Raw genomic sequence first — 56,231 nt, forward strand, 5'->3', positions numbered from 1 at the left:
AATCGTCGGGGCTGCTGCGCAGCCCATCGCGACACAAGGCCGCTCCCACAGAAGATCGCGTTAGCCTGGCAGCAGTATGCTGACCCGCAACCCACCGCTCTCACGGTTCGACAGCATCAGCTCACCCCCATGGCTGGTGGCGATCCGCTGGGCAATGCTCAACCCCAACCCATATCCGCCGGACGCCTGGTTACGCGACCCGTCACCGCGCACGAAGGGGTCGGCAATAGTCGCCAGCAGGCCCGGGGCAATCCCTGGCCCGCAGTCGTCGATATGGATCAATACACCTGTGGTGGCACGTTCCAACGTGACCGAAATGTTCTTGGCGTAGCGCAACGCGTTGACCAACAAGTTTTGCAGGCAGCGCTGCAACAGCAAGGCATCTACCCGCAAGCTGCCCGCCTTGCCGTGCACCGGAAGTGGTTCTGCGGCAGTGGCCAGGTCCGCACACTGGCGCGCGACCAATCGGTCCAGGTCCACCTGCTGCAGATTCCGCTGCTCCCCCGCACGCAGGTAGTCCAGAACCTGACCGATCATATCGTCCATCTGCGTGATGTTCTGCCGCAAGCGCTGGCGGTGTTCGTCATCGGGTAAGCGCTCCAGACGCAGGCGCATGCGGGTGAGTGGGGTGCGCAGGTCATGAGACACGGCGGCCAGGAAGTAGGCCTTGTCGTTGACCATGGCAATCAGCCGCTGCTGCATCGCGTTGAATGCCTGCGCCGCCTGGCGCACTTCCTCCGGGCCATCCAGTGCCAGGGGAGGCTGCTCGAGGTTGCTACCCAGGCCGCGTGCGGCATCGGCCAGGCGCCGCAACGGGCGCAGGCACAGGCGCACGGCAACCAGGCATACCAGCAACACCGCGACGATGCGCAGCGCATACACCCGCAGCAGGTAATCGCTGATCAGCACCCAGGCCGACTCGCCGCTCCAGCCCTGCAGTTCCTGGCCCGCAACGGTCAGCCAGTGGCCATCGGGTAATGGCACCGCGAACTGGATATGCGCCTGGGCCGTGCGCAGGCCGAACAGGCTGCGCCAGACGATCGGCTGGCCCAGCTCGTCGGTGAGTTGCACGTTCATCAGGCGCACGTCCTGGGCATGCCCCAGCTCGTACTTCAGGGCCTGCTGCAACAACAGCTCGACCCGCCTGTGCCCGCGGCGCTCGTCATGCTCTTGCGCAGGCGGGCTTTCGACGCAGTGAAGCTGGTAGTGGGCTGGCGCCTGCTGCGTACCGCGGTGGCAGTCGGCCTGGGCAATCAGGGGGGCGCTGCGTGCAGCAACCAGTCTTACGGGCACCTCTAGCGCCTGAGCGAAACGCACGTCGAACCAGATGCTGCTCGACATCAACTGGATCACCAGCGTGCCACTGACCATGATCAGCAGCAGTTGACCAAACAAGGTGCGGGGCCATAGCCGGTGAAACCAGCGCATGTCAGGCACCGGCCGCGAGGGGGGCGAGACTCAGCAGGTAGCCTTCGTTACGGATGGTCAGGATTTGCGCGGTCCCCGCCGGCGCCCGGCGCAGCTGCTGGCGCAGACGGCTGACACACATGTCCACCGAACGGTCGTCGGGCAGGTGGTCGCGGCCGAACGCGCTGCGGGTCAGTTGGTCACGGGAGACCACACGGTTGTTGGCTTCCAGCAGTTCGCGCAGCACGCGGTAGTCGGAGCGCGGCAGGGTCAGGGTCTCGCCATCCGGGCGGGTGAGCAGGCGCTTGACGTGTTCCAGGCGAAAGCCTGCGAACAGCTGGGCGTCCACCATAGGTTCTTCGGCAGAGGTGCCCAGGCGTTGCGGACGACGCAGTACGGCTTTGATCCGGGCGATCAGTTCGCGTGGTTCGAAGGGCTTGGCCAGATAGTCGTCGGCGCCTACTTCCAGACCGATGATGCGGTCCAGCGTGCTGCCCTTGGCTGACAGCATGATCACTGCCAACCCAGGTGTGGCCTGCAACTGCCTGCACAGGCTAAGGCCGTCCTCACCCGGCAGCATCAGGTCGAGCACCACCAGCTCCACTTTGTGCCGGGCCAGCTGGTCACGCATCTGTTGACCGTCTGCTGCCGCCAGCACGTTGTAGCCGGCATCGGTCAGGTAATCACAAAGAAGTTCGCGGATCTCGTCGTCATCATCGACAACCAGCAGGGTCGTGCTCATGCAGAAAATCACCTGTTAGGTGAGGGCCGGCGGCGCTCGTTACGTTCAATTACATCCCCGTACATGTCGGGTCTGGAGCCCGGAGGGCTGATCCCTAGAATCCTAACAAAAAATCATCTGCAAATACGAAGCCTTCCCAAATGAATCCCCAAAGCATCACGACAGTGTTCACCTCCTTCAGTCAAAGCGGCAATTGCCTCAAGCCGCTGGCCTTCTGCGTCGCCGTCGCCATCAGCGGTGGTGCAGTGGCTGCCGACGGCAAACCCCTTGAACTCGACGCTACACAGATCGAAGACAGTGCATTACTGCCTGCCGACGATGCCGGCCAGTTGGGCTACACGGTCGAGAGCACCCGCAGCTCCACTGGCCTGGCACTGACGCCACGGCAGACACCGCAATCGGTAACCACCATCACTCGCCAGCAGATGGATGACCGCGACATCCACACCATCGAGCAGGCATTGGAAACCGCCCCAGGCGTAACGGCCAACAAGTCCGAGGTGGGTGGGCGCACCGACTACCGCGCGCGTGGTTACTCAATCAGTAACTGGAAGGTCGATGGCCTGCAGACCCAGGGCGGCTCCGATTTCAGTGGCAGCGGCAATGCGCTGAACATGGACCTGTACGAACGCATCGACATCGTGCGCGGCGCCAACGGCCTGCTGGGCGGCACCGGCGACCCCTCGGCCACCGTCAACCTGATCCGCAAGGCACCGACCAAAACCTTCGGCGGCAGCGCTTATGCCACTTATGGCAGCTGGGACAAGCGTCGTCTGGGGGCGGACTTGAACCTGCCGCTGTCCGAAGATGGCCGCCTGCGCTCGCGTTTCGTGATGACCCAGCAGGATGCCAACTCCTTCCGCGACAACCAGTCCGAACGTTCCCGCGCCGCGTTGGCCAATTTCGAGTTCGACCTGGACGACGCCACTACCTTGGGCGCCGGTTACCAGTATGAATACAACAAGGTCGTGGGGGGCGGCTGGGGCGCGAACGTCCCGATCTGGTACCGCGACGGCAGCAAGACCGACTTGCCGCGCAGCACCAACGTGGTGCCCAGCTGGAGCTTTGGCGAGTACACCACCCGCACTGCGTTCGGTTCGCTCGAGCACCGCTTCGACAACGACTGGACGTTGGACCTGAAAGCCGCCCAGGCCACCACCGAAGCCCTGAACCATCGCGGCCTTGCCAAGGTGAACTCGGCTGGGCGCGGCAGCTACGGCGGCTATTGGGACCAGGACGGCAGCGGCGCCGTACTGAATGGTTTGCACAGCTCCAGCGACACCACCCAGCAGTCCGCGCAAATCGACCTGTCCGGCCCGTTCCAGCTGTTCGGCCGCACCCACCAGGCCATGGTCGGCTACAACGACAGCCGCACCGTCGGCTGGTCGCCTCAGTACACCTGCACCATGGTCGGCGACGGCATGACCAGCGCGCCTGCACTGGGTTGCCAGTTCCGCGCCAACAACGGCTTCCCGGTCACCGACTGGCACAATGGCGTGGATGACGACTACGACCTCATCGCCTCGCGCACCGGCCTTCACAGCAAGACCACCACCCGTCTGCAGGGCATGTACGCCGCCACCCGCCTGAGCATCACCGACCCGTTGTCGGTGATCGTTGGCGTGCGCACCAGCAACTATTCCTCGGTCACCCGCAGCGTGGCCGGCGAGCGCAGCAGCCAGGAAGAAAACGGCATCGTCACCCCCTACCTGGGCGCGGTGTATGACCTCAATGACAACTACTCGGTATACGCCAGCTACACCGACATCTTCACCCCGCAAACCTCTGAAACCAGCAGTGGCAGCAAGGTCGAGCCGATTCGTGGGCAAAGCTACGAGACAGGTATCAAGGGTGAGTGGTTCGATGGCCGCCTGAACGCCTCGGCGGCCTACTTCCGCACCAAGCAGGAAAACAAGGCCGTGTTGGACGGCGACCTGACCACCCCGACCGGCGGCAGCGCCTACAAGGCCGGCTCCGGGCAGGAAACCGACGGTATCGACCTGGAAGTCGCAGGCGCCCTGACCCCCAACTGGAACGTCTACGCCGGTTACACCTACCTGCACTTCCGCCGCGTCGACAGCGACGGCCGCAGCGACCCGTCGCACCTGTTCAAGGCCTCCACCACCTACCGCCTGAGCGGCCCGCTCGACCGCCTGACCCTGGGCGCCGGCGTGACTGCGCAGACCAACATCCGCGCCATCTCCAGCCCGGCTGGCCAGCCCACGAACGGTGTGAGCAATGGTGCCACTGACGTGAACTGGTCCGGTTATGCCATCTGGAATGCCATGGCCAAGTACCAGCTGACCGACAACACCAGTGTCAGCCTCAACGCCAACAACCTGTTCGACAAGCACTACTACAGCCAGTACGGGTTCTATGCCGGGGCGATTTATGGCGACCCGCGTAACCTGTCGTTGACGGTAAGCACCGCGTTCTGATCAAGCCCTTCCACAAGGCCTGGCGCTGTACCTGTAGGAGCGGGTTCACCCGCGAACACCGGCGAAGCCGGTGCCTGCACGCGCATCGCCCGCTCCCACAGAAGCAGCGCTGGGTTCAAGGCCTGCGCTGGGCCGCCAAGCGGCCCTTTCTTACCTGGGCTCTACCGCTTGCCCCTGGATCAACCGGCTTCTCCAACTGGCCCTCGAAGCTATCCCAATCCTTGCCAAACAGCTCCACCGGATGCATGGTCCGGTCTGCGCCATTGCCACAGGCTAGCGCCTTGGCAGGGCAGTAAAGGTCGCAACCCCAGCAGATACGCTCGGGGTGGCGAGGGTTTGTGGGGAATCTCTTGGCCATGCTCAACCTCCCTCAGGGCTACCTGATCTGAACGTAAACCCCTCGCCCAGCCCGTCGTTTGACGGGCATCAATCCATTGGCGATCGCCAGGTCACCGTACATCGCGCATCCAGATATCTGGTTGACAGATATCTGGATCAGAGATATTTTCCACCCTATGTTGGTGCGCCGGGACAACACAATGCGGGTCATAACGAAAGCGGCGGTAACCAAGGCGATTGAAGCCCACGGCCAGTGGAAAGCGCCCCTAAGCCTGTGGCTGACGACCTTCGACAGGGCGACGCTGCGGTTTGAATCTTTTGAACAGTTGAGGCAGACGTGGGTCACTGTGTCTGGCTGGAATGTTGATCGCATCCCCCACTCAAAACTTAGGCCCGCCAGCCGCAAAGGGCCGCTTGATATCTACGTGTTCGATATCAAGAAAAACGAATGCCGCCTGATCGCGTGGCTCAATGCGCGAACGGGCACTCTCTACATCAAGGCCATTCTGTCGCACGCCGAGTACGACAAATGGTGCAGAAGCGATATCAGGTAGCAACCTGGGCCGCGCGATATTTCAATTCGACAGGTGACAACATGAAGCGGGATAAAATCGAAGCCAATGGACTAGATGCATTCATCGCTAATATTTCACCCATGCTCGATGGCCTGAACACTCAGATGGCAACCATGGCCCAGCTTCTAGCCGCCTGCCATGACCCCATCAAGGACGATGCCGAGCTTGAGGCACGCATGGCATTGATCGACGAGCTCTACTCCCATGCGGACAGCGAAGGCCACGCTGCGGCACGCTTTGCCGAGATGGTTGCGGACCGCGTCTACGAGTATGAGAGTGAGTCTGTATTGGTGCCGTTCGCGAGCCAGGCCGAAGCGTTGGCCTTTCTGCTGTCGGACAGGGGCGTGAAGCAGAAGGACCTGTCGGCGATAGCGACCCAGAGCGCGGTATCCGAGATTCTGAACAACAAGCGGAAGATGACGGTTGCCCAGATAAAGGGCTTTGCTGAGTTTTTCAGCGTACCGGTTGAGTTCTTCATGCATGGGGTGGTTTGAAATCAAAGCCTTTGCTTGACCGAATGCTCCATATGAAGCGACCAGGCATGAAAAACCTCTCAATTTGTGCAGGGTTGCCGGACCAGCCATAGCCATGGTGGCTGTATTGGTGTAGACGTTCTGTCAATACACTGAGGTGAGTGTTTTACAATCTTGCGAGCCCCGCGGTGGTGGGGTATCGCAGGGTCGATGATGCACTTTGCTTTATCGCAAAAGGAGTTGCTTTGGAGCACCATTCAACCGGCAAGCGCGGCGTGAGTTACGATCCGCCGCAACGGCGGCAACGCAGGGACATCCCTTCCATCGTGCGCCGGGTGACGATGGGCGTTGTGGTCGTCTGGTTGGCACTTGTGGCAAGCCTTGGCGGCTGGATAACACAGCGCCTTACGGCAGAAGAACTCGACAACCTGGCGGCAGGCGCCGAATACGAAGCCCAGATTACGGGGCGAATCGTAGACCGCCTGTTCACCGAAATGGCCAGCGTGGCCAACATGGTGGCCCGTCAAAGCGAAGTGATCCAACTCGCTGCCCGATATCGCCACGATCCGCCCGGCTTCGCCGCACTCACGCGTGAGGAGCGCGCTTCGAAGTTCACCCGTGACCCGCTGGTGCGAAGCGTGGGTGATTTCATGGATAGATTGGCCAGCGATCTCCACTATGGCCGTATCTACATGAACAATCTCTCAGACGATACGGTGACGGCCAGCAACTGGGCGGAGTCATTCAGCATCGTTGGCCAGATCTATACGGGCAGGGCCTACCTCATCGACGCATTGCGCACCGGCAGTGGTGAGATGTTCGGCATCGCCCGCTTGAACAAAACCCCCTCCTATTTCGTCGCCAGCCGCATCGACGATGCTGACGGCAAGCCACTTGGCTCTGTCACGGTCAAGTTCGATGCCCCGGACATAGCCCTCTACCTGACAGGGCGTCACATTGCCTTGATAGTGAACCGTCAGGGCCGTGTGACCACCGCGTCCAGCGAACTTTTCATGCTGCGTAACGTGGTGACACTGCTCCCGCCCGATATTCGCAGGCCTCTGGATGGCGACGAAGAGCCGGGCGAGCCCATGGATATCCGCGCTGTGGCAGACGCGGGTCAGGCCAATCAATGGCTCATTGACGGGCACCCTTATCTGGTGCATCGCCAGCCTCTGAACGACGCGCAATATCAGCTGCTGACGCTGGCAAAGCTTGATCACCTGCAGCCGATGCGTCAGCAGTACTACTGGACCGGAGCCTCTGTGGCAGCGCTCGGGTTGATCTTGATCTTGCTCTCCAGCCGTGTGGCCGGGCAGATGCTATTGCGCCGCCAGGAAGAACGCTATGCAGCCAACTATGACGCGCTGACCGGGTTGAAGAACCGGCGCGCGATCCTGGCTGCCTTGCATCGGCATTTCGCGTTGGCGAAGCGAACGGGGCAGGGGGTGCTGGTGGCGTTTATCGACCTCGACGAATTCAAGGCGATCAACGACACCTACGGGCACGAGGTGGGGGACAAGTTCCTGATCGAAGGCAGCCGGCGCTTGCAGGGCGGGTTGCGGGCAACGGATGAACTTGGGCGCTGGGGTGGTGACGAGTTCGTTGTGATCGGCTTGACCGCTTCGATCCACCCGGACGAAATGGCCAAAACTGCCGCAGCGATGCGCAGACGGCTGGTGCCGCTGCTGATTGGTAGCTACGAGTTTGACGACTGCCGGTTCGATTACGCGGGTGCGAGTTTTGGTATTACGAGTGTTGATCCCGCTGCGACTTCGCTGCAGGCCGCGCTTACAGCGGCGGATCAGTTGATGTATGCCGATAAAGAGGTGCGGCGGGGGGTGCGGAGGGTTTGAGAGGGGGCTGCTGGATCGAAAGCAAGCACCAAGCTTTCGGGAGTGGCCTTCGCAGCCCGCCCCTAAGCCAGCAGTCTCTCGCAGCTTGTTGCATCCACCGCCGCATCCAGCTCAGCCCCAGCCAAATGCATTGAGGATAAGGTACTACCAATCGCACACTAAGAGAATTTTGCAGGGAGTTAAGAGTTCATTAAGTAGTACCTTATAGGCGTTAAGGTGTCATGAAGTGATACTTTATAAAGGGGTTAAACTAGCACAGGTAAGCCACGGTTGTGGTTCTGGACGATAGATCTGCGTCGCTTCGGCACCAGTCCAGGCTAGATCAGGCTTCTGCTGCGACTGGCGGTTTCTGGCCAATTGCGCTCAGCGTGATCATCAGGATCACTGTGCCATTGGCTTTTAATAAGGTTAGGTGCATGGGAGCGGGGCAGCTGTAGCCCGTTCCAATGAAGCCGCGGGGCCTAGTGCGATCGGTGGATAACTTCATAGCGAGCTTGAGAAAGAATGCGGCGGGCTACTCGGTTCGCATGGCACTGCTGAGGCGCGTGAGGTTCTCAGGCGCCTGGTTCGCGAACTGATTCTGCGTCACACATGCTCATCGCGGTTTGCCTCCAGAAACCGGCTCCATCAGGTTGTGATTATCGGGGTGTTGGGGCTGCTGCGCAGCCCATCGCAGGCAAGCCAGCTCCTACACCGATCGCGGTGGCTTCAGGGCATCCGTAAGGCAGGGGATTGGGGGCTGCGGGGGGAAAACAAAAAAGGCCCACCTTTCGGTGAGCCTTTTTTGGTACTGCGTATGGTGCCGGCACCAGGAATCGAACCCGGGACCTACTGATTACAAGTCAGTTGCTCTACCATCTGAGCTATACCGGCAATGGGGCGTCATTATAGCGATCGTTTGGCGCCTGTAAACCACTTCCTTGCGAATGTTCGCAAAAGACCTAAGTCACCGGCCCAAAAGAAGAATTTTCCTACCAGCCGCGGTGCATGGTGGTGACGCTAGGCTCGTTTTTACCCGGGTTGAAAAACAGCTTGTCATTGTCGCAGCCGCGCTTGCGGCATGGGGCTTCTGCGCGCAGGGGCAGGCCGTTGTCGCCGCCCAGTTGCATGCCGGGGTGGTTCCAGCCCAGGTTGCTGTTGGGGTGGGGCGAGGTGCCGCCGGCGCAGCCGGTCAGGGCCAGGGCGAAGGTCAGCAGGGCGAGGGGGTTGGCTCGGGTCACGATGCTCAGGTCCGGTGGTCCATTGTCGGTTCTGGCGCAACGCCAGAAGGTCGCGGGGCTGGCGGGCAGCGCGCGACGTCACTTTTTAATGATTTGGGGGGCGGATGATACACCGTTGCGGCGGTGGAGCATTAGCCTTGTGTTGTCTGTTATGGCCTCTTCGCGGGTGAACCCGCTCCTACAAGGGGGCGGGTAAGCCGGGTTATCTGTGTAAGGGAATTCTGAACCATGGGGTCAAAAGCTTCAGGGTTTGGATGCTTCGGAAGTATCCTACGCGCGCCGCCGAAGTAACGCTGTTGTCGGGGAAGTGGCTCACGGATACCGTTTTCGGGTCGCTCTGGCGACTGGGTGTGAGAACCCGACTTTGAACGTATCGGCTGCGTAATGGCGACTGTGCGCGGGCAGACCTTGGTCTGGCCGAGCTTCCTACGTTCACTCGGTTTCTCACCTCGTGCACGGTTGCCGCCTTTGTTCCGTGAGAAAGAATGAACACGGCAACTCCTTTTGAACTAGGGAGTTTGAAAAGTGAAAACGATCGATTCTGATCCCAACAGCCCCAAGCCAATCACAACCGCAGGCGTGGAAACCTTCCTCGCAGCCGGTAACCCATCCCTCAATCTGCTACGCGTAGAGCCCGGCGTCCCCGTCGACGCGGCCTACGAGCATGTCTCGATCCTGATGGGCTACATCAAGCACCTGGTGCGCGAGGGGGATATGGAGGACGACCATAAATTCCTGGGGGCTGCCGATTACCTGTGCGACATGGCCAAGGCGCTGATGAACGATATCGAGATCGCCAAGGGTAAGGCGCATTAGGCATTGACGCGGTCATTTGTGGGAGCGGCCTTGCGTCGCGAATGGGCTGCAAAGCAGCCCCGGCGATTTCAGAGATTGCACTGAAAACGGGGGCCGCTTTGCGGCCCTTTCGCGACGCAAGGCCGCTCCCACAAAAGCCGCTTGCGTCAACCACAAGAAATGTTTATGCACAAGTGGCATCGGAGACCTGAGCGAAAGGCATGCCGGATCGCTACGCCGCTGGTCTTTGCGCAAACGCCTGTTTTTACTGGGCTGCAGCCGCAAGCAGGAATAAGCCAAGCGCTTGAAATAGCGCTTGGATCCAACAGGTAATCACAAGCTTGTTCACAGACTTATCCACAGGTTGTGCTGCGGCTAACCGTCGCGTTCCGCAAGAATGAGCAGGTTGCGCGGGGTCAGTGGGTAATCGCAAAACAGGCCCAGGCGCACGTCATAGCCTTGTTCTTCGAGGAACAGGGCGCGATCGAGTACCAGCCACAGCTCCAGTGGCCGACGGAACAGGTTGCGTACGCGCTCCAGGTTCCGAACCTCGGCCAGGCGTTGCCAGCCCGCAGCTTCCAGCATTGCCCAGTCCGGGTCGCCGCTCACTGGCAATTGCTTCAGTTCAGCCAAGTCGCGGCAGTATTGCTCGAAGGGCTTCTCCAGCCAGGCCACCGGCAGGGAAGGCATCGGCAGGTATTCATCGCTCTGGCGCTGCTGGCGTTGCAGCAGGTCGAAGCCCAGGCGCCGGGCCATCGAGGTGTCGCGCTGGCGCCGCACACGGGCGCCGGCAGTGACGGTTTCGCTCAATGGCAGGCCCAGGTCGTCCAGCGACAGCTGCAGGCTCGACGTCTGCGCGGCTGTGGATAACGCCTGGTATTGCTGCGCGGCGATGCGGTTGTAGCAGCAGGGGGCTATGGCCAGTTGCCGGCAACCTTGCTGGCTGGCCAGTTGCAGCAGGCGTACATGCAGATCGCCACAGGCGTGCAGGGCGACCACGCTTTTGTCGCTAGCCAGGTGGCGGGCGCTGTTGCTGGCCATCACATCCTGGTGTACGTGCTGTGCTGGCAAGTGATGGTGGGCGCTCAGGGCCTGGCCGGCGGCGACCAGTTCGGCGTCGTACTCCAGGCAGGTCAGCTGTTGGCCGGGTTGCAGCAGGCGACGGCCGAGGTGGCCTTTGCCAGAGCACCAGTCCAGCCAGTGGCGGGGCGGCTCGCGGAAGGCCAGGTGGCTGGCGAAGGCTTCGATCTGCTGCCATTTGCGGCCGGGGACGGCGACGTCCAGGCGGTGGGCGGCGGGTGGCAGGTCAGTCTGAGGGAGGCTGCCGAGGGCGGCGAGCTTTTGGGCTTGTTCGGCCAGTTGCGGGAAGGGCGCGGGCAAGCGGTCAGCGGCGCTGTCGGCTTCGGCGTCTGCCAGGGAACATTGGCGCAGGTGGGCGGCAAGCTCTGGGTGGGTGGTTTCCCAGGGCAGTTGCAGGGTGGTGAAGGGGCGGGGTTTCCACAGCTGTTGGTGCTCGATCAGGAACTGGTCGAGGGCCTGGAAGCGGGTGCTTAGGTGGTGGCTGTGGAGGTGGTTGGGCATGGGTAGATGTGTGTTGGTTTTTAGGGCCTCTTCGCGGGCATGCCCGCTCCCNCCACAGGTATAGTGCACAGGCTAAGCACTGTGCAGTAATTGTAGGAGCGGGCGTGCCCGCGAAGAAGGCCAGGAGATGTCAGCGCCCTTGGCAGGCATCTACACGCAGCCAGCGCTCCAGCAGCTTGAAGCCTTGCACCAGCATGAACGAGATCACCAGGTAGAACACGCCTGCGGCGAAGAAGATCTCCACCGGCAGGTAGGTGCGGGCGATGATGGTACGGGCCATGCCGGTCAGTTCCAGCAGGGTCACGGTACTGGCCAGGGCACTGGCCTTGAGCATCAGGATCACTTCGTTGCTGTACGCCGGCAGGCCGATGCGCGCAGCGCGTGGCAGCATGATGTAGAACAGCGTTTTGCCACGCGACATGCCCAGCGCCCGTGCCGCTTCAATCTCACCTTTAGGGATCGCCTGCAGCGCGCCACGCAGGATCTCGGCGATGTACGCAGCGGTGTGCAGGGTCATGGTCAGCACCGTGCACCAGAACGGATCGCGCAGGTACGGCCACAGCGAACTGGAGCGCACCGCATCGAACTGCGCCAGGCCGTAATAGACCAGGAACAACTGCACCAGCAGCGGCGTGCCACGGAAGAAGAAAATATAGCTGAACGGCACCGCGCGCACGTACCAGTGGCGCGAGGAGCGGGCGATGCCCAGCGGGATGGCCAGGATCAAACCGGCAACCACGGCAATGGCTACCAGCTCCAGGGTCAGGACCGCACCCTCGGCCAGGCGCGGCAGCCATTTGAAGATGACTTCCCAATTCATTATTCAGCCCTCGCAAAGCCGCGAGCGGCGCGTTTTTCCATGAAATGCATACCGGTCATGGCAAGCACGGTCAGGCCCAGGTAGATGCAGGCCGCGACCATGTAGAAGGTGAACGGCTCTTTGGTCACGGTCACGCCGATCTGCGAATGACGCATGATTTCTTCAAGGCCGATTACCGATACCAGGGCGGTGTCCTTCATCAGGATCATGAACAGGTTGCCAAGGCCGGGCAGGGCGATGCGCCACATCTGCGGCAGGATGATCCGCGAGAGGATGCGGCCCTTGGACAGGCCCAGCGCCAGGCCGGCTTCGCGGTGGCCCTTGGGGATCGCCAGGATGGCGCCACGGAACACTTCGGTGGCGTAGGCGCCAAAGCACAGGCCCAGGGCGATCACGCCCGCGGCAAAGGCGCTGAGCTCAAGGCCGGGCATGTTCAGGGCTTCGCCGAGGCTGTTCATGAGCCCGACGGTGCCGAAATAGATAAGCAGCACCCACAGCAGTTCGGGCACGCCGCGAACCAGGGTCGAGTAGAAGCCGCCAAGCCATTGCAGCGGCTTGAGCGGGGAGGTCTTGGCCAGGGCGCCGAGCAGGCCCAGGACCAGCCCCAGCAGCAAGGCGCAAAGCGCCAGTTTTACGGTCATCAGGGTGCCGGCCATCATGGCCGGACCGAATCCGTGCAGGTCGATATTCATGGGCAGGTCATTTTAGGGACTGGCGCGCCGCAAGGGCGCGCCGGTCAGGGCGGATCATTCGATGCTGAACGGGAAGTACTTGTCGTTGATTTTCTTGTACGTACCGTCGGCTTTGATTTCTGCCAGGGCTTTGTTCAGGTCGTCGCGCAGCTTGGTGTCACCTTTGCGCACGGCAATGCCGATCTTGTCGCTGTCCATCACCGGCTCGCCCTTGAACTCGAAGTTCGAGCCGTCTTTGCTTTTCAGCCACTCGTACTGCACGTACTTGTCGGCCAGGATGCCGTCGATACGACCGGAGACCAGGTCGAGGTAGGCGTTTTCCTGGGTGTCGTACAGCTTGATGTCGACGCCCTTGAAGTTGTCTTCAAGGTAGGTGCCGGCCAAGGTTGCGCGCTGGGTGCCGATGACCTTGCCTTTCAGCGACTCTTTGTCAGTCTTGAAGTCGACGTTTTTCGGCGCGATGAACTGCAGCTTGTTGGAGTAGTACGGCTCGGTGAAGTCCACAGCCTGCTTGCGTTCGTCGGTGATCGACAGCGACGACACCAGGAAGTCGAACTTCTTGGCGTTCAGGGCCGGGATGATGCCGTCCCAGTCGGAGGTAACGACCGAGCATTCGACTTTCATCTTGGCGCACAGGGCGTCGCCAATGTCTTTGTCGAAGCCAACCACGTTACCGCTGGCATCCTTGTTGTTGAACGGTGGGTAGGCGGCTTCGATGCCCATGCGCAGTTTTTCTGCGGCCATGGCGTTTGCCGACATCACCAGCGTGGCAGCAGCTGCCAGGAGAAACTTCTTGTAGGTGTGCATGTATTGCTCCGTTAGCGGTGGCTGGACATGAATTGCTTGCAACGCGCCGAGGTCGGGCTTTCGAAGACCTGCTGCGGCGATCCCTGCTCTTCGACCAGGCCCTGGTGCAGGAAGACGACTTCACTGGACACATGGCGGGCAAAGCTCATCTCGTGCGTCACCAGCAGCATGGTACGGCCTTCTTCGGCCAATGCGCGGATAACGTTAAGCACTTCCTGGACCATTTCCGGATCGAGTGCCGATGTAGGCTCGTCGAACAGGATGACCTTGGGCTTCATGGCCAGGGTACGGGCAATGGCGGCGCGCTGTTGCTGGCCACCGGAAAGCTGGGCGGGGTAGCTGTGGCGTTTGTCGTAGATGCCGACTTTGTTCAGCAGCGCTTCTGCGGCTTCGATGGCCTCGGCCTTGCTTTGGCCGAGCACGCGGCGTGGCGCCTCGATGATGTTGTCGAGGATCGACATGTGCGGCCACAGGTTGAAATTCTGGAAGACAAAGCCGATTTCGCTGCGCAGGCGATTGATCTGGCGGTTGTCGGCTGCGATCAGGTCGCCATTCTTGGCGGCCTTGAGCTTGAGGGCTTCGCCGGCGACCAGGATTTCGCCCTGGTGCGGGTTCTCGAGCAGGTTGATGCAGCGCAGCAGGGTGGACTTGCCGGAGCCGGACGACCCCAGGATGGAGATCACGTCACCGTCGCGAGCGGTCAGCGAAATGCCCTTGAGAATTTCCTGCTCGCCGTAGCGTTTGTGCAAATTGCGGATTTCCAGCGCGGGCGTGGCCTGAGCCATGTGCGGTCCTCATGTGTTCGGGTGCGTTCCCAGCTGTTGGCGGCCTTCCTGGCGTGCGCCAAGCTAGCATAGCGGCATTATGACGGCCAACAGGGTCGCCGGGGACTGGGGGCGCTGGTGGGGCAGTTTGTCGCATCGCTACAGCGTAACGTCGCGCAGATGTCCGCGAAGGTGTCGCCCAGCACCAGAGCCTTGATGAAAAAAGGCGCGATGGTGCCAGCTTTGGCCGGCGCATGGAAGCTGTTTTGACCCATTGGAGGGGTAAACCCGACCTTTTGCCAGTGCAAACGGGTTCACCCACGAATGCCATGTTGATGTCACAAGGTTGTACCCATGGGTTGCACTTTTTGGCATTGCGTTGGTGCATGGGTGTTACCGAGGAGCACCTTTGGTGCATTTGTAAGTGAGTATTTCAGTAATCCGATGATTTGATGCCCTTTCGGTCATGCAATGGCCGAAAGCCCTCCAAGCCGCATCCTAAAAGGCCTGCAGCATTTTCTGACGGGTGTATTCGGCATGTGGCGCGCTTATTGCCAGTTGGAAACCGCCGATTGCAGCGACGCCTGGGTCAACCCCTGGCGCGCTCTATACCCGCAGTCGGCGTGGTCCACTCCTTACAAAGGTAGTTTCAATGAGCGGTAACAATTCCAATGACCTCGCTCAGGGGCTCAAACAACGGCATGTGACCATGCTGTCCATCGCTGGCGTCATCGGTGCCGGCCTGTTCGTAGGCTCCGGCCACGCCATCGCAGCTGCCGGCCCTGCTGTGCTGCTGGCTTACGCTGCCGCCGGTACGCTGGTCGTGCTGGTCATGCGTATGCTGGGTGAAATGGCAGTCGCCTCGCCTGACACCGGTTCGTTCTCTACGTATGCCGACCGTGCCATCGGGCGCTGGGCCGGTTTCACCATCGGCTGGCTGTACTGGTGGTTCTGGGTGTTGGTAATTCCGCTGGAGGCCAATGCCGCCGCGGCCATTCTGCATGCCTGGTTCCCGGCGGTTGACCTGTGGGCGTTCTCCCTCATCATTACCCTGGCACTGACACTCACCAACCTGTGCAGCGTGAAGAACTACGGTGAGTTCGAGTTCTGGTTTGCCCTGCTCAAAGTGCTGGCGATCATCGGCTTCATCGCCGTGGGCTGTGCTGCCTTGTTCGGCTTTGTACCGAGCAGCCAGGTGAGCGGTGCCAGCCACCTGTTCGATACCCAAGGCTTCATGCCCAACGGCCTGGGCGCAGTGCTGGCAGCCATGCTGACCACCATGTTCTCGTTCATGGGTACCGAAATCGTCACCATCGCCGCTGCCGAGTCGAAGGACCCAGGCAAGCAGATCAGCCGTGCCACCAACTCGGTAATCTGGCGTATCTGCCTGTTCTACCTGGTGTCGATCTTCCTGGTCGTGGCCCTGGTGCCGTGGAACGACCCGGCCCTGGCCGAGACGGGCTCCTACCAGACCGTGCTGAGCCGTATTGGTGTGCCGAATGCCAAGCTGATCGTCGACATTGTTGTGCTGATTGCCGTGACCAGCTGCCTGAACTCGGCGCTGTACACTTCTTCGCGTATGTTGTTCTCGCTGAGCAAGCGTGGCGACGCCCCGGCCATCGCCCAACGCACCACCAAGGCGGCGACCCCGCACGTGGCGGTACTGCTGTCCACCGCAGCGGCATTCCTTTGCGTGTTCGCCAACTTCGTGGCACCGGCCCAGGTGTTCGAGTTCCTGCTGGCCAGCTCTGGCGCCATCGCGCTGCTGGTGTACCTGGTGATTGCCGTGTCGCAGCTGCGCATGCGCGCCCAGCGTGAAGCCCGCGGCGAGAAGATCACCTTCAAGATGTGGCTGTTCCCGGGCCTGACCTGGGCGACCATTGCCTTCATCGTTGCCATTCTGGTGGTGATGGCGCTGCGTGAGGATCACCGTGCGGAGATCATTGCGACTGCGTTGCTGAGTATTGGTGTGGTGGCGGCTGGCTTGCTGGTGCACCGCAAGCGCGAGGCTGCCGGGCGGGCGGCGCTGGACAGCTGATCCGCGCTGGCTGAAATGAGAAGGCCGCGCCCTGTGAAGGGTGCGGCCTTTTTTGTTGTCTGGCCACAAGCTCGTAGGAGCGGGTTTACCCGCGAAAGGGCCGGGCCTGCTGGCCAATATCCTGGCTAATCACCGTCGCAGCCGCCATCGTATTCGCGGGTAAACCCGCTCCTACAGGGGCCACAACAGGTTACATGGCCCTGTCAGCCGAACTGCTTCTGCTGTTGCTGCTGCTTGGCCACGAGTTCGGAAGCGGCGATATAGGCGTCCTGGAACTCATCACTCTCCAGCCAGGCCATGGTGGTCTCTTCGTCAGCGCCGTCCAGCCATTTGCGGTAGGCGTTGAACACCAGCACGATGTAGTCGGTGGCGTGTTCTTCCTTGTGCCCCTTGAGCACCAGGGCGAGCAGCGGATCCACCAGGAACACCGAGATCATTGGCACCAGGCCGCCTTCCTGCGCTTCCTTCATCTTGTTGAACATCGCGTCGTAGCTGCCCGACTCCATGGCCTTTTTGTACACCTGCTCGACGCTGGCGCTGTCGCCGGCGCTGGCCTTGACCGCTTGGCCGCTGCGTACCATGCGGTTCTGCTTGGCCTTGCTGGCGGCGCGCTTGGCGCGTTTCTGTTGCTTGGTAGGGGTGGCCATGGGGAAATCCTTGGGTGTGTCTGAAAGTGCGCGTATTGAAGCGCAATTGCACGATAAACCCAAGCAGCGCCCCTGAGCGCTGCAGCTTAGTGAGACGTCTGTGGGAGACATCTCCAGATTATGCTGGCCGAGGGCCCTGCATAGCTTCCCTCCCACTGCCAGCCATGCTGGCCGGCATGCCGGGCTTTCAGGTGGCCGGCTGCGGAGTCTCGTCTTCTTCGAAGCCGTGTGAAGCTCGGCCTACCAGCAGAGGGTCGGGTGCATGTGCCACCCGAGGGTCTTTGCCTGGGTAGTCCAGCGAATGCAGGAAGTGCCGGATGCAGTTGATCCGCGCCCGCTTCTTGTCATCGGACTTGATCACCGTCCACGGTGCATCGGCTGTATCGGTATGGAAGAACATCGCCTCTTTGGCCGAAGTGTAGTCCTCCCACTTGTCCAGCGACTTGATGTCGATGGGCGACAGCTTCCAGTGCTTGAGCGGGTCGTCCCGGCGCGAAATGAAGCGTCGCAACTGCTCTTCGCGGTTCACCGAAAACCAGTACTTGAACAGCAGGATGCCACTGTTGCACAGCATGCGCTCCAGGTCTGGCGCCTGACGCATGAATTCCAGGTATTGCAGTGGTGTGCAGAAGTCCATCACCTTCTCGACCCCGGCACGGTTGTACCAGGAGCGGTCGAAGAACACCATTTCACCCTCTGTGGGCAGGTGCTGGATGTAGCGCTGGAAGTACCACTGGCCTTTCTCCTGCTCGGAAGGCTTCTCCAGGGCGACAATGCGCGCACCGCGTGGGTTGAGGTGCTCCATGAAGCGCTTGATGGTGCCGCCCTTGCCTGCGGCATCGCGCCCTTCGAACAGGATCACCACACGCTGGCCGGTTTCCTTCACCCAGCTCTGTACCTTCAGCAGCTCGATCTGCAACGCATGCTTGGCCTTGTCGTAGTCCTGGCGGCGCAGGCGGGTGCGGTAAGGGTAGCTGGCCGGCAGGCGTGCCGAGGTGCTGTCCTCGTTGCTGCCTTTGGGGGCCGTGGCAACTTCCAGTGCTGCGGGTTGCTGGCTGATGCGGGTTATTGTCGGCTCCGGCTTGCGCTGGCGTGTGCGGCGTGTGCGGATCGGTGTGGTGGTGGGTTCGCTGGGGGCGGGGAGCAGGAGGGGTGATTCTTCGCTCATGGAGGTCCTTGATAGTCGATACGGATGTCCGTTTTCGATTATGAAGGTGAACGAATGATGGCTATTTGATGCTGGTCAATGCGAAAAAATTACAGGCAACAAAAAACCCGCACTAGGCGGGTTTCTTGTTGTCGCTTCGGGTAACTTTGCAACCACCAGAAGCTTGAAGGTGGTGCCCAGAGACGGAGTCGAACCGCCGACACGAGGATTTTCAATCCTCTGCTCTACCGACTGAGCTATCTGGGCGACGAGGTGAATTAAATAGATTTCCGGACCGCTCGTCAACGACTTTTTGAAAAAATTTTAAATTAATTCCGTCGCTTACGATTTTTGGGGTCATTCGGCCGGTGGAACGTAGCCTTCGGCCTGGGCGTATTCTTCGCCGGCGAAAAACTTGTCCATCTCAGCCTGGAGGAATTTGCGGTCCTCGGCGTTCATCATGTTCAGGCGCTTCTCGTTGATCAGCATGGTCTGGTGCTTCTGCCAGTCGGCCCAGGCTTTCTGCGAGATGTGTTCGAAGATGTCCTGGCCCTTGGCACCGGGATAGGGCGGGCGTTCCAGGCCTGGCAGTTCTTCTTGGTATTTGCGGCACATCACGGTGCGGGTCATCGGGCGTCTCCTGCAATCAGTTCGTCGGTCGCGCGTTCAAGCAGCTTTTTCACCGGGGCGGCGAGGCCCAGGCGCGGCGGGGTGGCGAGGTTATACCAGAGCCAGTCGGCCTCGACCACGTGCTCGCCGACCGGGTCGACGCGCACGAGCCAAGGCTCGATCGCCAGCTGGAAGTGGCTGAAGGTGTGGGTCAGGCCGTCCATGGCGTGGCGGCCAGCCAGGCGCAGGCCGTGCTGGTAGGCCAGGTCGTCAAGCTGGGCGATGTCGTCCAGCTCCGGGAGGCTCCACAAACCACCCCACAGGCCGCTGGAAGGGCGGCGGTAAAGCAGGATGGCGCCTTCGTGGTTGGCCAGCAGTGGCATCAGTGTGCGCCGTTGCGGCAGCGCCTTGCGCGGTTTGGGCTCGGGGTAGCGGGTTTCTTCACCGTGCAGGTGCGCTTCGCAGCCGCGCTGCAACGGGCAGATCAGGCAACTGGGCTTGCTGCGCGTGCACAGCGTGGCGCCCATGTCCATCATCGCCTGGGTGTAGTGGTTGGCGCGTTGTTGCGGGGTAAGGCGCTCGGCAGTGGCCCATAGCTGGTTGGCAACCTTGGGTTCGCCGGGGTAGCCGGCCTGGGCGGTGTAGCGTGCCAGCACGCGCTTGACGTTGCCGTCGAGGATCGGTGCACGGATGCCCATGCTGATGCTGGCGATGGCGCCGGCAGTTGAGCGGCCAATGCCGGGCAGCTCGGTAAGCTGCTCGACGCTGCGCGGGAATTCGCCGCCATGTTGCTCGACGACGACCTTGGCGGCCTTTTGCAGGTTGCGTGCGCGGGTGTAGTAACCCAGGCCCGTCCACAGGTGCAGCACTTCGTCCTCCGGTGCCTCGGCCAGGGCTTGCACGGTTGGCAGGGCCTGCATGAAGCGGTCGAAGTAATTGAGCACGGTGCTGACCTGGGTCTGCTGCAACATGATTTCCGACACCCACACGCGGTACGGCGTGATGCCCTGTTGCCAGGGCAGGTCGTGCCGGCCGTGCTCGTCATACCAGTCCAGCACTGCGCTGGAGAACTGCTCGGGGCTCATCGCTTGAACAGCCCCTTGAGCGCGTCTTTCAGTTCCGGGCTCACTTTGTCTCCAAGTTTTTCATCAAGCTTTTCATCGATCTTGTCCTTCAGGCGGTTGCCGGCCAGCTTGGCGGCAACCTTGCCCAGGCCGTTCTGGTCCAGGCGGCAGGCCTTTGCGCCGAGTTCCAGCGGACCACGGCAGCGCAGGGGTACTTCAACACCTACATAACGTTCGTTGACCTGGCAGGCCGGGTCCGGCATGGCACGCTGGTCGCCTTCGACGACTACGCCGACGTTGTAGTCCATGCCCAGCACGCGCAGGTCGAGGTCACCATGGCCATTGACGGTGAGGCCCGGGATGCGCGCCTTGAGGTCCGGGTTGCTGGCGACGCCATTGCGCACTACCAGGCTGCCGCGCAGTTCCTGGAACGGGGTGTCCTTGCCGCGTGGTTCGCTGCTCAGCGTCTTGCGATTGAGCGTGGCGATGGCCTGGCACAGCTGCTGTTCCAGGTTGGCATTGACCAGTACGCCATCGTTGATGGCGAAGTTTGCGCTGCCGTTCAGGGTGTCGACCAGTGCTTTCTGGCTGTTACCGGTGGCTGTCAGATCACTGGTCAGGGTCAGCAGGCCCTTGACCGGCGGCGTCTGTTCCTTGCCTTCGGCCTTGATGAAGTGTTCCACCGGCACCCGCTGGATATTGGTGTTCACACCCAGCTGTGGCACGGCAGGGCGCACGTCGACCGTGCCCTTGGCTTCGAAGGTGCCGTTGTACAGCGCTCCGCGCAGGGTTTGCAGGGTCAGCAGGCCGCCTTGGCCAACGGCCTTGAGCTGGGCGCTCTCGATCGGCAGCTTGTCCAGGGTCAACGAGCCGAAGGCCAGGTCGGCCTGCAGGTCGAGGGCGCGCAGACGGTCGACCGGCAGCAGCTTGTCGTCGCTCCATGCCACTTGCGTTGGGGGGGTGGGCAGTGGTGTGGTGCCAGCACCGGCTACGGCGCTGGCCTCTTGTTGCTTGACCTCGGCCTGGCGCGCAGCGGTGGCGCCCTTGGCTTCTTCGCTTTTGGCCGGCAGGTAGCGGTCGGCGTCGAAGGTGTCGCCCTTAAGCTGCAGGCGCAGGGCTTGTTTGGCGAAATCTTCGACGGCCACGCGGCCGCTGAAGGTGCTGTCGTCCAGCTTCACCGCCAGGTCTTCCAGGGCCAGGCTGCTGGGCGTGCCCTGCAGGCGAGTCACCAGCTCCAGCTTGGCGAAGGCGGCCGGGTCGTTGGTGGCCGGCAGCGGGTGGCCAATGCTTTCAAGGAAGGCGCGCAGGTTGAACTGGGCGATGGACAGGCCGCCGCTCAGCTGGGGGGCTTTGTCCAGATCACGCAGGTTCAGCTCACCGAGGGCGCGCAGTTGGTTGGCCGAGACTTTCAGGCCGTTCCACGAGGCGACATTGGCGGCCAGGTCGACCAGCAGTTGGCCCTGGGCGGCGAAGGTCACGGTCTTGCCGCCGGTAGGCTCACCCGAGGTCTCGCCCGACAGGCGCATGTCTTCGAAGTTGTAGCGCTTGAGCTTGCGGTCGAAGCGCAATTCGCCGGCCAGCTCGGTACGGGCTTTGATGCTCGGCTGGCTGGCGCTGATGAAGGCGCTGGCCTTGAGCGGGATGTTTGCGCCTTCATGGACCGGCCCGGTGCTCAGCTGGATGCTCTCGGCGCTGTAATTTTGGCCGGTCTTGGCATCGGTGTACTGCACGCGGGCGTTGTTCACGGTCAGGCTGTCGATGTCCAGCTTGATGGCGCGGTCGTTGCTGTCGGTGGTCGCAGGCGTCTGCTCGGCAGGTGCCTGTGCCTGTGCATCGGTGCCTGCGCCATTCTGCGCGGGTAGCGGCTTGCCGATGTCCTCCCAGTTGCCATGGCCCTGTTCGTCACGCGCCAGGGTCAGGTTCAGGCCCTCGACACGTACGTCGCTCATTTGCACTTCGCGGCGCAGCAGCGGCAGTACACGGACTGAAAGGCCAAGCATCTGCAGGTCGGCGAATGGTTCCTTGGGTTTGTTCAAGGTAGCGATGCTGGCTTCATGCAGCTCCAGACCCAGCCACGGGAACAGGCTCCAGCCGATGTCACCGTTGAGGGTCAGTTCGACGTGCGCCTTGTCGCGTGCCAGCTGGCGAATCTCGTCTTTGTAGTCGTTGGGATCAAAGAGGTGGGTCAGGGCGAAGCCCAGCGCCACGATGATCAGCAGTAACCCGAGAAGCCCCAGTCCCAGGATTTTGCCGAACGCTTTCATGGGCGAGTCCTTTTAGTCCGTTAGTGAGTTCAGGCGGCAGAGTATAACGCTGTCGCGGTTACCCCTGCTTGTACGACTAGAGATGTAGGAAATTCCTACGCCTGTATCAGAGGGTACGGCTTTCGACAGCTTAATATTGCGCTTTTGCCGGGACATGACCGATTCAGTCGGGCAAAAATGGACGATGGCAGATTGCTTTCATGCTGCTTGATGCTGCTACCCTTGCGCCGCTTTGCGAGCACCCTCCCTATAACAAGGATCAGATTCATGACCAGTACCGTCGCGACGGGAACCTTGGCCAGTGAGCCAGGCTTCCTGTCGAAGGAACGCATAATCGCCCGCCCGGGCTTCAACCGCTGGCTCGTCCCGCCAGCTGCCCTGGCCATTCACCTGTGCATCGGTATGGCCTACGGCTTCTCGGTATTCTGGCTGCCTTTGTCGCAAGCCCTGGGGATCACCGCCCCCGTCGCCTGTGCGGCAGACATGGGCTTCATGGCCCGGATGTTCAGCGCCGAATGCGACTGGCCAATCTCGATGCTGAGCTGGATCTACACCCTGTTCTTCGTCTTCCTCGGTTGCTCGGCGGCGGTGCTGGGCGGCTGGCTGGAGCACGCCGGCCCGCGCAAGGCTGGCCTGGTGTCGGCCTTGTGCTGGTGCGGTGGCATGCTGCTTTCGGCGATAGGTGTGAAAACCCATCAATTGTGGCTGATGTGGCTTGGCTCCGGCGTGATTGGCGGTATCGGCCTGGGCCTGGGCTACATCTCACCCGTGTCGACCTTGATCAAGTGGTTCCCGGACAAACGCGGTATGGCCACCGGTATGGCGATCATGGGCTTCGGCGGCGGGGCCATGGTCGGGGCGCCGCTGGCCACCGCGCTTATGGGGCATTTTGGCAATGAGCACGAAGTTGGCGTATGGCAGAGCTTTGTCGCCATGGCGGCGATCTACTTTGTGTTCATGACCGCTGGCGCCCTGGCGTATCGCGTACCACCGACTGGCTGGAAGCCTGAAGGCTGGGCTGCGCCGTTGAAGAATGCCGGTAACGCCATGGTCACCGACCGCCACGTGCACGTCAGTGTGGCCTGGAAGACCCCGCAGTTCGCGCTGATCTGGCTGGTGCTGTGCCTGAACGTGTCGGCGGGCATCGGCATTTTGGGCATGGCGTCACCGCTGCTGCAGGAAGTGTTCGCCGGTAAATTACTGGGCAACGAACTGACCTTCAGCCAGCTGAGCACTGCGCAGTTGGCGCAGATTGCCGCGATCGCCGCCGGCTTTACCGGCCTGCTGAGCCTGTTCAACATTGGCGGCCGGTTCTTCTGGGCATCGTTCTCCGACTACATCGGCCGCAAGAACACCTACTTTGCCTTCTTCGCCTTGGGTGTGGGCTTGTACAGCCTGGTGCCGAACATGGGGCACCTGGGCAACGTGGCGCTTTTCGTGGCAGCGTTCTGCATCATCCTGTCGATGTATGGCGGTGGTTTTGCAACGGTGCCGGCCTACCTGGCCGACCTGTTCGGCACGCAGATGGTGGGTGCCATCCATGGCCGCCTGCTGACCGCCTGGGCGGCAGCGGGGGTGCTGGGGCCGGTGCTGATCACCTACCTGCGCGAGTATCAACTGGCAGCGGGCGTGGAGCGGGCGGCGGCTTATGACATGACCTTGTACATTCTCGCGGGTCTGCTGGTGCTGGGCTTTATCTGCAACATGCTGGTCCGCCCGGTGGCCGACAAACATTTCATGAGTGATGCCGAACTGGCGGCCGAGCGTGCGTTGAGCCATGACAAGGGCGTCGATGGGGCGCGGTCGCTGGAGTGGAAGGCGGCGCCAGGCAGCCTGCCACTGGTGCTGCTGGCCTGGGCGGTGGTGGTTGTGCCGTTGGCCTGGGGTGTTTGGGTGACACTGCAGAAGACTGCTGTCCTGTTCCATTGATGTAACTGCATGGGTGCGCTTTGCGCCCCTTTCGCGACGCAAGGCCGCTCCCACAGGGACCGCGTACGCTTCAGGGTTGCGCGGTCCCTGTGGGAGCGGCCTTGTGTCGCGATGGGCTGCAAAGCAGCCCCCATTACGCAGTTGTATAGACCTGTAGCAGCATCCAGCCAGCGTAAAACCTGGCTTTGCCATATGTCATCCGCGTTTCAAGCTGGCGCGTTCTGGGCCTATAATGAAACCCTTTTCGCCCAATGATTTTGCGGAGCTGGTGATGGTCGAACGTAAGGCTTCCGTCGAGCGCAATACCCTGGAAACCCAGGTCAAGTGCTCGATCAACCTCGATGGCAGTGGCAAGGCCCGATTCGATATCGGTGTGCCTTTCCTTGAACACATGCTGGACCAGATCGCCCGCCATGGGCTGATCGATCTGGATATCGAGTGCAAGGGTGACACGCATATCGACGATCACCATACCGTCGAAGACGTCGGCATCACCCTGGGCATGGCATTCGCCCAAGCTATCGGTGACAAGAAAGGTATCTTCCGCTACGGCCACGCCTACGTGCCGCTGGACGAAGCGCTGTCTCGCGTGGTCATCGACTTCTCTGGCCGCCCAGGCCTGCAGATGCACGTGCCGTATACCCGTGCAAGCGTTGGCGGCTTCGATGTCGACCTGTTCCAGGAGTTTTTCCAGGGCTTCGTCAACCACGCCCTGGTAACCCTGCACATCGACAACCTGCGTGGCCACAACACCCACCACCAGATCGAAACCGTATTCAAGGCTTTCGGCCGTGCCCTGCGCATGGCCATCACCCTCGACGAGCGTATGGCCGGGCAGATGCCTTCCACCAAAGGGTGCCTGTAAATGCAAACGGTAGCCGTAATCGACTATGGCATGGGTAACCTGCACTCGGTGGCCAAGGCGCTTGAGCACGTAGGTGCCGGTAAAGTGCTGGTGACCAGCGATGCCTCAGTGATCCGCGAGGCCGACCGTGTGGTGTTCCCGGGCGTGGGCGCGATTCGCGACTGCATGGCCGAAATCCGCCGCCTGGGCTTCGACAGCCTGGTCCGCGAAGTCAGCCAGGACCGCCCGTTCCTCGGCATCTGCGTCGGTATGCAGGCGCTGCTCGAGCACAGTGAGGAAAACAACGGCGTCGACTGCATTGGCCTGTTCCCTGGCCAGGTGCGCTTTTTCGGCAAAGACCTGCAAGAAGAGGGCGAGCACCTGAAGGTGCCGCACATGGGCTGGAACGAAGTCAGCCAGACCATCGACCACCCGCTGTGGCACGACATCCCTGACCGCGCACGTTTCTACTTCGTGCACAGCTACTACATCAATGCCGGCAAGCCGGGCCAGGTGGTGGGACGCGGTCACTATGGCGTCGATTTCGCCGCAGCGCTGGCCGACGGTTCGCGTTTTGCCGTGCAGTTCCACCCGGAGAAGAGCCATACCCATGGCCTGCAGCTGCTGCAGAACTTCATCGCCTGGGACGGGCGCTGGTAAATGAGCAGGTCGAAGACCAAGGCCCCGACCATCACCCTGGCCCCCGAGCAGGAGCGCGAAGCGCTCGACACCTTGAAGCGTTTTCTCGAAGACCGCTTCGAGCTGCAGTTGGGGTCGTTCGAGGTGGCCGAGGTCCTCGAGCTGTTCAGCAAAGAGATTGCACCCCATTACTACAACAGGGCGATTGCCGATGTTCAGCTGCACCTCAAGGAGCGGTTCGAGGGCATCGAAAGCGACCTGTGGGCACTCGAGAAGCCCTGAAACCCAACAAATAGACAGGTTCCCAAGATGCTGATTATCCCCGCTATCGATCTGAAGGACGGTGCTTGCGTGCGCCTGCGCCAGGGCCGCATGGAAGACTCTACGGTATTTTCCGACGACCCGGTGAGCATGGCCGCCAAGTGGGTCGAGGGTGGCTGCCGCCGCCTGCACCTGGTCGACCTCAACGGCGCCTTCGAAGGCCAGCCGGTCAATGGTGAAGTGGTTACCGCCATCGCCAAGCGCTATCCGAACCTGCCGATCCAGATCGGCGGCGGTATCCGTTCGCTGGAAACCATCGAACACTACGTCAAGGCTGGCGTCAGCTACGTGATCATCGGCACCAAGGCCGTCAAGCAGCCCGAGTTCGTTGCTCAAGCGTGCAAAGCCTTCCCGGGCAAGGTCATCGTCGGCCTGGACGCCAAGGACGGTTTCGTCGCCACCGACGGTTGGGCCGAAGTGAGCTCGGTGCAGGTCATCGACCTGGCCAGGCGTTTCGAGGCCGATGGCGTCTCGGCGATCGTCTACACCGACATCGCAAAGGACGGCATGATGCAGGGCTGCAACGTGCCCTTCACCAAGGCACTGGCTGAAGCCACCCGTATCCCGGTGATCGCCTCGGGTGGCATTCACAACCTGGGTGACATCAAGGCCCTGCTGGACGCCAAGGCCCCGGGCATCATCGGCGCCATCACCGGCCGTGCCATCTACGAAGGCACCCTGGATGTCGCTGAGGCCCAGGCCTTCTGTGACAACTACCAAGGCTGAGGACTGAACCATGGCACTGGCCAAGCGCATTATCCCTTGCCTGGACGTGGACAACGGCCGGGTGGTCAAGGGCGTCAAGTTCGAGAACATCCGTGATGCCGGCGACCCGGTGGAAATCGCCCGTCGCTACGACGAGCAAGGTGCTGACGAAATCACCTTTCTCGACATCACCGCCAGCGTCGATGGCCGCGACACCACTTTGCATACCGTCGAGCGCATGGCCAGCCAGGTGTTCATCCCGCTGACGGTAGGGGGTGGCGTGCGGACCGTGCAGGACATCCGCAACCTGCTCAACGCCGGTGCCGACAAGGTCTCGATCAACACCGCCGCGGTGTTCAACCCAGAGTTTGTTGGCGAGGCGGCGGACCGTTTCGGTTCGCAGTGCATCGTTGTCGCCATCGATGCCAAGAAAGTGTCCGGGCCAGGTGAAGCGCCGCGCTGGGAGATTTTCACTCACGGCGGGCGCAAACCGACTGGGCTGGATGCGGTCGAGTGGGCGAAGAAGATGGAAGGCCTGGGCGCTGGCGAGATCCTGCTGACCAGCATGGACCAGGACGGCATGAAGAACGGCTTCGACCTGGGCGTTACCCGCGCTATCAGTGATGCGCTGGGGATTCCGGTGATTGCCTCGGGGGGTGTTGGTAACCTGCAGCACTTGGCTGACGGCATTCTGGAGGGGCATGCCAGCGCGGTGCTGGCGGCCAGCATCTTCCACTTTGGCGAGTACACAGTGCCTGAAGCCAAGGCTTACATGGCTTCGCGCGGGATCGTCGTTCGCTGACAGATGGCCGGGAGGGCTTTGCCCTCCGTTCGCGACACAAGGTCGTTCCCACCCGTACAGCGCTGAGCCTGAGGCTGATGCAGTACGTGTGGGAGCGGCCTTGCGTCGCGAAAGGGCCGCGAAGCGGCCCCAAAGGCCTCACCCGTGGTTCTTGCCGAGCAGAGCGTGGTAAAGCTCGGTATCCCCGAGTATCCCCACCACCCTGTCGTTATCCTGCAGCACCAGCTTGTTGCCGGTTTGATAACGAATCTGCAGTGCCTCACGCATGCCGATGTCGGCGTGCACCACGGTCGGCCTGCGCTCCAGCAGCTCCACATCTTGCCCCGGTGCCCATCTCTGCATGTCCAGCCCGTTCTGGCCCTGGCGTGCACGCTTGAGCGCGCCGCCTTCGCCAAGGTCCAGCCACGAATCGATACCTGGGTCCAGGCACACCGAGCCATTGACCCGTTTGCAATTGTCCAGGCTGCGCATCAGGCTGCGCCCGCACAGCACGTTCAGCGGGTTGGTATGGGCGACGAAAGTGCGCACGTATTCGTCGGCAGGGTTCAGCACGATCTCCTCCGGCTTGCTGTACTGGATGATCCGACCGTCTTTCATGATCGCAATGCGGGTACCCAGTTTCAGCGCCTCGTCCAGGTCGTGGCTGACGAACACGATGGTTTTGCTCAACTTGGCCTGCAGGCCAAGCAGCTCATCTTGCAGGCCCTGGCGGATCAGTGGATCCAGGGCCGAGAACGGTTCGTCCATCAGCAAGATGTCGGCATCCATCGCCAGCGCCCGGGCCAGGCCCACGCGCTGCTGCATGCCGCCAGACAGCTCATCCGGCTTCTTGTTGCGCCACTGGGTCAGGCCCACCAGCTCAAGCTTCTCGTCGACCAGCTTGCGCCGTTCCTTTTCCGGGCGACCCTGCATTTCCAGGCCAAAGCTGATGTTCTCGCGCACCGTCAGCCAAGGCATCAGGGCAAACTTCTGGAACACCATGGCAATGCGCTTGGTGCGCATCATCTTCAGCTCGGCCGCGGAGCAATTGGCAATGTCGATGTGCTTGCCTTCGTGCTCGACGAACAACTTGCCACGGCTGACGGTGTTGAGGCCGTTGATGCAGCGCAGCAGGCTCGACTTGCCCGAGCCAGACAAGCCCATCAGCACGCAGATCTCGCCTTTGTTGATATCGAGGTTGGCCTTTTCGACACCCACCACCAGGCCGGTCTGCTTGAGGATCTGCTCGCGGGTCTGGCCTTGGTCCAGCAGCGCCAGTGCCTCGCGCGGCTTGTTGGAGAAGATGACGTCGACGTCTTCGAAACGAATGATGCTCATGCCTCACCCCTTACCGGCAGTTCCGGTTGCTTGCAGATACGGTCGAGCATGATTGCCAGCAGCACGATCGCCAGGCCCGCTTCGAAGCCCAGGGAGATATCGGCAGTGTTCAGTGCGTTGACCACAGGTTTGCCCAGGCCGTCAGCGCCAACCAGGGCGGCAATGACCACCATCGACAGCGACAGCATGATGCATTGAGTGACACCGGCGGCGATGCTTGGCATCGCGTGCGGCAGTTCGATACGGGTAAGCAGTTGACGACGCGAGCAGCCAAAGGCCTTGCCGGCGTCCATCAACTCTTGCGGCACGTCGCAGATGCCCAGGTAGGTCAGGCGAATGGGCGCGGCGATGGCGAACACCACGGTGGAAATCAGCCCCGGCACCACGCCCAGGCCGAACAGGGTCAGGGTTGGGATCAGGTAGACGAAGGTGGGCACCGTCTGCATCAGGTCGAGCACCGGGCGCATGGCGGTATAGAACATCGGCTTGTGCGCGGCGAGGATGCCCAGTGGCACGCCGATCACCACACATACCACCGTGGCGAAGGTGACCTGCGCCAGGGTTTCCATGGTTTCCTGCCAGTATCCCAGGTTGAGGATCAGCAGGAACGACAGGGCGACAAATGCGGTCAGGGCCCACTTGCGCTGGATGAAGTGCGCCAGGGCGGCGAACAGGGCGATAAGCACGAACGGGTTGAAGAAAGTCAGGGCGCTGGTGACGCCATGGATCATGAACTCCAGGCCTTGCGCGATGGCGTCGAAGTAATTCGCGCCGTTCTGGGTCAGCCATTCGACGAACGACGCGATGTACTGGCCCAGAGGTATTTTCTGATCGATAAGCATGATAGCGAGCTTCCACCTGCATAGATTGAAATCAACCCGGGGCAGGCACGGTCCTGCCCCGAGGTAGCGCTACTGCGTAGTTCGTTATTGCGTAAGCTTGGCCTTGACCGCCTCCAGGCCAGGCTTGCCATCAACGGTGGTAACGCCGGCCAGCCAGGCATCCAGCTTGCCTGGGTTGTCCTTGATCCATTTCTTGGCGGCGGCCTCGGGTTTCATCTTGTCGTCCAGGACATAGCCCATCATGGTGCTTTCATCCTTGAGCTCGAACGACAGGTTCTTAAGCAGTTGGCCAACGTTGCTGCATTCCTGCGTGTATCCTTTGCGGGTGTTTGTCAGCACGGTCGCCTTGCCGAAGTCGGGGCCGAAGAAGTCGTCCCCGCCGGTCAGGTACTGCATCTTGAAGCGGGTGTTCATCGGGTGTGGCTCCCAGCCCAGGAACACCAATGCCTCGCCGCGTTTCTGCGCGCGGTCAACTTGCGACAGCATGCCCGCCTCGCTGGACTGCACGATCTTGAAACCGGCGTCCTTCAAGCCAAAGGCGTTCTTGTCGATCATGCTCTGGATGGTGCGGTTACCGTCGTTACCCGGTTCGATGCCGTAGATCTTGCCGTCCAGTTCCTTCTTGAACTTGGGTATGTCGCTGAAATCCTTCAGGCCCTTGTCGTACAGCGCCTGGGGGACTGCCAGGGTGTACTTGGCGTTCTCCAGGTTGGCGCGCACGGTTTCTACCGTGCCGGCGTCGCGGTACTGCTTGATGTCGTTCTCCATGGTCGGCATCCAGTTGCCGAGAAACACGTCCAGGTCCTTACCGGTGGCCAGCGACTTGTAGGTCACCGGTACCGAGATCATGGTGGTGTGGGTCTTGTAACCCAGTGCTTCGAGCACAACGCTGGTGGTCGCGGTCGTGACTGTGATGTCGGTCCAGCCGACATCGGAGAAGCGTACAGTCTGACATTGCTCGGGTTCGGCTGCTTGGGCCAGCAATGGCGCGGACAGCAACGCAACCAGTAACAGCGAGGGTGAACCTTTCATGGATGGACTCCTGAGATATTGTCTTCGGGTTCGCGTGGGTCGCCGGGCTTTCTGAGGGTCCGGTCGACCAGGCCTGCAGAGGGCAGGATGCGTGGCCGTGCTTTACGAGTCGCTTTCGATAATCCTCCAGCTCCGGGCAATCGCCTACTGGTTGGGTCGTATCCAGTACGGAACGGGTCGTATCCAGTATGGGCGATGTCGCTTATGGATTTTTCCACCCCCTCGCGCGCATTTTTGCGTCACCAGGCCGCTGGAAAACGGCGCGGTGGGCGCAGTTTCTGGTTGAGAACAGCGCGGCGCTGCTGGACAAAAGTACGTCGGTTGCAGACGGCGAGGTGGGCGGTAAAAGCCCGATGATGCTGGCATTCAAGGCGGCCCGCTGTTTGAGCCTAGCAGCTACCCCGCCCTGCGCATGGCGCGCAGAGACAAGCCCAGCAAGAGGTGATTCGACAATGGCCATCAGCGTGTTCGACCTGTTCAAGATCGGTGTCGGGCCCTCCAGCTCCCACACCGTCGGCCCCATGCGTGCTGGCGCCCTGTTCGTTCAGGGCCTGCGCGAACGCGGTGAGCTGGAGCGTGTAAAACGGATCGAAGTGCGCCTGTATGGCTCGCTGTCGGCCACCGGTATTGGTCATGGCACCGACAACGCCACCATCATGGGCCTGATGGGCGAGTGGCCGGACGCCATTGACCCGACCCAGATCGTGCCGCGTATCGCTGACCTGCGCGAAACCAACACCCTGCAGCTGGATAGCCGCTTGCCTGTCGAGTTCGTCTGGGCCCGCGACATGCTGCTGCTGGACGAGAACTTGCCGTATCACCCCAACGCCATGACCCTGATTGCCGAAGGCGAGCAGGGTGAGTTGCACCGCGACACCTATTACTCGGTGGGCGGCGGCTTTGTGGTCGATGCAGCCCAAGCCGCCAGCGGTGTGCTGGATGCTGACCAGACAGTGTTGCCGTACGACTTCAACAGCGCCGCCGAACTGCTGCGCCTGTGCAAGCAAAACGACCTCAGCGTGTCGCAATTGATGATGGCCAACGAGAAGGTCTGGCGCAGCGAGGAAGACATCCGCGCTGGCCTGCACAAGCTCTGGGAAGCCATGCAGGAATGCGTCAACAACGGCCTCAAGTACGAGGGCACGCTACCCGGCGGGCTGAACGTGCGCCGCCGTGCCGCCAAGCTGCACCGCAGCCTGCAGGAAATCGGCAAGCCCAACGTGATCGGCTCGACCATGAGTGCCATGGAATGGGTCAACCTGTTCGCCTTGGCGGTCAATGAAGAAAACGCCGCCGGCGGGCGCATGGTGACTGCGCCTACCAACGGCGCGGCAGGCATCATCCCGGCGGTGCTGCATTACTACATGCGATTCAGCGATGCGGTGGATGAGTCCAGCGTTGTCGATTACTTCCTGGCTGCCGCCGCTGTGGGCATCCTGTGCAAGAAGAACGCCTCAATCTCTGGCGCCGAAGTGGGCTGCCAGGGGGAAGTCGGCTCGGCCTGCGCGATGGCCGCAGCGGGGCTTGCCGAAGTGCTCGGCGCCACCCCGCCCCAGGTTGAGAACGCCGCTGAAATTGCCCTGGAACACAACCTCGGCCTGACCTGCGACCCCGTTGGCGGGTTGGTGCAAGTGCCCTGCATCGAGCGCAACGCGATTGCTGCGGTGAAGGCCATCAACGCGGTGCAGATGGCGTTGCGCGGCGATGGTGAGCACTTCATTTCCCTCGACCAGGTAATCCGCACCATGCGCGATACCGGGGCCGATATGCACGACAAGTACAAAGAGACCTCGCGCGGCGGCCTGGCGGTCAGCGCTATCGAGTGCTGATTTCCTGAACTGACCTTCTGGGCCTCTTCGCGGGCAANTTGCCCGCGAAGAGGCCCTTGAGGCTGATGCAGGTGCAACACAACCGCCTATGCCTCTTTATGGTGCGGTGATGGGCGCCCCGCCTACCGATCGTCGGATGTCGCGATCAGTGTGGGCGTTGTCGGTGACACTTAAGGGTGTCGCTTCTGGGAAACCCACGCGGCGCGTGTCACTAAACTGCTCAACCGTTACAGGCAACGCGCTAGCTCGCCTGTTCTGGACGACTGGCCAACACGATGCAAGCACTTGAATTGCCCCATAAAGGCGTCGTTTTCAGGTTTTTTTGGATGGCCGTTCAAGTTTAGGCACGGCGTTTGCGTTGAGATTGGCAAGCCTACCCCCGGAAAATGACCGAGGGGTCATAACAAGAAGTAAGTGCCCGCCTGAGGCACACCCTGCATTTGTGTGAGGAGAAATCGCGATGACGTCGTACACCTCCGGGAATCCAACCCAGAACCGCACAGCACCCCAGTCCATCGGGTTTCTTCTATTGGACAATTTCACCCTGATTTCCCTGGCATCGGCGGTCGAGCCGCTGCGCATGGCCAACCAGCTGTCTGGTCGTGAGCTGTATCGCTGGCACACGCTGACCATCGATGGCGGCCAGGTGTGGGCCAGCGATGGTCTGCAAATCACACCGGATGCTGCCATCAGCAATGCTCCGCCTATCGACACCGTGATTGTCTGTGGTGGTGTTGGCATCCAGCGTTCCGTCACCCGTGAACACGTCACCTGGCTGCAAGCCCAGGCCCGTCAGTCGCGCAGGCTGGGCGCCGTGTGCACCGGCAGTTGGGCACTGGCCTGCGCTGGCCTGCTCGACGGCTTCGATTGCAGCGTGCACTGGGAATGCCTGGCCGCAATGCAGGAAGCCTTCCCGCGGGTGAACATGAGCACCCGCCTGTTCACCCTTGACCGCAACCGCTTCACCAGCTCCGGTGGCACCGCGCCGCTGGACATGATGCTGCACCTGATCAGCCGTGATCACGGCCGCGAGTTGTCGGCAGCGATCTCCGAGATGTTCGTCTACGAGCGTATTCGCAACGAGCAGGACCACCAGCGTGTGCCGCTCAAACATATGCTTGGCACCAACCAGCCGAAGTTGCAGGAAATCGTCGCGTTGATGGAGGCCAATCTGGAGGAACCGATCGACCTGGACGAACTGGCGGTCTATGTGGCGGTTTCGCGGCGTCAGCTGGAGCGCCTGTTCCAGAAGTACCTGCACTGCTCACCTTCGCGCTACTACCTGAAGTTGCGCCTGATCCGTGCGCGGCAGTTGCTGAAGCAGACGCCGATGTCGATCATCGAAGTGGCATCGGTGTGCGGCTTCGTGTCGACCCCGCACTTCTCCAAGTGCTATCGCGAGTACTTCGGTATTCCGCCGCGTGACGAGCGCGTGGGCTCCAACACCGCGCAGCAGGTGGCCATGATGCCGATTCCGCAGGCCATGACCCTGTCGCCGCACAGCGGGCCGATGGCGGCCCTGAGCCAGGCACGCAACGAGTCGACATTTGCCAGTGTAAGGCTCTGATACCGAGTCGACTTTTTCGCGGGGCAAGCCCGCTCCCACAGGTCACCCGCTGAGCTTGAGCCAGCGGTGATCTGTGGGGGCGGGCTTGTTCCGCGAAGGGGCCGGTCCTGGGTAAATGAATTACGCGCGTTTGTTGAACTGCGCCAGCGCCGGCAACAGCTGCTTGTCGATGGCTTGGCGCACTGCCGGCAGGATCGTCGCACTACCGGTGTACATTTGCTCCACCATCCCCTTCAGCGCCCGCGCATTGGGCTCGGTCAGCCCACGAACCACCGCTTCACACGCCTGTTCGGCACTGGCCCCGGCAGGAATATCAAAACCGCGCGCGCGCAGGTGGCCGGCGAGGTCGTCCTGATCAATCAAATCCGCATGCATCATGGCTGTTGTCCCTTTTATCGCTAAGAGAGTGCTGCTGTGATTTACGACCGATTCTGTGACGTGTGCGACAGCCTCGCAAGGACAGAATGTCGCCATGGCTGCTTTGGCTAAGAACAGGTCGTTTACGACTAAATCCCCTGCCAGGCAAGCACGCACACTGAAGCCATTCACGGTACAGAGGGTTTGGTCACCCTCGCTCACGCACAGTGGATGTTGCTCGCTCTTGGCCCCGGTAGCTCACGGCTTTCCGGGGTTATTTTTATTCCGCCAGACTCCCCTATACATACACCTAGCATTTATGTCAGGTGACGGACTGCAGAAGTCTGTGCTCTTTTGTGGAAGATGGATTCCACAGGAGCGGAAAATGTGAAAAAGAATATCTGCATGATCATTGTCCTAGGCGCGACTTTGATAATGGCTTCATGTTCGTCATCTACCCCGTCAATGAGCACTGTTGGCAGTGTTGTTCCGCAGCTGTTTACACTGCAGCCTACTCAAAACCGCCAGATGCTTCAGAAAACAGCAAAAGGCTATCTGAAAACGTTGTTGGCCGACCCCGCTAATGAAGAATTCACGCTAGTGAAGGTTGAGGCGTCATTGATTGGGGGGAACGCTGAAAACATCGCTATAACACTACCGGATCGAAAGGCTGAAAAGTTTAATCGGAGAAACTTCAATGCCTTGGCTGATGGGTATGAAGGATGGGTTGGCTATCAGCCTTCACAGTGGAAGGCAGGCCACTCGGGGTCGGAAGGAGAAATTGATTTCGATCCTAAATACTATATGTCAATCGTCCGTCTTGATAATCAGCTGGCAGGCAATTTTTTGGTGGGTGGCCAGCGGTACCGATTGGTTTATATCGGTTCAGGTATGCACGTGCTGATCAAGGTTGACGAGTCAAAGCTGCCCTCTGAAGATGCACGGGGCGTAGAAGTTGAGAATACGGTATATCCTGCTCTAGAAGAACCGCAGCAGGTCTCGTCTGCCTACAGTATAATAAGACTGCTATTTGTAAGTACCGTTCAGTCTCGCGCGAAAAATCCAAACTATCGTGCTGATTTGATGTTAGGGTTGCAGGATGTAAATCAAATTGCAAAAAACAGCAAGGTGAATATTGCTTACGAGTTTGCGGGGTTTATAGATTCTGCTATTGACGAAGAGGGGAAAGACTTTGGAACGCTGCTCAATGAGGTTCAATATAACAATCCCGCTGTCAATGCCAAAAGGGTGGAGCTCAGGGCAGATCTAGTTTCGATGTACGTTGCCAATAATGAGCTCTGCGGCGCGGGTAAGCCGTCGAGTAATAAGACGCAAGGCTTTTCGGCGATTAGTTGCATTACCTCGTTAGGCCACGAGATTGGCCACAACTTTGGCATGGTTCATAACTGGGATGGGCAAACGGATACTTATATTCATGGGTATCGCTACGGTCCGGATGGGGGGAACCTCAGGTTCCGAACTCAGATGTCTTATGACTGTAGCCCGACATGTCCGAGAGTACCGTTTTACTCCAATCCGCGGCTGAGTTATCAAGGACAACCTCTGGGTACTGTCGCACATCATGATGTCGCCCGCGCGATCAACGAGCGTAGGGCAAGTATAGAGAGTTTCTACCCTCCCATGCCGGGCGTGCTTAAAAATAAAGGTCGGCTGGAGCAAGGTTCCCCTCACCCCTGCTTGCAGGATTTTGCCGGGTCAAATATCCAGTTCGTCGCGTGCTCTCCTGGCCCGCAGCAGAAGTGGACCTTAGAGCCGTGGGGCGATGCGGGTACGTTCAGGATTGTGGCGCCGGGCGGTAATTGTATGGTCGCGCGCGCTGACAATTATGTTTTGGCTGAGCCATGCCCCGCAACAGTCAAAGATGGTCTTCTCTGGATGGTATCAGCGCAGCCCGATCACACCTTGAAAATACAGAGTTATAACCGCAACCTTTGCCTAGGCTCTCAGCCCAGCTTGAGGCCGGGGCCTGAGTTACTGGCATGTGATAACGGTAGGTACCAAAGTTGGATAAATCTCGATATCCCACAATAACCGAGGCCTAGTGTGGTGTTTCACAAATAACGACCATAACTCGCGGCGCTTTTTGCGCTCATGCGGCGTTGTCGCTCCTCGCCGTAGCTGGGCTACGACTCGTCGCGACGCCTTGCCTGAGCGCAAAAATCGCTCGCGAGTTATTGGCCGTATTTGCAAAACACCACACTAGCGAGCAGCCATGGTCTGGCTGCTCTCGTTGGTATCAACCAGGAATCTTTATCACACGGCCTGTAAAGGCTGGCGTTGGTAAATCCCGTTGGCTATCGACCACGCTTTGTAGTTGATTGGTGCTGAATTCTCCAAAAGGCTTGGCCTTTGGCCCCGCCAGGTCCACATGTAAAAGCAATTGCTCACTGGCGGCTAACGCCTCGTCAAAACCTGATCGATGCAAGCTGTGATACAAGTGCAGTCGCTTTTTATCGAAGCCGATGATCTGCGTCTGCACCCACACCTCGGTGCCCAGCTTCACCTCGTGCAGATAATTGATGTGCGCCTCCAGCGTGAACAGCGAATTACCGCTTTGCCCGCGGCTGTCGGCGTCCAGGCCAATGCGCTCCATCAGGGCATCGGTCGCGTAGCTGAAGATCAGCAGGTAGAAGGCATCGCGAAGGTGCCCGTTGTAATCGACCCAGTCCTCCTGGACCGTGGTGCGGTAGGTGATCAGAGCAGGCATCTTGGTCTCCTTAATCGCTGAACGACATGCCGTGGCTGGCCTTGCTGGACTTCACCGCTTCCAGTACCGCCAGCAGGGTGTCGTCACGGTAGCGCTCCAGTGCAGCGATGCTGCGCTCGCCCTGTTGCTCGGAAGTGCCGCTCACCACATCGTCGATCAGCTTGTCGGTCAGTTCCGGTGCTCGCAGGTACGTCCAGGGCAGCTTCAGGGCAGGGCCGAACTGTGACATGAAGTGGCGCATGCCGGCATCGCCACCGGCCAGGGTATAGGTAAGGAATGTGCCCATGAACGACCAGCGCAAGCCTGCGCCGAAGCGGATCGCGTCGTCGATTTCGCCCGTGGTGGCAACGCCGTCGTTGACCAGGTGCAAGGCCTCGCGCCAGAGCGCTTCGAGCAGGCGGTCGGCGATGAAGCCTGGCACTTCCTTGCGCACATGCAGTGGGCGCATGCCGAGGGCGGTGTAGATGGTTTTGGCAGCTTCAATGGCCTCGGGTGAGGTGCGGCTGCCGCCGACGATCTCGACCAGCGGCAGCAGGTACACCGGGTTGAACGGGTGGCCGACGACGCAGCGCTCAGGGTGAGTGGACGACTCGTAGAACTCGCTGGGCAGCAGGCCCGAAGTGCTTGAGCCGATGATTGCGTCAGGCTTGGCTGCGGCGCTGATTTTGGCGTGCAGGTCGAGCTTGAGGTCCAGGCGCTCTGGGGCGCTTTCCTGGATGAAATCGGCGTTGCGCACGCACTCCTCGATGGTCGCCACGAATTTCAGGCGGTCTTGCGATGCGCCGAGTGCCAGGCCCTGTTTTTCCAGTGCCGGCCAGGCGTTGGCGACACGTTTTCGCAGTGCCTGTTCGGCGCCGGGCGCCGGATCCCAGGCCACCACGTCCAGGCCATGGGCCAGGGCGCGGGCAACCCAGCCGCTGCCGATCACACCGCTACCCAGGGCGGCGAAGGTTTTGATTTCAGTGATAAAGGGCATAGCTAGTCCTCAGGGTAAAACACAGTCATCAGGGTTAATGGCTAACCCTGTGGGAGCGGGCATGCCCGCGAACACCGGCGCGGCCGGTGCCATCCATCCATCGCGTTGCCTGCTTCGCGGGCACGCCCGCTCCCACAGGGTCTTCGGCCGCATTTGCGATCGTTGAAAGGATCAGCGGCGCTTGAGGTTCATTTTTTCTCTGCCTTCTGCCGGGCTGAGCACGCGGCCACCCATGCGGGTGATGATCTCGCTTGCGCGTTCCACCAGTTGGCCATTGCTGGCCAGCACGCCGCGGTCCAGATACAAGTTGTCTTCCAGGCCCACCCGTACATTGCCGCCGAGCAACACGGCCTGCGCGGCCATGGGCATCTGCATGCGGCCGATGCCGAAGCCGGCCCAAGTGACGTTGGCAGGCAGGTTGTCGACCATGGCCTTCATGGTGGTGGTGTCGGCCGGTGCGCCCCACGGGATGCCCAGGCACAGCTGGAACAACGGGTCTTCAAGCAGGCCTTCCTTCATCATTTGCTTGGCGAACCACAGGTGGCCGGTGTCGAAGATTTCCAGCTCGGCCTTCACCCCCAGTTCGGTAATGCGCTTGGCGCCGGCGCGCAGTTGGGCCGGGGTGGACACGTAGATCGAGTTGCCATCGCCGAAGTTGAGGGTGCCGCAGTCGAGGGTGCAGATTTCCGGCAACAGTGCTTCGACATGGGCCAGGCGCTCCAGCGGGCCGATCAGGTCGGTGCCCGGGCCGAACGCCAGCGGCGTTTCACCCGGGCCGATTTCCAGGTCGCCGCCCATGCCGGCGGTGAGGTTGACGATGATGTCCACGTCGGCTTCGCGGATACGCTCCATGACTTCGCGGTAGAGGTTTACATCACGGCTGAAACGGCCGGTCTGTGGGTCACGGACGTGGCAGTGGACCACGGTGGCGCCTGCTTTGGCAGCTTCCACGGCGGATTCGGCGATCTGTTTGGGGGTGACCGGGACCAAGTGGCTTTTCGAGGCGGTGTCGCCGGCGCCGGTGAGGGCGCAGGTGATGATGACGTCGTGGTTCATGGCGGGTTCCTTGTATGGTCAATGCTGGCCTCTTCGCGGGCAAGCCCGCTCCTACAGGGAGCCGTGATGGCCCTGGCGAGCGCGTTACCTGTGGGAGCGGGCGTGCCCGCGAAAGGGCCCTGTCAGTTGGCGGTAAGCTTGAGGTTGTCCGCGGCCGGCTTGCCATCGAAGGTGGTCACACCCTCAAGCCAGCGCGCCTTGTCCTCGGGGTGGTCCTTGAGCCACTGGCGGGCCGATTCCAGCGCGTCCTTGTGGTCGAGCAGTGGCTGCATCATGCGACTCTCGTCCTCGGCGCTGAACTTCAGGTTGGCCAGCAGGCGGTGGGCATTGGGGCAGCGTTCGGCATAGTCCGGCGCCGTCACCGTCCACACCGTCGCGCGGCCTTCGTCAGGGCCGAGTGCATCCTGGCTGTCACCCAGGTAGGCCATGTCGATGTTCACGTTCATCGGGTGTGGCGCCCAGCCGAAGAACACCACGGCCTCCTTGCGCCGCACCGCGCGGTCGACGGCGGCGAGCATGCCGGCCTCGCTGGACTCGACCAGCTGGAATTTGCCCAGGTCGAACTGGTTCTTGGTGATCATCGCTTTGATCTGCGTATTGGCGCCGGAACCCGGTTCGATGCCATAGATCTTGCCGCCCAGCTCTTTCTCGAACTTGTGGATGTCGGCGAACGTCTTCAGGCCCTTGTCGTAGAGGTATTTCGGCACGGCCAAGGTGGCGCGCGCGTCCTCCAGGCTTGGCTTGTCCAGCACCTTGACCTGGTTGGCATCGACGAACGGGGTAATGGTCTGGGTCATGATCGGGTTCCAGTAACCCAGGAACATGTCCAGGCGTTTGTCGCGTATGCCGGCGAAGATGATCTGTTGCGAGGCACTGGTCTGTTTGGTCTGGTACCCCAGGCCGTCGAGCAGTACCTGGGCCATGGCGCTGGTGGCAATGACGTCGGTCCAGTTGACCACGCCAAGGCGCACGTTTTTGCAGGCGGCGGGCTCGGCGGCGAAAAGCGGGGTGGCAACGATGCTGCTCAGGGCAAGGGACAACAGGCTGCGGCGGATCAAGCTGTGCATGGTGGCTCTCCATCGGCAGTGCATATTGTTATTGAGGGCGGCCTCTGCGGACCGTGTGAATACGCTACGCTGGCGCTACCTTGCCCAAGCGCACGCTAGCGACAGGAATTAGCACCGGGGCGACCAGTTTCTGTGGAGGAGGGGATGATGGAGACGATTGCCTTTCTGTTGGTGCCCGGCTTTTCTGCCATGGGGTTCATTTCGGCAGTGGAGCCCCTGCGGGTGGCCAATCGTTTTGGCGGGCAGTTGTACCGGTGGCAGGTGCTTAGCCTGGACGGTGAGGCGGTGCTGGCGAGCAATGGCATGTCGATCAATGCCGATGCCGCCCTGGGGGAAGGAGAGCCGGCCAACATCCTGCTGGTGGTTGCGGGCTTTGAGCCACTGGCCAATGTCGCACCCAAACTGCTGCATGCGCTGCGCCGGCTCAACCACGAAGCTGTCATGCTCGGTGGCATCGACACGGGCGCAATGGTGCTGGCCGAGGCAGGGCTGCTCGAGGGCTACCGGGCGACATTGCATTGGGAGGCGCTTGAGGCATTCAAGGAACGCTATCCAGGCCTTCAAGCCACCCAGGAGCTGTTCGAGATTGACCGCAGCCGTATCACCTGTGCCGGCGGAACCGCCTCGATCGATTTGATGCTGCACCTGATTGCCCAGTCTCACGGCAGCGAACTGGCGGTCAAGGTGTCGGAGCAGTTCGTGCTGGGTCGTATCCGTCAGCGCCAGGACCACCAGCGCATGCAGATCGGTGCGCGTTATGGCATCAGCAACAAGAAGCTGGTCCATGCCATTGGCGAAATGGAAAAACACATCGAGCCACCGTTGAGTACGCTGGAACTGGCTGCCGCGATCAAGGTGACACGGCGTCAACTGGAGCGTTTGTTTCGCATGCACCTTGATGCAACCCCGAGCGGTTTCTATCTCGGGTTACGGCTGGACAAGGCGCGCCAGCTGTTGGCCCAGACCGACATGTCGGTGACTGAAGTCAGCCTTGCGTGCGGGTTTGAACTGCCATCCTATTTCACGCGGCGCTACAAGCTGAGGTTTGGACGGTGCCCGCGGGAGGAGCGACGGCCCAGCGGTACAAAATGAGCTTCAATCCAGTTCACGCTCGAGGATGGCCCTTAGCTTTTCGCGATTCCTTGTTTGCAGATCTTTGCGAAGCGGGGCGAAATCCGCTGCATTGAAGCGTGCACCCAGGTGGTCAAATATCAGGTTCAACTTTCTGGTGGGCTCGACCGGGTCGGTAACGCAATAGGCATAAAACAGGATCGCAACCGGGACCTGGTCCCCTTCATGGTCCATTTCGATACTGAGATGTGAAGAGGCGTTCATGACGGTGAAGGTACGCGTACCGGCCGACTGCAGAGCGGCTTGAACATTTTCTTCTAGGCTCTTGAACCAAGGTCCTTTCTCGCGGGGCGGGGGTAGATAGCCACTGTAAACATCGCTTAATGCAAGCAAGTGCGGCTCATACACGATGGTTTTATGAGTGTGTTCGAACAGGGTGAATTTCAATGATTGCAAGGTGGCGAGAGCGACAGTGAACCATTGCTGAGGCTGGGTCTCCATCGAGAATTTTTCATTGGCCACTGCTTGTGAATAACGCAGGCATAGCTGCAAGTCTTCCCATGTCTCAAGTGTCAGCCAGGGCGCAGGCTTGATGCTTAGCCGCTCCTCGAATACACGGGTATCCAGGTTCGTATCGCCCATGTGGCATTGCTCCTTGATGGATGCAGATGACCAGAACCGGGTACCAGAGAGCTGGTACCCGGTCTCGCTAATCAGATAGCGAGAAACGCGGCGATGTCGCCTTTTATCTTCTCATTCACAAGATCACGTGCAGCGTCGAAGTGACGAACGCTGAACGTGCCTTGTTGCGAAGCGCGATAAACGCGGGTAGAGGTTTTGTCGACCTTGCGGGTCAGGGCGCCCTCACGCTCGACTTTCGAGTCGTAGCTGGCCTGGAAGCTGGTCATGTGCATCGCCGGCAGGCCTTGTGGCGTCATTTCGCACTGGGCGACCACGAAGTTGCTCGATTTGCCGGATTCGCTATGGCTGTGCTTTTCCAGGTGCGCCTTGACTTCCGGTTTCTGCACGACAATTTGCAGAACACGCCTGGCGCAGGCGGCGCGACGAGGGTCCGCGGAGACGCTGATGGTGACGGACTTGGTAATCAGCTCTGCCAGGGTCAGGTTGTCTTCATCAATGGCGTCTTCGGCATGTGCTGCGCCCGTCATGGTCCAGCCAAACTTGATCAGGCCATCGTTGTAGAAGTTGTACCACTCGCGCTGCTGGGTCTCCTTGTCGAACTTCTTGTTGGCCAGTTCGGTCATCAAACGCATGCCGGCCAGGATGTCTTCTGCAATGTTGGCAGGGACATTGTCAGCGAAGACGCAGATGGTCTGGCCGGTAGCGGCTACGCGCTCTTGACCCTCTTTGCGGATTTTTTCCATTTCAACTTTGATGTCAGCCACTTTGTAATTCCTTGATAGTTGTGAGTTCCAAGACACACATGGTGAGCACGTGGTCTGGGGGCACTATCGAGCAATGACGCAGGGGGCATCAGCGGCATGTTGTTCCTCTGGAGTTGCTCCTTCACTCGCACGTGCTGATCAATCTTCGGGTGCTGGCTCGTCACCGTTTTGCGCGCCCAGGCTGCGCAAATACTCGGCTCGCTCATCGCTGCGCTGTGCAATGCAGCTGTTCCAGGCGATCTGGTAGGCCCTGCTGCCGGGTTGTTCAGCATGGGTTTCGACCTTGCAGTCTGCATCGCGCAGTTGGCTCCAGACTTTCTCGGCTGCCTCTATTCGCGACATCAGGCCTGCCTCGTCGCCGAACTGATCACGCATGCGCGCGACCAGGTCTTCGTAGGCCGACTGCAGCTCACGCTCGGCGACCTGCTTGTTGAATGCTGCACAGGCGAAGGTTTGCTGGTCGGTCTCCACATTGTCGCAAGGTGTGCTTTCGTCCTCACTGGCCTGGGCCCCGCTCACGATGGCCAGCAGCACCAGCCATGCCATTGATTTCATCCGTTTTCTCCTCAACAGGCTGTCGAATCGCAAGGATTCTCGCTCAGCCAGAGGCCAGGTGGTAGCTCCCTGACCAAATGTTCATGTACCGGCCGCAAATGTCGTTATCGAGACTGTCTCGCATCCCCGGAACACGCGCCAGACGCGCTCTTGTCGCGCATTGACGCTTTCGGCAAACCCCCTGTCGTTTTTGCACCGGGGCGCCTCGGGGCACAGGCATATGCTGGCCTCAAAGCGCCGGCAGAAGGTTTGGCGCGACCCAACTCTATAAAAGGGGACAGCCTGATGAGCCCAGCCGAACTACACGCCGACAGCATCGTCATCGATGGCCTGATCATCGCCAAATGGAACCGCGAGCTGTTCGAAGACATGCGCAAAGGCGGCCTCACTGCGGCCAACTGCACGGTGTCGGTCTGGGAAGGGTTCAAGGCTACCGTCGACAACATCGCGTCCAGCCAGAAGCTGATCCGCGACAACAGCGACCTGGTGATGCCGGTGCGCACCACCGCCGACATCCGCAAGGCCAAGGAACTGGGCAAGACCGGCATCCTCTTCGGCTTCCAGAACGCCCATGCGTTCGAGGACCAGATCGCTTATGTGGACGTGTTCAAGCAACTGGGCGTGGGCATCGTGCAGATGTGCTACAACACCCAGAACCTGGTGGGCACCGGCTGCTACGAGCGTGACGGCGGGCTGTCCGGCTTCGGTCGCGAGATCGTTGCCGAGATGAACCGTGTCGGCATCATGTGCGACCTGTCCCACGTTGGCTCCAAGACTTCCGAAGAAGTCATCCTCGAATCGAAAAAGCCGGTGTGCTACTCGCACTGCCTGCCCTCGGGCCTGAAAGAGCACCCGCGCAACAAGTCGGACGAAGAGCTGAAGTTCATCGCTGATCACGGCGGTTTCGTTGGCGTCACCATGTTCGCGCCGTTCCTGGCCAAAGGCATTGACTCGACCATCGATGACTACGCCGAGGCCATCGAGTACACCATGAATATCGTCGGTGAAGACGCCATCGGTATCGGTACCGACTTCACCCAGGGGCACGGCCAGGACTTCTTCGAATACCTGACCCATGACAAGGGCTACGCCCGCCGCCTGACCAACTTCGGCAAGATCATCAACCCGCTGGGCATTCGCACTGTCGGCGAATTCCCCAACCTCACCGAGACCTTGCTGAAACGCGGCCACTCCGAGCGTGTGGTGCGCAAGATCATGGGCGAGAACTGGGTCAACGTCCTCAAGGATGTCTGGGGCGAGTAAGCCGCTCTCCAAGCCTGATAGCCCCTGCCAGCAACGCCGGGGCACCCACAAAAAAATTTTATGGAGTTGAGTTTCCATGGCCAAAATCGCCCCGCAATTGCCAATCGAAGTCGACAGCGAGACCGGTGTCTGGACCAGCGACGCCTTGCCGATGCTGTATGTGCCTCGTCATTTCTTCGTCAATAACCATATGGGCATCGAGGAAGTGCTGGGCGCCGACGCCTATGCCGAAATCCTCTACAAGGCTGGCTACAAGTCCGCCTGGCACTGGTGTGAAAAAGAGGCCGAGTGCCATGGCCTGGAAGGCGTGGCGGTGTTCGAGCACTACATGAAGCGCCTGAGCCAGCGCGGCTGGGGCCTGTTCGAGATTCAGGATATCGACCTGGATAAAGGTACCTGCAGCGTCAAGCTCAAGCACTCTGCGTTCGTGTACGTCTATGGCAAGTGCGGCCGCAAGGTCGACTACATGTTCACCGGCTGGTTCGCTGGCGCGATGGACCAGATTCTCGCTGCCCGCGGCAGCAATATCCGCACCGTGGCCGAGCAGGTCTATGGCGGGTCGGAAGAAGGCCACGAAGATGGCCTGTTCGTTACAAAGCCGTTGTAAGCCGGAGATAGCGTCATGGCATTCGAAGCAATGTTTCAGCCGATCCAGATCGGCAAACTGACCATCCGCAACCGTGTGCTCAGCACCGCGCACGCCGAGGTCTACGCCACTGACGGCGGCATGACGACCGACCGCTATGTGAAGTACTACGAAGAGAAGGCCAAGGGCGGCATCGGCCTGGCCATCTGTGGCGGCTCGTCGGTGGTTGCCATCGACAGCCCGCAGGAATGGTGGGCATCGGTCAACTTGTCGACCGACCGCATCATCCCGCACTTCCAGAACCTTGCCGACGCCATGCACAAGCATGGCGCCAAGATCATGATCCAGATTACCCACATGGGCCGCCGCTCGCGCTGGGACGGCTTCAACTGGCCGACGCTGATGTCGCCATCGGGCATTCGCGAACCTGTGCACCGCGCTACCTGCAAAACCATCGAGGTGGAAGAGATCTGGCGGGTAATCGGCAACTACGCGCAGGCTGCGCGTCGCGCCAAAGAGGGCGGCCTGGACGGCGTGGAATTGTCGGCGGTGCACCAGCACATGATCGACCAGTTCTGGAGCCCACGGGTCAACAAACGTACCGACGAATGGGGCGGTACCTTTGAAGGCCGCATGAAATTCGGCCTGGAAGTACTGAAAGCTGTGCGCGCCGAAGTGGGTGACGACTTCTGCGTGGGCATGCGTATCTGTGGTGACGAGTTCCACCCTGATGGCCTCAGCCACGAGGACATGAAGCAGATCGCTGCCTACTACGACGCCACCGGCATGCTCGACTTCATCGGCGTGGTCGGCTCGGGTTGCGATACCCACAACACCCTGGCCAACGTCATCCCCAACATGAGCTACCCGCCGGAGCCGTTCCTGCACCTGGCAGCCGGTATCAAGGAAGTGGTCAAGGTCCCGGTGCTGCACGCGCAGAACATCAAAGACCCGAACCAGGCCACGCGCATCCTTGAAGGCGGCTACGTGGACATGGTCGGCATGACCCGTGCGCACATGGCCGACCCGCACCTGATCGCCAAGATCAAGATGGGCCAGATCGACCAGATCAAGCAGTGCGTCGGTGCCAACTACTGCATCGACCGCCAGTACCAGGGCCTGGATGTGCTGTGCATCCAGAACGCCGCGACCTCCCGTGAGTACATGGGTGTGCCGCACATCATCGAGAAGACCACCGGCGTCAAACGCAAGGTGGTGGTGGTAGGCGCAGGCCCTGCCGGCATGGAAGCGGCCCGCGTGGCTGCTGAACGCGGCCACGACGTGACCCTGTTCGAGAAGAGGGATCAGATTGGCGGGCAGATCACCATTGCCGCCAAGGCCCCGCAGCGTGACCAGATTGCCGGTATCACCCGCTGGTACCAGCTTGAGCTGGCTCGCCTGAAAGTCGACTTGCGCCTGGGCACTGCCGCTGATGTGGCGGCGATCCAGGACCTGCGCCCGGACGTCATCGTGCTGGCCGTAGGTGGGCACTCGTTCCTGGAGCAGAACGAGCACTGGGGTGCCGCTGAAGGGCTGGTGGTCAGCAGCTGGGATGTGCTCGATGGCAAGGTAGCGCCGGGCAAGAACGTGCTGGTGTACGACACCATCTGCGAATTCACCGGTATGTCGGTCGCCGACTTCATCGCTGACAAGGGCAGCCAGGTCGAGATCGTCACCGACGACATCAAGCCAGGCGTGGCCATGGGGGGGACCACCTTCCCCACCTACTACCGCAGCATGTACCCCAAAGAAGTGATCATGACCGGCGACATGATGCTGGAAAAGGTCTACCGCGAGGGCGACAAGCTGGTGGCGGTACTGGAGAACGAATACACCGGCGCCAAGGAAGAGCGTGTGGTCGATCAAGTCGTGGTTGAAAACGGCGTGCGCCCTGACGAAGAGCTGTACTACGCGCTCAAGGAAGGTTCGCGCAACAAGGGCCAGATAGACGTGGAGGCGCTGTTCGCCATCAAGCCACAGCCGATCCTCAGCCAGCCGGGCGAAGGCTACCTGCTGTATCGCATCGGTGACTGCGTGGCCCAGCGCAACGTGCATGCGGCGATCTACGACGCCTTGCGCCTGTGCAAGGACTTCTGATCGTTAACAGTCGCCGCCATCGGGCGCGATCCCTGTAGGAGCGGGTTTACCCGCGNTGCCTGACCGAACGCATTCGCGGGTAAACCCGCTCCTACATGGGGCCAGTCTCGCCCTCTGGTCGGCGCAAGAATCCAGCTGTTTGTGGGAGCCTCCCATGTTGAACACCCTTCTACCCATCCTGCTGTTCGCTGCCCTTGGCCTGGCAGTGCTCGGTGCCTTTCGCCGGGTGCGCATGTGGCGCCGTGGCCGGCCGTCCAAGGTCAACCTGATCGGCGGCCTGCTGGCCATGCCGCGCCGCTACCTGGTGGACCTGCACCATGTGGTTGAGCGCGACAAATACATGTCCAAGACCCACGTGGCCACTGCGGGCGGCTTTGTGCTGTCTGCTGTGCTGGCCATTCTGGTGCATGGTTTTGGCCTGCAGAGCAAGATCCTCGGCTATGCACTGCTGGTAGCCACGGTGATCATGTTCACCGGTGCCATCTTTGTCTTCAAACGCCGCCTGAACCCGCCCTCTCGTCTGTCCAAGGGCCCGTGGATGCGCCTGCCGAAGAGTTTGCTGGCGTTCGCCGTGAGCTTCTTCATTGCCACCCTGCCGGTCGCCGGTATCCTGCCGGCCAACACCGGTGGCTGGGTGATGGTCGCCATTCTGGGCCTGGGCGTGCTGTGGGGTGTGTCGGAGCTGTTCTTTGGCATGACCTGGGGCGGCCCGATGAAGCACGCCTTCGCCGGTGCCTTGCACCTGGCCTGGCACCGCCGTGCCGATCGCTTCGGCGGCGGCCGCTCCACCGGCCTCAAGCCGTTGGACCTGGAAGACCCGAACGCACCCCTTGGCGTGGAAAAGCCGGTGGACTTCACCTGGAACCAGCTGCTGGGCTTCGATGCCTGCGTGCAGTGCGGTAAATGTGAAGCCATGTGCCCGGCCTTTGCCGCTGGCCAGCCGCTGAACCCGAAAAAACTCATCCAGGACATGGTCATCGGCCTTGCCGGTGGCACTGACGCGCAATTTGCCGGTAGCCCATACCCTGGCAAACCAATCGGCGAACACGGTGGCAATCCACACCAGCCGATCGTCAATGGCCTGGTCGACGCCGAAACGCTGTGGTCCTGCACCACCTGCCGTGCCTGCGTCGAGGAGTGCCCGATGATGATCGAGCACGTCGATGCCATCGTCGACATGCGCCGCCACCTCACCCTGGAAAAGGGCGCAACCCCGAACAAGGGCGCCGAGGTGCTGGACAACCTGATCGCCACCGACAACCCCGGCGGCTTCGCCCCCGGCGGGCGCATGAACTGGGCTGCCGACCTTAATCTGCGGCTGCTGTCTGAAGTGAAAGCGACCGAAGTGTTGTTCTGGGTCGGTGATGGTGCCTTCGACATGCGTAACCAACGCACTTTGCGTTCGTTTGTCAAAGTATTGAAAGCCTCGGGTGTGGACTTCGCCGTACTCGGCCTGGAAGAGCGCGACAGCGGCGACGTGGCGCGTCGTCTGGGCGATGAGGCGACCTTCCAGCAACTGGCCAAGCGCAACATCCAGACCTTGGCCAAGTACAAGTTCCAGCGCATCGTCACCTGCGACCCGCACAGCTTCCATGTGCTGAAGAACGAATACGGCGCCCTGGGTGGTGACTACCAGGTGCAGCACCACAGCACCTACATCGCCGAACTGATCGCGGCCAAGAAGCTCAACCTGGGCCAACACAAGGGCGGCAGCGTCACCTACCACGATCCGTGCTACCTGGGCCGCTACAACGGCGAGTACGAAGCCCCGCGCGAAGTGCTCAAGGCGCTGGGTATCGAGGTGCGCGAGATGCAGCGTTCGGGCTTCCGTTCCCGTTGCTGCGGTGGTGGTGGCGGTGCGCCGATCACTGACATCCCTGGCAAGCAGCGTATTCCCGATATGCGCATGGACGACATTCGTGAGACCGAGGCCGAGCTGGTAGCCGTGGGTTGCCCGCAGTGCACCGCCATGCTTGAAGGCGTGGTCGAGCCGCGCCCACAGATCAAGGACTTGGCCGAACTGGTGGCCGACGTGCTGATCGAGGAGGACGCATCCACTGTCCCAAAGCCGCAAACGGCTAAACGTGAACCTGCGGAGGTGCACTGATGAGCGACATTATCCGCCGCGACCCACGCGCCGAGTGGATCGCCCGTAACCGCCTGCACCCGCTGCATGCCGCGATGCAGACGCAACAGACCAGCTGGATGGGGCCTAACGGCATCATCCGCAAGAACCCACATGCGATTGCCGCGGGCTTTGTCGGCCCGGCCGGCATCAAGCGTATCGACCGCAGCGGCGCCCAGCAGGGCACCGGCGCGGGCGGGCGGCGCACGGCAACAGTCGAGGTCAAGTTGCCACTGCACCAGGTGGCGGCGCCGGCGTTCTACATTGCCGTGGTGCCGGACATGGTTGGCGGCCGCCTGAGCAGCCACGACCGCGACCTGCTTGGCCTGGCCCACAGCCTGGCCGGCAGCGACGGGGCGGTGCTGGCCGTGGTGTTCAACGAGCACAAGGAAAGCAACTTTTCCACAGCCGGTGTCGACCGCCTGCTGGTTATCGAAGGCGAGGCCTTTGAAGGTTATGCACCGGAGCAACTGGTGCAGGGCCTGCGGGCTGTGGATAACCAGTTCGCGCCGCGCCACTGGCTGCTGCCCGACAGCCGCACCGGTGGCGGTGAACTGGGTCGGCGCCTGGGCGCCGCGCTGGGCGAGCGCCCGGCAACGCGGGTATGGCAGATCAAGGACGGCCAGTGCATCGGTCGCGCCGGTGCCGGCCAGCAAGACCTGCAACGCACCGTGCCGCGCCTGATCCTGGCGGCGGCCGAGTGCGCCGAACCGGTCAGCGAAACCCGTCACGAAGCCTTGCCGGTGGAGTTGTCCACAAGCGTGGCGCGAAGCCTGTCGCGCATCGAAGACCTCGGCTCGGTGGCCGTGGACCCTGCCACCATTGCCATGGCTGAGGCCGAGTTCATCGTCTCGGGCGGCAACGGGGTCAAGGACTGGGACCTCTACCACAAGGCCACAGCGGCCCTTGGCGCCACCGAAGGCGCTTCGCGGGTGGCGGTGGATGACGGTTTCATGCCGCGCAACCGCCAGGTGGGGGCTACCGGCACCTGGGTTACCGCGCGTGTCTACGTGGCTGTGGGTATCTCAGGCGCGATCCAGCACCTTCAGGGTATCGGTGCCTGCGACAAGGTGGTGGCGATCAATATGGATCCAGGCTGCGACATGATCAAACGGGCTGACCTGTCGGTGATTGGCGACAGCTCGGCGATTCTCAAGGCGCTGATTGAGGCTGTGGACAACTTCCGCAGCAGCGGCCAGCGCGACGCGGCATAAGGGCACGAGCATGAGTACGAAAGTGATCAGCCTGGTTTCCATTGGTGCCCACCCCAGCTCTGGCCGCGCCCGCCGCGCCGAGCAGGATGCCCGTGCCGTGGAGTTGGGTTTGCAGCTGGCTGGGGATAACTTGCAGGTGGTGCATGCGGGCGATCCACAGGAAGAGGCCTTGCGCGCTTACCTGGGCATGGGCCTGGACCACCTCGACGTGCTGGAGCAACCGGCCGGGGCCGATGTGCTGGGCGTGCTGGGCGATTATCTGCGCGACGCCGGGGCCCAACTGGTGCTGACCGGCAGCCAGGCCGAGACTGGCGAGGGATCGGGCATGTTGCCGTTCCTGCTGGCCGAAAAGCTCGGCTGGCCGCTGATTGTCGGGTTGGCCGAAGTGGAGTCGATCGACAACGGCACCGCGCAGGTGTTGCAGGCTTTGCCGCGTGGTCAGCGGCGTCGCTTGAAGGTGCGTCTGCCATTGCTGGCGACTGTGGATAACGCGGCGCCCAAGCCGCGCCAGAGCGCTTTTGGGCCTGCGCGCCGGGGGGTATTGGCGGCGCGTAACGTGGCCATTGTCGAAGATGAACTGTTGGCCGAAGCCGAGCTGCAACCGGCCCGTCCACGGCCCAAGCGCTTGAAGGTAATCAAGGCCAAGAGTGGCGCCGACCGCATGAAGGCCGCGACGGCCAAGGCCAGTGGCGGTGGTGGCAAGGTGCTGAAGGACGTTTCGCCGCAGGAAGGCGCTGAGGCGATCCTCAAGCTGCTGGTGGAAGAGGGCGTCCTGCGCTGAAGCAGGAGGGCTAGAGGTCTCTTTTTGGGAGCGCCCCGGCAAGGGCGCTCCCCTCATTCAATACTCAGCATCGAGCGAGCGCTTTTGCCCACCAAATCTGTTCGTCAAGGTGTGGATAAAGTGTTGGTGCATGTCCACAGGCCTTGTGCGGCGGGTTCTTCAGGGTTTTGATCAAAAACCGTTCAGGGACTGTGCCAGTCGTCGTAAACGCACAAGCCAGCATCTTCCTGATTTTGCCCACAATCGCTGTTAGCCGGTCTGTGGATAATCTGTTCGGTTACGGCTGCAGGCTGCGTCGTTCAAGGTTTTGATAGATTTGTTCAAAAAATGATCATTTCGTCTGAATCCTGCTTGTTCCTTGAAAAACAGGGCATTGAATCGCTTATCCACAACCCTATTGCACACATTTCATCGTTTGCTCACAAAGTCTGTTGGTCTCTCTGTGGACAAGGTGTATGAACTCCGCTGCAGCCCAGTGAGAATGAGGGCTCCGCCAATATGATCAAATAATGATCAGCGTTCTGCCTGACATTTTTGCTAGTACTCAAAATTTCAATCAGCCATTACCGTGTCCACAACTCCCTGTTTTGTGGATCACTCATGGCGACATTCTTGTTGAGCGCCGATCGGCAACTATCAGTTCTGCATGGGTTAGCCTTCAGCCCGCGGGTTTATTCGCCTTACGGCATCATGAACGCAGCGCCTGTACCAGGGCTTGCATTCTGTGGGCAGTATCAAGACCCCTTGACTGGCAGTTACCCATTGGGAAATGGCCATCGCTTCTATAGCCCAAACCTGATGCGATTCATTACGCACGACAGGCTAAGCCCATTTTCCAGGGGGGGGATCAACAGTTACGTCTATTGCGGCGCTGATCCCGTGAATCGCCATGACCCGAGCGGAGCGGCCTGGAGCATCTTGCTCAGGTCCGTCAGTGTGGTGTCCAGTGCTGCCACTTTGGTCGGTTCTGTGGTGCGTACCGTCAAGAATGTAGTGGGGCGCCGGATTGCTTTCAAGGCCAGGATTACTAACTCAGGAAGGGAAACCCCGGTTGTTCATAATGAGTTACCCCATTTATCTAGGGTATCCAACCAGCAGTTCTTCATAACGGGGAGCGCAGGTCTTGCTGGGCAAGTGATCGCTGCGACCTCTGGTGTGACGCCAGCCTTGCAAACGGCTACGGATGTATTGGGCCTGGTGAACTCAGTGACTAACCTTAGCGGTGGATTGACTGGCAACCTTGCTGCAGCCCGTGAGGTAAGCAGGTACTTTTGGAGATATCCGCGTGAAATCCCTGGCGTGGCACTGGAGACGTTAATGGACGTCACAATGATGGACGAGATGGCCGCTAACGTGGGTAGAGGGTTGACAGCAGTTGCGAACAGGATAAGTTTCTGGAGAACGCCTACCTATGAGGTTCAGGTCTAGCACTGGCCCTCAGTGGCTGTAGGTGGCTTGATGCGCTCCGACCTGAAATCAGTCGGAGCGCTGTAAGCCTAGTTGCGTATTTACTGCGCCTGCACTTCCTTCAGATACGGCGCCGGCTCTGCTCCCAGGTTGTTCAGCATCCGCCCGCTGTACCAGTCAATGAAGTTCACCACACCAAACTCGTAAGTCTTCGAATACGGGCCGGGTTGGTACGCGGTGGAGTTGATCCCACGCTGGTTCTCTTCCGCCAGACGGCGGTCTTGGTCGTTGGTGGCATCCCACACCTTGCGCATGTTCTCGGGGTTGTAGTCCACACCTTCGACGGCATCCTTGTGCACCAGCCACTTGGTGGTGACCATGGTCTCCTGGGCGCTGATCGGCCACACGGTGAACACGATCATGTGGTCGCCCATGCAGTGGTTCCACGAGTGCGGCAGGTGCAGGATGCGCATCGAGCCCAGGTCCGGGTTCTTGATGCGACCCATCAGCTTCTGGCAGGCCTGCTTGCCGTCCATGGTCATCGACACGGTGCCCTTGAGCAGCGGCATGCGCACGATGCGGTTACGCAGGCCGTGGCTCTTGTGCAGGTAAGGGATCTTCTCGGCTTCCCAGGCAGCGGCGGAGGCGGCCACGTGGTCCTTGAATTCCTGGCTGGCACGCGGGTCGTTGGTATCGTCCCATTCCAGCAGGGTTTGCAGCAGTTCCGGGTGCGAACCGGAGCAGTGGTAGCACTCGCGGTTGTTTTCCAGCACCAGTTTCCAGTTGGCCTTTTCCATCAAGGTGGTCTGCACCGCCACCTTGGTGTTCTCCATGTCGTACGGTTCCATGTAGTGCTCGAGCGTGGCCAGGAACTCGTCGATGGCGGGCGGGTTTTCCGCCAGGCTGATGAAGATGTAGCCGCCGGCCACCTTCACGTTCACTGGCTTCAGGCCATATTCCTTCATGTCGAAGTCGGCGCCCATCTCGGTACCGGCGAACAGCAGGCGACCGTCCAGTTCGTAGGTCCACTGGTGGTAGTGGCAGACCAGCTTGGCCACCTTGCCTTTGTCGCTCACGCACAGGCGTGAACCGCGGTGACGGCAGACGTTGTGGAAGGCGTGCACCTTACCTTCGGCACCACGGATAACGATGATCGGGTTCTTGCCGATCTGCAGGGTGATGTAGTTGCCTTTCGCCGGGATCTCGCAGGTCATGCCGGCGATCAGCCATTCTTTGTGGAAGATCTCCTGCATGTCGATTTGGAACAGACGCTCGTCGGTGTAGAAAGGCTGGGGCAGCGAGTAGGTTCGCTCGCGGGTCTGCAGCATCTCGGCGGTGGCCTTGCGTGCAGGTTCCAGTGGATCGCCCAGGCTCAGGGTTGCGGTGACGTCCATCGTGTATTCCTCGGGGCCGTATGCGGCCGGCAAAAGGTGGCTAATCGTTGTTGTGGTGCCGCAAGGCTGCTTGTCAGAAAACAGCATGTTGTTTTGCCGTGGAGTGTGCGTCCGAAGACGCCGCGAACCGTATCCATGGGCGACATGGCCGATTTGAATAACGACGCGCCAGCCCTTGTATCGCGGGGCTGGTCGCGATAAGCACGCCGATGTCGCTGGCAGGAATGTACGTCGCTCTCAGCTTGCGCATTATCCAAGCCATATAAAGCCCGATAGTCGGCCGCTGGAGATGAACATGTCCGATACCTTCCTCAATCCGGTCACTACCCAGACCTGGGCCAACGGCCGCCACATCGTGCGCTGCGTCAAGGTCATCCAGGAGACCTGGGACGTGCGCACCTTCTGCTTCATGGCCGACCAGCCGATCATGTTCTTCTTCAAGCCAGGGCAGTTCGTCACCCTGGAGCTGGAGATCGAAGGCAAGCCGGTGATGCGCTCCTACACCATCTCCAGTTCGCCGTCAGTGCCGTACAGCTTCTCGATCACCGTCAAGCGTGTGCCGGGTGGCCTGGTGTCGAACTTCCTGCACGACACCATGCACGAAGGCGCCGAGCTGCCGGTGCACGGCCCGGTGGGGCTGTTCAACGCCATCGACTTCCCTGCTGGCAAGGTGCTGTACCTGTCGGGCGGCGTCGGTATTACCCCAGTGATGTCGATGGCGCGCTGGTTCTACGACACCAATGCCAACGTCGACATGGTGTTCGTCCACAGCGCCCGTTCGCCGAAAGACATCATCTACCACCGCGAGCTGGAGCAGATGGCGTCGCGCATCCCCAACTTCAGCCTGCACATCATTTGCGAAAAGCATGGCCTGGGCGAGCCGTGGGCGGGTTACCGCGGTTACCTGAACCAGCGGCTGATGGAGTTGATTGCGCCGGACTACATGGAGCGCGTTGTGTTCTGCTGCGGCCCGACGCCGTACATGACGGCGGTCAAGCGCATGCTTGAAGCGGTCGGCTTCGACATGAAGAATTATCACGAGGAGTCGTTCGGCGCGACGCCGGCGGAAGCCAAAGCCGACGCCGTGGAGCACGCCGAGCAGGCGGCCGATGCACCTGAGCTGGACGTTTCCGACCTCAATCTGGTGGAGTTCATCGGCAGCGAGAAGAGCATCCGCGTTGCCCCGGGCGAGACCGTGCATGCTGCGGCAGCCAAAGTTGGCCTGATGATCCCCAAAGCTTGCGGCATGGGCATCTGCGGCACCTGCAAGGTGCTCAAACTGGGCGGCGAAGTAGAAATGGAGCACAACGGCGGCATTACCGAAGAGGATGAAGCCGAGGGCTACATCCTGTCGTGCTGCAGCGTGCCGAAAGGGGATGTGCGGATCGATTACTGATTCCAGATAGCGGGGCCCCGGCAGGTACCTCGCTAACCCCTTTGCGCCCTGTCATTTCTGTCAGTAATCATGAGGGGCCGTTGGCTATAGAATATGCTCTACAAAAAAGGGGGGGGCATGGTGGACGAAGGAATATTGCATCTCCATTTATCCAGCTCATTCTTGCCCAATGCTGGCCGTAGGGTCTGCGCATATAGCCCCTATGGTGTAGTTCATGACAATGGCGCTGCTATGATCGCATTCAATGCTGAACTGCGTGACAGCGCTACCAGTAATTATCTGCTCGGAAAAGGCAGGCGTATGTACAGCCCAGCATTAATGCGATTTCTCAGCGCGGATCGGCTAAGCCCCTTCTCGCGGGGAGGAATCAATGCATACGCTTACTGCCATGGGAATCCTGTCAATCGAGTGGACCCCACTGGCCAATACAGCGTCACCAAGGTAATTGCGAACACTGTATGGCTTGGAAAGCGTGCCAAAGCGTCTATGTCCAATCTTAAGGGGCTCAAGCGGCTAGACGATAGGAACAAATGGGTAAAGAAGGTCGGCGTAGTGATGGTTGCGGCGGGAGTGCCGGGTGCTAACTGGGTCAACGTGGCAAGCTTTGCTGTAAAAATGGGAAGCGCGACAGTTGATGTCGGCTTCTT

General features: G+C 60.8%; 50 protein-coding genes, 2 tRNA genes and 1 pseudogene (1 of these 53 running past the window's edge). 25 read left to right on the top strand and 28 right to left on the bottom strand.

The annotated features are described in order from the left end of the window. Positions 1 to 60: 60 nt before the first annotated feature. Complete coding sequence (locus ACTJJN_RS09085) at positions 61 to 1,428, bottom strand: ATP-binding protein (RefSeq protein WP_440781206.1); 1,368 nt, start codon at positions 1,426 to 1,428, stop codon at positions 61 to 63. Position 1,429: 1 nt separating this feature from the next. Beyond that, positions 1,430 to 2,149 (bottom strand): response regulator, encoded by a 720-nt coding sequence (locus ACTJJN_RS09090; protein WP_108191480.1) that lies wholly within the window; start codon positions 2,147 to 2,149, stop codon positions 1,430 to 1,432. 140 nt (positions 2,150 to 2,289) lie between these two features. On the opposite strand from ACTJJN_RS09090, the gene ACTJJN_RS09095 reads away from it, so the two are divergent. Beyond that, complete coding sequence (locus ACTJJN_RS09095) at positions 2,290 to 4,587, top strand: TonB-dependent siderophore receptor (RefSeq protein ID WP_440781207.1); 2,298 nt, start codon at positions 2,290 to 2,292, stop codon at positions 4,585 to 4,587. Between the two features lie 150 nt (positions 4,588 to 4,737). Here the strand turns inward: ACTJJN_RS09095 and ACTJJN_RS09100 are convergent. Beyond that, positions 4,738 to 4,945, bottom strand: a pseudogene (locus ACTJJN_RS09100) (DUF3079 domain-containing protein). Between the two features lie 58 nt (positions 4,946 to 5,003). Here ACTJJN_RS09100 and ACTJJN_RS09105 point away from each other — a divergent pair. The 3 genes from ACTJJN_RS09105 to ACTJJN_RS09115 all read left to right on the top strand — a co-directional run bounded on the left by ACTJJN_RS09105 (position 5,004) and on the right by ACTJJN_RS09115 (position 7,830). Further along, positions 5,004 to 5,480, top strand: coding sequence for a type II toxin-antitoxin system HigB family toxin (locus ACTJJN_RS09105; protein ID WP_230849509.1), 477 nt, complete (start codon positions 5,004 to 5,006; stop codon positions 5,478 to 5,480). Positions 5,481 to 5,521: 41 nt separating this feature from the next. Next, on the top strand, positions 5,522 to 5,995 hold the full coding sequence (locus ACTJJN_RS09110) for a helix-turn-helix domain-containing protein (protein ID WP_004575922.1): 474 nt from the start codon (positions 5,522 to 5,524) through the stop codon (positions 5,993 to 5,995). 224 nt (positions 5,996 to 6,219) lie between these two features. After that, on the top strand, positions 6,220 to 7,830 hold the full coding sequence (locus ACTJJN_RS09115) for a diguanylate cyclase domain-containing protein (protein ID WP_440781212.1): 1,611 nt from the start codon (positions 6,220 to 6,222) through the stop codon (positions 7,828 to 7,830). Between the two features lie 797 nt (positions 7,831 to 8,627). Here the strand turns inward: ACTJJN_RS09115 and ACTJJN_RS09120 are convergent. Continuing rightward, positions 8,628 to 8,703: transfer RNA gene (locus ACTJJN_RS09120), tRNA-Thr, on the bottom strand. 98 nt (positions 8,704 to 8,801) lie between these two features. Beyond that, the gene (locus tag ACTJJN_RS09125; RefSeq protein ID WP_324737146.1) at positions 8,802 to 9,050 is read right to left on the bottom strand and encodes a hypothetical protein; all 249 of its coding nucleotides are present in this window, start codon (positions 9,048 to 9,050) and stop codon (positions 8,802 to 8,804) included. Between the two features lie 525 nt (positions 9,051 to 9,575). On the opposite strand from ACTJJN_RS09125, the gene ACTJJN_RS09130 reads away from it, so the two are divergent. Next, positions 9,576 to 9,866 (top strand): DUF3077 domain-containing protein, encoded by a 291-nt coding sequence (locus ACTJJN_RS09130; RefSeq protein WP_003255753.1) that lies wholly within the window; start codon positions 9,576 to 9,578, stop codon positions 9,864 to 9,866. 354 nt (positions 9,867 to 10,220) lie between these two features. Here the strand turns inward: ACTJJN_RS09130 and ACTJJN_RS09135 are convergent, their stop codons facing one another. The 5 genes from ACTJJN_RS09135 to ACTJJN_RS09155 form a co-directional block, all read right to left on the bottom strand. Beyond that, positions 10,221 to 11,426 (bottom strand): methyltransferase, encoded by a 1,206-nt coding sequence (locus ACTJJN_RS09135; protein WP_440781208.1) that lies wholly within the window; start codon positions 11,424 to 11,426, stop codon positions 10,221 to 10,223. 130 nt (positions 11,427 to 11,556) lie between these two features. Continuing rightward, positions 11,557 to 12,246, bottom strand: a complete 690-nt coding sequence (locus ACTJJN_RS09140) for an ABC transporter permease (protein WP_003255750.1) — start codon at positions 12,244 to 12,246, stop codon at positions 11,557 to 11,559. Then, the gene (locus ACTJJN_RS09145) at positions 12,246 to 12,938 is read right to left on the bottom strand and encodes an ABC transporter permease (protein ID WP_003255749.1); all 693 of its coding nucleotides are present in this window, start codon (positions 12,936 to 12,938) and stop codon (positions 12,246 to 12,248) included. The genes ACTJJN_RS09140 and ACTJJN_RS09145 overlap by 1 nt, the downstream gene beginning before the upstream one ends. A 54-nt stretch (positions 12,939 to 12,992) precedes the next feature. Continuing rightward, positions 12,993 to 13,745: an ABC transporter substrate-binding protein gene (locus tag ACTJJN_RS09150; protein ID WP_011953233.1), complete on the bottom strand. Its 753-nt coding sequence runs from the start codon at positions 13,743 to 13,745 to the stop codon at positions 12,993 to 12,995. A gap of 11 nt (positions 13,746 to 13,756) precedes the next feature. Then, on the bottom strand, positions 13,757 to 14,530 hold the full coding sequence (locus ACTJJN_RS09155; RefSeq protein WP_440781209.1) for an ABC transporter ATP-binding protein: 774 nt from the start codon (positions 14,528 to 14,530) through the stop codon (positions 13,757 to 13,759). 631 nt (positions 14,531 to 15,161) lie between these two features. On the opposite strand from ACTJJN_RS09155, the gene gabP reads away from it, so the two are divergent. Next, on the top strand, positions 15,162 to 16,547 hold the full coding sequence (gene gabP / locus ACTJJN_RS09160) for a GABA permease (protein ID WP_003255745.1): 1,386 nt from the start codon (positions 15,162 to 15,164) through the stop codon (positions 16,545 to 16,547). 203 nt (positions 16,548 to 16,750) lie between these two features. Here gabP and ACTJJN_RS09165 read toward each other — a convergent pair whose 3' ends face one another. From ACTJJN_RS09165 to ACTJJN_RS09190, 6 genes are all read right to left on the bottom strand, one after another. Next, on the bottom strand, positions 16,751 to 17,194 hold the full coding sequence (locus tag ACTJJN_RS09165; protein WP_011953234.1) for a hypothetical protein: 444 nt from the start codon (positions 17,192 to 17,194) through the stop codon (positions 16,751 to 16,753). A gap of 187 nt (positions 17,195 to 17,381) precedes the next feature. Further along, positions 17,382 to 18,362, bottom strand: coding sequence for a polyphosphate kinase 2 (ppk2, locus tag ACTJJN_RS09170; protein WP_011953235.1), 981 nt, complete (start codon positions 18,360 to 18,362; stop codon positions 17,382 to 17,384). A 170-nt stretch (positions 18,363 to 18,532) separates the two neighbouring features. Then, a tRNA-Phe gene (locus ACTJJN_RS09175) sits at positions 18,533 to 18,608 on the bottom strand. A 90-nt stretch (positions 18,609 to 18,698) separates the two neighbouring features. After that, positions 18,699 to 18,971 (bottom strand): oxidative damage protection protein, encoded by a 273-nt coding sequence (locus ACTJJN_RS09180; RefSeq protein ID WP_003255742.1) that lies wholly within the window; start codon positions 18,969 to 18,971, stop codon positions 18,699 to 18,701. Continuing rightward, positions 18,968 to 20,035, bottom strand: coding sequence for an A/G-specific adenine glycosylase (gene mutY, locus ACTJJN_RS09185; RefSeq protein ID WP_011953236.1), 1,068 nt, complete (start codon positions 20,033 to 20,035; stop codon positions 18,968 to 18,970). The genes ACTJJN_RS09180 and mutY overlap by 4 nt, the downstream gene beginning before the upstream one ends. Continuing rightward, positions 20,032 to 22,278 (bottom strand): AsmA family protein, encoded by a 2,247-nt coding sequence (locus ACTJJN_RS09190; RefSeq protein ID WP_221100738.1) that lies wholly within the window; start codon positions 22,276 to 22,278, stop codon positions 20,032 to 20,034. Before ACTJJN_RS09190 ends, mutY begins: the two co-directional genes overlap by 4 nt. Positions 22,279 to 22,545: 267 nt before the next feature. On the opposite strand from ACTJJN_RS09190, the gene ACTJJN_RS09195 reads away from it, so the two are divergent. The 6 genes from ACTJJN_RS09195 to hisF all read left to right on the top strand — a co-directional run bounded on the left by ACTJJN_RS09195 (position 22,546) and on the right by hisF (position 27,518). Continuing rightward, positions 22,546 to 24,207 carry an OFA family MFS transporter gene (locus ACTJJN_RS09195; RefSeq protein WP_221100737.1) on the top strand — a complete coding sequence of 554 codons (1,662 nt, stop codon included), beginning with the start codon at positions 22,546 to 22,548 and terminating at the stop codon, positions 24,205 to 24,207. A 271-nt stretch (positions 24,208 to 24,478) separates the two neighbouring features. Continuing rightward, complete coding sequence (hisB, locus tag ACTJJN_RS09200; protein WP_003255736.1) at positions 24,479 to 25,072, top strand: imidazoleglycerol-phosphate dehydratase HisB; 594 nt, start codon at positions 24,479 to 24,481, stop codon at positions 25,070 to 25,072. Next, positions 25,073 to 25,711 (top strand): imidazole glycerol phosphate synthase subunit HisH, encoded by a 639-nt coding sequence (gene hisH / locus ACTJJN_RS09205; RefSeq protein ID WP_003255735.1) that lies wholly within the window; start codon positions 25,073 to 25,075, stop codon positions 25,709 to 25,711. After that, on the top strand, positions 25,712 to 25,972 hold the full coding sequence (locus ACTJJN_RS09210; protein WP_014755065.1) for a DUF2164 domain-containing protein: 261 nt from the start codon (positions 25,712 to 25,714) through the stop codon (positions 25,970 to 25,972). A gap of 27 nt (positions 25,973 to 25,999) precedes the next feature. Further along, on the top strand, positions 26,000 to 26,737 hold the full coding sequence (hisA, locus tag ACTJJN_RS09215) for a 1-(5-phosphoribosyl)-5-[(5-phosphoribosylamino)methylideneamino]imidazole-4-carboxamide isomerase (protein ID WP_014755066.1): 738 nt from the start codon (positions 26,000 to 26,002) through the stop codon (positions 26,735 to 26,737). Positions 26,738 to 26,747: 10 nt separating this feature from the next. Continuing rightward, entirely contained in the window at positions 26,748 to 27,518 is a 771-nt protein-coding gene (gene hisF / locus ACTJJN_RS09220; RefSeq protein ID WP_003255729.1) for an imidazole glycerol phosphate synthase subunit HisF, read from the top strand. Positions 27,519 to 27,656: 138 nt separating this feature from the next. Here the strand turns inward: hisF and choV are convergent, their stop codons facing one another. From choV to ACTJJN_RS09235, 3 genes are all read right to left on the bottom strand, one after another. Further along, positions 27,657 to 28,835: a choline ABC transporter ATP-binding protein gene (gene choV, locus ACTJJN_RS09225; protein ID WP_003255727.1), complete on the bottom strand. Its 1,179-nt coding sequence runs from the start codon at positions 28,833 to 28,835 to the stop codon at positions 27,657 to 27,659. Next, the gene (gene choW, locus ACTJJN_RS09230; protein WP_172830946.1) at positions 28,832 to 29,680 is read right to left on the bottom strand and encodes a choline ABC transporter permease subunit; all 849 of its coding nucleotides are present in this window, start codon (positions 29,678 to 29,680) and stop codon (positions 28,832 to 28,834) included. Before choW ends, choV begins: the two co-directional genes overlap by 4 nt. An 81-nt stretch (positions 29,681 to 29,761) precedes the next feature. After that, a complete protein-coding gene (locus tag ACTJJN_RS09235) occupies positions 29,762 to 30,709 on the bottom strand; it encodes a choline ABC transporter substrate-binding protein (RefSeq protein ID WP_010951661.1) in 948 nt (315 codons plus the stop codon). A 452-nt stretch (positions 30,710 to 31,161) separates the two neighbouring features. Between ACTJJN_RS09235 and ACTJJN_RS09240 the strand changes: the two genes are divergently transcribed. Next, positions 31,162 to 32,538, top strand: coding sequence for an L-serine ammonia-lyase (locus ACTJJN_RS09240; RefSeq protein WP_003255722.1), 1,377 nt, complete (start codon positions 31,162 to 31,164; stop codon positions 32,536 to 32,538). A 460-nt stretch (positions 32,539 to 32,998) separates the two neighbouring features. Next, positions 32,999 to 34,105 (top strand): GlxA family transcriptional regulator, encoded by a 1,107-nt coding sequence (locus ACTJJN_RS09245; RefSeq protein WP_003255719.1) that lies wholly within the window; start codon positions 32,999 to 33,001, stop codon positions 34,103 to 34,105. A 120-nt stretch (positions 34,106 to 34,225) separates the two neighbouring features. Here ACTJJN_RS09245 and ACTJJN_RS09250 read toward each other — a convergent pair whose 3' ends face one another. Further along, positions 34,226 to 34,483 carry a hypothetical protein gene (locus ACTJJN_RS09250; RefSeq protein ID WP_003255717.1) on the bottom strand — a complete coding sequence of 86 codons (258 nt, stop codon included), beginning with the start codon at positions 34,481 to 34,483 and terminating at the stop codon, positions 34,226 to 34,228. A gap of 366 nt (positions 34,484 to 34,849) precedes the next feature. On the opposite strand from ACTJJN_RS09250, the gene ACTJJN_RS09255 reads away from it, so the two are divergent. Next, entirely contained in the window at positions 34,850 to 36,514 is a 1,665-nt protein-coding gene (locus ACTJJN_RS09255; protein WP_029611795.1) for a reprolysin-like metallopeptidase, read from the top strand. A 205-nt stretch (positions 36,515 to 36,719) separates the two neighbouring features. Here ACTJJN_RS09255 and ACTJJN_RS09260 read toward each other — a convergent pair whose 3' ends face one another. The 4 genes from ACTJJN_RS09260 to choX all read right to left on the bottom strand — a co-directional run bounded on the left by ACTJJN_RS09260 (position 36,720) and on the right by choX (position 40,289). Beyond that, positions 36,720 to 37,190, bottom strand: coding sequence for a thioesterase family protein (locus tag ACTJJN_RS09260; RefSeq protein WP_047603179.1), 471 nt, complete (start codon positions 37,188 to 37,190; stop codon positions 36,720 to 36,722). Between the two features lie 10 nt (positions 37,191 to 37,200). After that, positions 37,201 to 38,166 carry an L-carnitine dehydrogenase gene (locus tag ACTJJN_RS09265; protein WP_440781210.1) on the bottom strand — a complete coding sequence of 322 codons (966 nt, stop codon included), beginning with the start codon at positions 38,164 to 38,166 and terminating at the stop codon, positions 37,201 to 37,203. 171 nt (positions 38,167 to 38,337) lie between these two features. Continuing rightward, positions 38,338 to 39,222 carry a 3-keto-5-aminohexanoate cleavage protein gene (locus tag ACTJJN_RS09270; protein ID WP_003255710.1) on the bottom strand — a complete coding sequence of 295 codons (885 nt, stop codon included), beginning with the start codon at positions 39,220 to 39,222 and terminating at the stop codon, positions 38,338 to 38,340. 122 nt (positions 39,223 to 39,344) lie between these two features. Further along, positions 39,345 to 40,289, bottom strand: coding sequence for a choline ABC transporter substrate-binding protein (gene choX, locus ACTJJN_RS09275; protein ID WP_003255708.1), 945 nt, complete (start codon positions 40,287 to 40,289; stop codon positions 39,345 to 39,347). Between the two features lie 144 nt (positions 40,290 to 40,433). On the opposite strand from choX, the gene ACTJJN_RS09280 reads away from it, so the two are divergent. Next, positions 40,434 to 41,381 (top strand): GlxA family transcriptional regulator, encoded by a 948-nt coding sequence (locus tag ACTJJN_RS09280; protein ID WP_011953245.1) that lies wholly within the window; start codon positions 40,434 to 40,436, stop codon positions 41,379 to 41,381. 3 nt (positions 41,382 to 41,384) lie between these two features. Here the strand turns inward: ACTJJN_RS09280 and ACTJJN_RS09285 are convergent, their stop codons facing one another. From ACTJJN_RS09285 to ACTJJN_RS09295, 3 genes are all read right to left on the bottom strand, one after another. Next, positions 41,385 to 42,002, bottom strand: a complete 618-nt coding sequence (locus ACTJJN_RS09285; RefSeq protein WP_014755073.1) for a hypothetical protein — start codon at positions 42,000 to 42,002, stop codon at positions 41,385 to 41,387. Between the two features lie 71 nt (positions 42,003 to 42,073). Further along, entirely contained in the window at positions 42,074 to 42,766 is a 693-nt protein-coding gene (locus tag ACTJJN_RS09290) for a hypothetical protein (protein ID WP_003255705.1), read from the bottom strand. Positions 42,767 to 42,904: 138 nt separating this feature from the next. After that, complete coding sequence (locus tag ACTJJN_RS09295) at positions 42,905 to 43,321, bottom strand: lysozyme inhibitor LprI family protein (protein WP_014755074.1); 417 nt, start codon at positions 43,319 to 43,321, stop codon at positions 42,905 to 42,907. Between the two features lie 285 nt (positions 43,322 to 43,606). On the opposite strand from ACTJJN_RS09295, the gene ACTJJN_RS09300 reads away from it, so the two are divergent. The 7 genes from ACTJJN_RS09300 to ACTJJN_RS09330 all read left to right on the top strand — a co-directional run bounded on the left by ACTJJN_RS09300 (position 43,607) and on the right by ACTJJN_RS09330 (position 52,815). Continuing rightward, a complete protein-coding gene (locus ACTJJN_RS09300) occupies positions 43,607 to 44,584 on the top strand; it encodes a dipeptidase (protein WP_003255700.1) in 978 nt (325 codons plus the stop codon). Between the two features lie 76 nt (positions 44,585 to 44,660). Then, positions 44,661 to 45,191 (top strand): DUF5943 domain-containing protein, encoded by a 531-nt coding sequence (locus ACTJJN_RS09305; RefSeq protein ID WP_014755075.1) that lies wholly within the window; start codon positions 44,661 to 44,663, stop codon positions 45,189 to 45,191. A 15-nt stretch (positions 45,192 to 45,206) separates the two neighbouring features. Next, complete coding sequence (gene dgcA, locus ACTJJN_RS09310) at positions 45,207 to 47,267, top strand: dimethylglycine demethylation protein DgcA (protein ID WP_003255697.1); 2,061 nt, start codon at positions 45,207 to 45,209, stop codon at positions 47,265 to 47,267. A gap of 154 nt (positions 47,268 to 47,421) precedes the next feature. Further along, positions 47,422 to 49,374 carry a dimethylglycine demethylation protein DgcB gene (dgcB, locus tag ACTJJN_RS09315; RefSeq protein WP_440781211.1) on the top strand — a complete coding sequence of 651 codons (1,953 nt, stop codon included), beginning with the start codon at positions 47,422 to 47,424 and terminating at the stop codon, positions 49,372 to 49,374. Beyond that, positions 49,374 to 50,606, top strand: a complete 1,233-nt coding sequence (etfA, locus tag ACTJJN_RS09320) for an electron transfer flavoprotein subunit alpha (protein ID WP_014755077.1) — start codon at positions 49,374 to 49,376, stop codon at positions 50,604 to 50,606. Before dgcB ends, etfA begins: the two co-directional genes overlap by 1 nt. A gap of 10 nt (positions 50,607 to 50,616) precedes the next feature. Beyond that, positions 50,617 to 51,387 carry an electron transfer flavoprotein subunit beta gene (gene etfB, locus ACTJJN_RS09325; RefSeq protein WP_003255694.1) on the top strand — a complete coding sequence of 257 codons (771 nt, stop codon included), beginning with the start codon at positions 50,617 to 50,619 and terminating at the stop codon, positions 51,385 to 51,387. Between the two features lie 600 nt (positions 51,388 to 51,987). Continuing rightward, positions 51,988 to 52,815: an RHS repeat-associated core domain-containing protein gene (locus tag ACTJJN_RS09330; RefSeq protein WP_011953249.1), complete on the top strand. Its 828-nt coding sequence runs from the start codon at positions 51,988 to 51,990 to the stop codon at positions 52,813 to 52,815. An 80-nt stretch (positions 52,816 to 52,895) separates the two neighbouring features. On the opposite strand, the gene gbcA is transcribed toward ACTJJN_RS09330, so the two are convergent. Next, positions 52,896 to 54,188, bottom strand: coding sequence for a glycine-betaine demethylase subunit GbcA (gene gbcA, locus ACTJJN_RS09335; protein WP_011953250.1), 1,293 nt, complete (start codon positions 54,186 to 54,188; stop codon positions 52,896 to 52,898). Positions 54,189 to 54,483: 295 nt separating this feature from the next. On the opposite strand from gbcA, the gene gbcB reads away from it, so the two are divergent. Together gbcB and ACTJJN_RS09345 are read left to right on the top strand one after the other, a co-directional pair. Next, the gene (gene gbcB / locus ACTJJN_RS09340; protein WP_017148040.1) at positions 54,484 to 55,584 is read left to right on the top strand and encodes a glycine-betaine demethylase subunit GbcB; all 1,101 of its coding nucleotides are present in this window, start codon (positions 54,484 to 54,486) and stop codon (positions 55,582 to 55,584) included. A 117-nt stretch (positions 55,585 to 55,701) separates the two neighbouring features. Beyond that, positions 55,702 to 56,231 carry the 5' portion of an RHS repeat-associated core domain-containing protein gene (locus ACTJJN_RS09345; protein ID WP_221100748.1) on the top strand. 169 nt of this gene lie beyond the right edge of the window, so 530 of the gene's 699 nt are visible here — the first part of the coding sequence; it begins with the start codon at positions 55,702 to 55,704; the stop codon falls past the right edge of the window.

The sequence above is a fragment of the Pseudomonas sp. 22515 genome, assembly GCF_052044625.1.
GTDB lineage: Bacteria > Pseudomonadota > Gammaproteobacteria > Pseudomonadales > Pseudomonadaceae > Aquipseudomonas > Aquipseudomonas alloputida.

What these genes read in the sequence shown, in the direction of transcription:
- hisF (WP_003255729.1), top strand. Translation starts at nt 26,748, where the DNA reads ATGGCACTGGCCAAGCGCATTATCCCTTGCCTGGACGTGGACAACGGC.
- ACTJJN_RS09190 (WP_221100738.1), bottom strand. Translation starts at nt 22,278, where the DNA reads ATGAAAGCGTTCGGCAAAATCCTGGGACTGGGGCTTCTCGGGTTACTG.
- gbcB (WP_017148040.1), top strand. Translation starts at nt 54,484, where the DNA reads ATGTCCGATACCTTCCTCAATCCGGTCACTACCCAGACCTGGGCCAAC.
- dgcB (WP_440781211.1), top strand. Translation starts at nt 47,422, where the DNA reads ATGTTGAACACCCTTCTACCCATCCTGCTGTTCGCTGCCCTTGGCCTG.
- mutY (WP_011953236.1), bottom strand. Translation starts at nt 20,035, where the DNA reads ATGAGCCCCGAGCAGTTCTCCAGCGCAGTGCTGGACTGGTATGACGAG.
- hisB (WP_003255736.1), top strand. Translation starts at nt 24,479, where the DNA reads ATGGTCGAACGTAAGGCTTCCGTCGAGCGCAATACCCTGGAAACCCAG.
- ppk2 (WP_011953235.1), bottom strand. Translation starts at nt 18,362, where the DNA reads ATGAGCGAAGAATCACCCCTCCTGCTCCCCGCCCCCAGCGAACCCACC.
- ACTJJN_RS09250 (WP_003255717.1), bottom strand. Translation starts at nt 34,483, where the DNA reads ATGATGCATGCGGATTTGATTGATCAGGACGACCTCGCCGGCCACCTG.
- ACTJJN_RS09195 (WP_221100737.1), top strand. Translation starts at nt 22,546, where the DNA reads ATGACCAGTACCGTCGCGACGGGAACCTTGGCCAGTGAGCCAGGCTTC.
- ACTJJN_RS09210 (WP_014755065.1), top strand. Translation starts at nt 25,712, where the DNA reads ATGAGCAGGTCGAAGACCAAGGCCCCGACCATCACCCTGGCCCCCGAG.
- ACTJJN_RS09235 (WP_010951661.1), bottom strand. Translation starts at nt 30,709, where the DNA reads ATGAAAGGTTCACCCTCGCTGTTACTGGTTGCGTTGCTGTCCGCGCCA.
- ACTJJN_RS09270 (WP_003255710.1), bottom strand. Translation starts at nt 39,222, where the DNA reads ATGAACCACGACGTCATCATCACCTGCGCCCTCACCGGCGCCGGCGAC.
- choX (WP_003255708.1), bottom strand. Translation starts at nt 40,289, where the DNA reads ATGCACAGCTTGATCCGCCGCAGCCTGTTGTCCCTTGCCCTGAGCAGC.
- ACTJJN_RS09145 (WP_003255749.1), bottom strand. Translation starts at nt 12,938, where the DNA reads ATGAATATCGACCTGCACGGATTCGGTCCGGCCATGATGGCCGGCACC.
- ACTJJN_RS09240 (WP_003255722.1), top strand. Translation starts at nt 31,162, where the DNA reads ATGGCCATCAGCGTGTTCGACCTGTTCAAGATCGGTGTCGGGCCCTCC.
- ACTJJN_RS09150 (WP_011953233.1), bottom strand. Translation starts at nt 13,745, where the DNA reads ATGCACACCTACAAGAAGTTTCTCCTGGCAGCTGCTGCCACGCTGGTG.
- ACTJJN_RS09090 (WP_108191480.1), bottom strand. Translation starts at nt 2,149, where the DNA reads ATGAGCACGACCCTGCTGGTTGTCGATGATGACGACGAGATCCGCGAA.
- ACTJJN_RS09295 (WP_014755074.1), bottom strand. Translation starts at nt 43,321, where the DNA reads ATGAAATCAATGGCATGGCTGGTGCTGCTGGCCATCGTGAGCGGGGCC.
- dgcA (WP_003255697.1), top strand. Translation starts at nt 45,207, where the DNA reads ATGGCATTCGAAGCAATGTTTCAGCCGATCCAGATCGGCAAACTGACC.
- ACTJJN_RS09180 (WP_003255742.1), bottom strand. Translation starts at nt 18,971, where the DNA reads ATGACCCGCACCGTGATGTGCCGCAAATACCAAGAAGAACTGCCAGGC.
- ACTJJN_RS09280 (WP_011953245.1), top strand. Translation starts at nt 40,434, where the DNA reads ATGATGGAGACGATTGCCTTTCTGTTGGTGCCCGGCTTTTCTGCCATG.
- ACTJJN_RS09140 (WP_003255750.1), bottom strand. Translation starts at nt 12,246, where the DNA reads ATGAATTGGGAAGTCATCTTCAAATGGCTGCCGCGCCTGGCCGAGGGT.
- ACTJJN_RS09245 (WP_003255719.1), top strand. Translation starts at nt 32,999, where the DNA reads ATGACGTCGTACACCTCCGGGAATCCAACCCAGAACCGCACAGCACCC.
- ACTJJN_RS09085 (WP_440781206.1), bottom strand. Translation starts at nt 1,428, where the DNA reads ATGCGCTGGTTTCACCGGCTATGGCCCCGCACCTTGTTTGGTCAACTG.
- ACTJJN_RS09260 (WP_047603179.1), bottom strand. Translation starts at nt 37,190, where the DNA reads ATGCCTGCTCTGATCACCTACCGCACCACGGTCCAGGAGGACTGGGTC.
- hisA (WP_014755066.1), top strand. Translation starts at nt 26,000, where the DNA reads ATGCTGATTATCCCCGCTATCGATCTGAAGGACGGTGCTTGCGTGCGC.
- ACTJJN_RS09095 (WP_440781207.1), top strand. Translation starts at nt 2,290, where the DNA reads ATGAATCCCCAAAGCATCACGACAGTGTTCACCTCCTTCAGTCAAAGC.
- ACTJJN_RS09285 (WP_014755073.1), bottom strand. Translation starts at nt 42,002, where the DNA reads ATGGGCGATACGAACCTGGATACCCGTGTATTCGAGGAGCGGCTAAGC.
- ACTJJN_RS09155 (WP_440781209.1), bottom strand. Translation starts at nt 14,530, where the DNA reads ATGGCTCAGGCCACGCCCGCGCTGGAAATCCGCAATTTGCACAAACGC.
- ACTJJN_RS09330 (WP_011953249.1), top strand. Translation starts at nt 51,988, where the DNA reads ATGGCGACATTCTTGTTGAGCGCCGATCGGCAACTATCAGTTCTGCAT.
- ACTJJN_RS09265 (WP_440781210.1), bottom strand. Translation starts at nt 38,166, where the DNA reads ATGCCCTTTATCACTGAAATCAAAACCTTCGCCGCCCTGGGTAGCGGT.
- ACTJJN_RS09135 (WP_440781208.1), bottom strand. Translation starts at nt 11,426, where the DNA reads ATGCCCAACCACCTCCACAGCCACCACCTAAGCACCCGCTTCCAGGCC.
- gbcA (WP_011953250.1), bottom strand. Translation starts at nt 54,188, where the DNA reads ATGGACGTCACCGCAACCCTGAGCCTGGGCGATCCACTGGAACCTGCA.
- ACTJJN_RS09305 (WP_014755075.1), top strand. Translation starts at nt 44,661, where the DNA reads ATGGCCAAAATCGCCCCGCAATTGCCAATCGAAGTCGACAGCGAGACC.
- ACTJJN_RS09110 (WP_004575922.1), top strand. Translation starts at nt 5,522, where the DNA reads ATGAAGCGGGATAAAATCGAAGCCAATGGACTAGATGCATTCATCGCT.
- hisH (WP_003255735.1), top strand. Translation starts at nt 25,073, where the DNA reads ATGCAAACGGTAGCCGTAATCGACTATGGCATGGGTAACCTGCACTCG.
- gabP (WP_003255745.1), top strand. Translation starts at nt 15,162, where the DNA reads ATGAGCGGTAACAATTCCAATGACCTCGCTCAGGGGCTCAAACAACGG.
- etfB (WP_003255694.1), top strand. Translation starts at nt 50,617, where the DNA reads ATGAGTACGAAAGTGATCAGCCTGGTTTCCATTGGTGCCCACCCCAGC.
- choV (WP_003255727.1), bottom strand. Translation starts at nt 28,835, where the DNA reads ATGAGCATCATTCGTTTCGAAGACGTCGACGTCATCTTCTCCAACAAG.
- ACTJJN_RS09165 (WP_011953234.1), bottom strand. Translation starts at nt 17,194, where the DNA reads ATGGCCACCCCTACCAAGCAACAGAAACGCGCCAAGCGCGCCGCCAGC.
- ACTJJN_RS09300 (WP_003255700.1), top strand. Translation starts at nt 43,607, where the DNA reads ATGAGCCCAGCCGAACTACACGCCGACAGCATCGTCATCGATGGCCTG.
- etfA (WP_014755077.1), top strand. Translation starts at nt 49,374, where the DNA reads ATGAGCGACATTATCCGCCGCGACCCACGCGCCGAGTGGATCGCCCGT.